This is a genomic window from Mannheimia granulomatis (assembly GCF_011455695.1).
Lineage (GTDB): Bacteria > Pseudomonadota > Gammaproteobacteria > Enterobacterales > Pasteurellaceae > Mannheimia > Mannheimia granulomatis_A.
In genome coordinates, this window is the sequence record NZ_CP015030.1 from 1,557,129 (window position 1) to 1,613,464 (window position 56,336).

Consider the following 56,336-nt stretch of genomic DNA (forward strand, 5'->3'; position numbering starts at 1 on the left):
CACCTCAAAAATGTGAGTTTTTGCAATAGTTGCAATGTTTAAAATTTTAGGAAGTTGCTTGGTCATGTTATCTCACCTTTTTGAGTTATTTTAGTTGAAAAATCAGACTTTATCTCTATTATTCTTACATTGTTTTGATTTTAGGACAGAAAATGAAAAATAAAAGTGAAAAACACGACAGCGAAGTCCGTTTAGATAAGTGGCTCTGGGCGGCTCGTTTCTACAAAACCCGCTCTATTGCAAAAGCAATGATTGAAGGCGGAAAAGTGCATTACAACGGGCAGCGTGCGAAAGTCAGCAAAGCTGTCGAAATCGGGGCAATTATCAAGCTTCGCCAAGGCAATGAAGAAAAAGAGGTAGAAGTGCTTGCCTTAAGCGACCAACGCCGTGGCGCACCCGAGGCACAATTGCTCTACCAAGAAACGGAAAAAAGTATTAAACACCGTGAGGCAATGGCATTTGCCCGCAAAGCCAATGCACTTTCAATGCCTCACCCGGACCGCCGACCAAACAAAAAAGAGCGGCGAGATTTAATTAAATTCAAAGAACAAGAATTTAGCTAAACCGTTAAAATTAACCCTTGTAATTACGAAAATTATCCTTATATTGTGAGGCAGCGAAGCACGGTGGGCAATTTGCTCACCTTTTTAATTTTTACAAGCGGTGATTTTTTACTCGCTACGCTCGCACTTCGTGCCGTCGGCAGAGCCGACGTTCAAACGTAAGCGTTTGTGCAAAATTTTACCAAAAACCGACCGCTTGCAAACTAGGAAACACAATGAACTATACCAAAGACAACGACAAACTTTACCGCTACTTATTCAAAGAACGAGCAGTGCGTGGCGAATGGGTGCGTTTAAACAACACCTTTACCGAAACCTTGAACACCCACCACTACCCAAAAGCAGTGCAAAATTTATTGGGCGAAATGCTAGTTGCCACCAGCCTTTTAACCGCCACAATGAAATTTAACGGTACAATCACCGTGCAAATTCAGGGCGATGGTCCGTTAAAATTAGCGGTAGTAAACGGAAACGATCAGCAACAACTACGAGCCTTAGCTCGAGTTCAGGCAGAGGTTGCCGATAATGCCACGCTTTCAGAAATGATTGGCAACGGCGTGCTGGTAATTTCGATTATCCCAACCGATGGCGAACGCTACCAAGGCGTGATTGCCCTCGACAAACCGACTATTCGTGAATGTTTGGAAGATTATTTTGAACGCTCGGAACAGCTTAAAACGCATCTGATTATCCGCAACGGCGAATATGAAGGCAAAGTGGTGGCAGGCGGAATGCTACTGCAAATTATGCCGGACGGCACAGGCTCTCGTGATGATTTCGAGCATTTAGCCACGCTGACTGAAACGGTAAAAGACGAAGAATTATTCGGCTTAGAAGCCGAAGAGCTACTCTACCGCCTCTACCACGAAGAACAAGTGGAGGTCTATCCGCCACAAGAAACCGAATTCAAATGCGGCTGCTCAAGAGAACGCTCCAGCTCGGCATTGTTACTTGTGCCGGCAGAGGAAATTGATGAAATGTTAGCCGAAAAACAGGGCGTGATTGATATGCAATGCGAATGTTGCGGTACCCAATATTTCTTCGACAAAGCAGCCATTGAGAGCTTTAGAGAAGAGGCGGAAAAATTAAGCTCATTAGGCTTAAATTAAGCCATCTAGCTAAACAAGCGGTCAAAATTCGATAATTTTTTGCAATTTGCAAAATCTTTCAAAAATTTGACCGCTTGCATTTTATTTATTTGAACCTTCAGGGTGTAAACCAATACCTTTATGCCGTTCCTTTAATTTCGCATTCACATCCGCCCAAGAAAGCTCAGCATTGTGTAGCAACACCGTTAAATGGTAAGCCAAATCCGCCACTTCTGACACCAACTCTTCCCGATCATTTTTCATTGCTGCAATCACGCTTTCCACCGCTTCTTCCCCCACTTTTTGGGCGATTTTGTGCGTGCCTTTGGTGTAAAGTTTTGCTGTGTAAGAACTTTCCGGATCGGCATTTTTACGCTCAGCGATCATTCGCTCTAATTTAGAAAAGAAGATCCAATCTGGCTGTTCTTGCTCAAATTGATGAAAACAGCTCTCCGCCCCTGTGTGGCAGGTTTCACCGATGGGGTTGGCGAGGATTAACAACGTATCGTTGTCACAATCCAAGCTCATATCCACCACGTTTAAGAAATTGCCCGAGGTTTCGCCTTTTGTCCATAAACGTTGTTTTGTGCGAGAGTAGAAAGTCACTCGTTTTTCGTTAAGCGTTTTGGCTAGAGCTTCTTCATTCATATAGCCAAGCATTAACACTTCGCAGGTTTGAGCGTTTTGGACGATAACGGGGAGCAAACCATCAACTTTATTCCAATCTATTTTATTTCGCATTTTTTCTTCCTTTTTTGACCGCTTGCAAAATGTGCGTAGGGGCGGGTTTTAACCCGCCCGTAGATTTCTGGGTTATCGGGAGGGTTAAAACCCTCCCCTACGATTATTTACGGATTTCTACCCCTTCCTTCGCCAAATACGCCTTCAACTCGCCAATATTGATAATCTGCTTATGAAACACGCTGGCTGCCAACGCTCCATCAACTTGAGCATCAATAAAGGCATCACGGAAATGCACCATTTCACCCGCTCCGCCTGAGGCAATCAGTGGCACTTGGCAGACTTCACGCACTTGTTTGAGTTGCACCAAATCGTAGCCGTTACGCACGCCGTCTTGGTTCATCATATTGAGTACGATTTCGCCTGCGCCACGTTTTTGCACCTCTGCCACCCAATCAAGCAGTTGCCAGTTGGTTTGACGAGTGCGTTTTTCATCGCCGGTGTATTGATTAACCCAATATTTGCCTGTCTCGGCTTCAAACCAGCTATCAATGCCGACCACAATTGCCTGCACGCCAAAACGATCCGCAAGGCGGGAAATCAAATCAGGCTCGGCAAGGGCGGGCGAGTTGATCGAGATTTTGTCCGCCCCGAACGCGAAAATCTGTTCCGCATCGGCAATGGTTTTGATACCACCCGCCACGCAGAACGGAATATCAATCACCTGTGCCACACGCTCAACCCAGCTTTTATCCACCGTGCGACCGTCCGATGAGGCGGTGATGTCGTAAAACACCAACTCATCCGCCCCTTCTTCGGCGTAACGCTGGGCAAGCGGCACGATGTCGCCGATGATTTCGTGATTGCGGAACTGTACGCCTTTGACGACCTGGCCGTCACGCACGTCCAAACAAGGAATTATCCGTTTTGCCAACATTCGATTGCCTCCGCCACATTAAATTTACCTTCCAACAACGCACGCCCCACGATCACACCCGCCACGCCAGTGCCTTTGAGTGCTGCAATATCCGCCAAATTGCCGATACCGCCTGAGGATTGGAATTCGATTTCAGGGTATTTGGAACAGATTTCACGGTACAGCTCCACATTTGAGCCAGCCAGTGTGCCGTCTCGGGAGATATCGGTGCATAAAACGTGTTTTAAGCCAACGGTTTGAAAGTCTTCAATCAGCTCTTCAAGCGACACGCCGCTCGCCTCTTGCCAACCGCTAATGGCGATGATTTTGTTGCCGTTTTGGTCGATATTCACATCCAACGCCAACACAAATTTCTCAGCACCGTACTTTTCAAACCAGCTTTTGACGGTTTCTCGTTCTTTGACGGCTGTAGAGCCAATCACCACACGGCTTGCCCCCACCGCCAATAAATCCGCCACATCTTGCTCAGTGCGGATACCGCCGCCGACTTGGATCGGGCAGTTCGTGGCGGCGATGATTTTGCCGATAAGTGCGGTCTGTCTTTCGGCAGGATTTTTCGCCCCCGTTAAATCCACCAAGTGCAACTGCTTCGCCCCTTGTGCCACATAATCAGCAAACTGGGCGATGGGGTCATCGGTGTAGGTGGTCTGTTTGGCATAATCGCCTTGGTGCAACCGCACCACTTGCCCGTTGATGAGATCAAGGGCGGGGATGATTTGAGAGTGTTTCATAGTGTTTTCCTGTGTACCCCATACGAGCCGTATGGGGCTATATAATCCAAGCCGCTCTGCGGCTTTCTAGTTAGAAGCCCCAAAGGGGCTTGGTTTATTCAGCCTAGCACGGCTCGTGCTAGGTATAACAAGCGGTCAAATTCTGCCAAAAATTTGCAAAATTAGATATTCTCCACAAAATTCCTTAACAGCTTCGCCCCGGCTTCGCCCGAGCGTTCAGGGTGGAACTGCACGCCGTAGAAATTTTTATTGGCAATCGCCGCCGAGAACGGGACGCCGTAGTCGCAAGTAGCGATGGTGTGAGCATTCGGACTGACGGCATAGCTATGCACAAAATAGAAATGGTTGCCTTGCTCAATACAGTGGAATAACGGGTGGTCGGCTTGATACTGCACCTTATTCCAGCCCATATGTGGCAACGGCAAGCCGGTGTTTGGCAACAGCTCGGTTTTTCCGCTCATTAGGCTCAGGGTTTCTACATCGCCCTCGTGGGAAAATTCGGTCATTAGCTGCATACCCAAACAGATACCGAGCATTGGCTGAGTAGCATTTTGGATCGTTTCAATCAGCTGACGATCCTGCAGATTTTTCATCGCTGCAATTGCCGTTCCCACACCAGGGAGCAGTAGCTTATCGGCGGATTGTATTTTGCCGAGATCACGAGAGATCTCAGCCTGAATGCCAAGGCGGTCAAAAGCAAATTTGACCGAAGACAGGTTGGCACAGCCTGTGTCGATGATGGTGAGTTGCATGTTTACTCTCTATTAAGAAATTAGATTTTACCATTCAAAATCCCTAGGATATTCATCTATAGAAAAATCTAATTTAGGATTTTTATAGTAAGGAAGAAAACTCTTTAACACAGGAAGTAAAAACTTCTCTTTTTCCTGTACTGTTTTTAATGTCAAGAAAAAATAATTTCTACTCGGTAATTTTTCAAATAAAATATCTTGATTTAGAGATGCTATTACAGGTAATAATTCTATTATTTCATCACAATCTCTAGGAAAGTATTTTTTCAGCTCTTTCTCAAGTTGAAATTCTAATGCATACATTATTGATAATTCATATTTATCATTATTATTAAATGACATAGAACTTCTCATCATAGATACTAAAACTATAAATAGTATCAATATGCATTCTGAGCCATATAAACAATATTCATTGTCTTGAAAATCCAAGTGTTTTTCTATATGTCTATGGCCTTCATAAGACTTCCTTATTTCATAAGGAATACTGTAAAGTTCATCAATCAATCTTTGATGTTTAAAAAAGCTACCTTCTTCTAATAGCTTTCCCATCAGTTCTCTTAAAGACATTAAATCATTTGTAGTTCCCCAAATAGAAAATCCCGATAAATTTTTCGTAATCTGTAAATATATCATTAAAGCTACCCCATAAATACAAGCGGTTAAAATCCCCAAAAACTTTGCAAATTCAAACCGCACTTTCGGGCGGGTTAAAACCCGCCCCTACGTTGATTATAAAACACCTTTGCTGCTCGGCAACTCATTCCCTTCAATACGAATGCACTGTCTGAGCGTTCTGCCGAAGACTTTGAACAGGCTTTCGATTTTGTGGTGATCGTTGTCGCCTTTTGCTTTGATGTGCAAGGTGGCGAGCAGAGTGAAGGCGATGGATTGGAAGAAGTGTTCGGTCAGTTCGGTGCTGAAATCGCCCACTTTGTCGCGTTTGAAATCGGCTTTGAACTTGATGAACGGGCGACCCGATAAATCCATTGTGCATTCGGCTTTGCATTCGTCCATCGGCAGCACGAAGCCGAAACGGGCTATGCCACGTTTGTCGCCAATCGCTTGTTTAAGGGCAGTGCCGAGGGCAAGGGCAGTGTCTTCAACGGTGTGGTGTTCGTCAATCCATAAGTCGCCTTTGGTGGTGATGTTCATTCGGAAACCGCCGTGGGTGGCGATTTGGTCGAGCATATGGTCGAAAAAGCCCACGCCTGTGCTGATTTCGTTCGCGCCTGTTTCGTCCAGCCACACTTGTACTTTGATGTCGGTTTCTTTGGTTTTACGCTCAACGATGGCATAACGCGGCGTGCGGTCGCCGATGTTGGTGACGGGCTCATTCAACAATTTTTCAGTGATTAAATCCCAGTTCAGCTTTTCAGGGTGATATTGAAGCGCTTTGATGCCAAGGTTTTCCGCCAGTTGCACATCGGTGGCACGGTCGCCAATTACAAAGCTGTTGGCAGGGTCAAACAGTTGGCGGTCGATGTACTTTTGCAGCAGTTTAGTATGCGGTTTGCGGCAGTCGCAGCCGTCTTCAGGCTTGTGCGGACAAATCAAGACCTCATCAAATTCAATGCCTTGCGAATTGAACAACGCCATCATCGCATTGTGTGGCTTGTCAAAATCTTCCTGCGGGAACGAACTCGTGCCTAAGCCGTCTTGGTTTGAGACCATTACAAAACGGTATTTTCTTTTGAGTTTGAGCAGTGATGGAATCACGTTCGGCTCGAATTTCAGCTTTTCGAGGCTGTCAATTTGGAAATCGGTTTTTGGTTCGTCAATTAACGTGCCGTCACGGTCGATGAAAAGGGTTGGTTGCATTGGGTTTCTCCTATCTGTGCCTAGCACGAGCCGTGCTAGGCTGAATAATCCGAGCTACTCCGTAGCTCTAATCTATCAGTCGCGGAGCGACTGGGTTTATCTAGCCTAGGACGGCTCGTCCTAGGATTACAAATCTCGTTCTAAATATTCATCAAAATCCACAATCAAGGCTTTCATTTCATCAATAAAACCAATATGTTTATGATGTGCCTTCTGATTTTTGATGTAATTCATAATTTTTACTTTTTCGTGTTCGCTATAAGTCAAAGCACAATAGCCCTTCGACCACGCATAGAAATCAGGAAAAAGATCGCTGTGCTGCTCGAGCCATTTATGGCTGGCATTTTTGAGCTGTTTTACAAAATCTGATACTGCAAAACTTGGGTGAATTTCCACCAGCAAATGCAGATGATCGGGCATTCCATTAATACGATGCAACGTACAACGCTGTTGCTGACAAAACGCCCAAATGTATTGATACAACTCTTTTTCGTTTTCCTCTTTAATAGCAGGAACGCTTTGTAAAGTACGAAAAACGATGTGGTAGAACAGTTTTGTATAGCTCATAGAACCTAATCATTCATACCCCATACGAGCCGTACGGGGCTATTTAATCCGAGCCACTTTGTGGCTCTATATATTTGTATCATCAGCCACAAAGCGGCTGGGTTTATCTAACCTAGGACGGCTCGTCCTAGGTAATCCACCACTCTCTGATTTTCCTCCGCCGTCCCCACCGTAATCCTTATACAATCCTTCAACCCTAGCGCCTTGTGCTGATCCCTTAAAATAATCCCCTGTTCCCAAAACGCTTTGGTCTTTGAGGCTCACGAACACATAAGCGCCGTCGTTTAAAACGGGGTCATTGTAGCGAGTAATTGATTTAAATCGCTGATTAGTGTCATTATTACCCTCTTTATTTCGTTGTTGCGCACAAATAAATATAAAACACAAGTCTACCCAATTTATTATGATTCGATAAAATAAGCGTCCCCTTTAATATTATTTCAGGAGTTTATTTTATGAATAATGCTTGGCTTTTATTGGCGGTTTCGATTATTGCCGAAGTGTGCGGCACCACCAGTTTAAAATACAGTGAAGGCTTTTCAAAACCTTTGCCGACCCTTGCGGCTTTGTGTGCGTTTGGTATTGCATTTTATTGTATCTCCATTGTTTTCAAAACCTTGCCAATGGGCTTGGTGTATGCCATTTGGTCAGGGCTGGGCATTGTGTTAACCGCCGCAATTGCCTTTTTCCTATTCGGGCAGAAACCCGATTTATGGGGATTTGTCGGAATGGCGATGATTATTGGCGGCGTGCTGGTGATTAATTTACTTTCTTCCAGCTCGGCACATTAAAAGTAATAAAAACAAGCGGTCGGTTTTGATAAAAAATTAGCAAAACCGACGGCGGTTTCTTTATTTCTCCAACTTTTTCAACCGCACTTCCACCGCCAACTTATGCACTGCAAGCTGCTCCGCTTCTGCCATCGCCATCACGGTCGGGGCAAGCGCTTTGAAGCTTTGGGGAGTGAGTTCTTGTACGGTCATTCGTTTGCTGAAATAGGCTAAACCCAGGCTGAAATGGGTGCGGGTGTAGCCGTAGGTCAGCAGGACGTAGTTGGTGCCACCCGCGTAGTCGCCCATACTTTCGGGGCTGTATGCGCCGAGGAAAATCAAGCCTGCGTTGTCGAGCCAGCCGAGGTAAATGGTCTCCACGCAGCATAAGTTGGCGGTGTAGAGAATTTCATCGGCAATCAGTGACAGGGTGCAAAGCACGACCTTTCAGCCTGCGATTTTGGCCGGCACAGCGAGCATCAACACGGTAGAAAACAGCGGTGCCGAGCCACCTGGAATGTACAAACCAACCGTTTCAATTGCGCGGGTCAGTACTTGGCAACGCACGCCCGTTTGGGTTTCGATATCGACCGTTTGTGGTTTTTGTGCCTCGTGAAAGGCGGTGATGTTGGCTTTGGCGTTTTGAATAGCGGCTTTGAGCTCAGGCGAAACCCGTTCGACCGCCGCCGCGATTTGTTCGGCAGAAACAGCGAGGCTTGCCAGCTCGGTTTTGTCGAATTTGGCGGTGAGCTCGAAAAGTGCTTTATCGCCATCGGTTTTCACTAAATCTAAGATATTTTCCACCGCACTTTTGATTTCGTCAGATGAGGAAATCGGCGGACGTGCCAAAGCGCTTTGTTGTTCAGCTGGGGTGAGGGTGTTCCAAATGAGGGTTTGCATCTTGTTCTCCTACCCCACACGCGCCGTGTGAGGCTACATCATCTACGCTACTCCGTAGCTCTATCTAATCAGTCGCGGAGCGACTGGGTTTATCTAGCCTAGGACGGCTCGTCCTAGGTAATCCACAACGCGCTGATTTTCTTCCGCCATCCCTACCGTAATCCTTATACAATCCGCCAGCCCAAGCGCTTTGTGCTGATCCCGCAAAATAATTCCCTGCTCCCAAAGCGCTTTAAACACTTTCTGCCCGTCTTGGCATTTAAACAGCAGATAATTCGCTTCACTCTCAAATACTTTTTCCACAAGCGGTAAGTTTTCGAGATTTTTTTGCAATTCGGCACGCAGGGCGATCACGTCCGCCACTCGCTCACGCATTTGTGCAATGCCTTGAGGGGAAAGGGCTTGGGCGGCGATATCGGACACCGGCACAGGCAGCGGATACGGGGCAATCACTTTTTGCAGCACACCAATCAGCTCGGCATTTGCCAAGGTAAAGCCACAACGCAAACCTGCCAAGGCGAAGGCTTTGGAGAGCGTGCGGATAATCGCCAAATGGGGGAAATTTTTCAGCTCGCTTACGAGGCTCGCCTCAGGACAGAATTCAATGTACGCCTCATCGACCACACAAAGCGCTTTGCCCTCCGTCATTTGCAAAAGTTCGAGCAAATCCGACCGCTTGATCAGGTTACCTGTCGGGTTGTTTGGGCTGCACACGAACACCACTTTCACCCCGTCTAAATTGGCTTGGATTTGCGGTAAATCAAGCTGGAAATCAGCCGTCAGTGGCACGGTTTTGGTGGCAATGCCGCAAGTGTCGGCACTCACGGCGTACATTCCATACGTCGGCGGACAGTAAAGAATGCTATCGTTCGGCTCGCAAAACGCCCGAATAATCAGCTCAATACTCTCATCGCCGCCACGGGAAACCAGCACATTTTCAGGCTGAACGCCTGCGTAACGGGCGTAGCCCTCAATCACTGCCTGCGGCTGTGGCTCGGGGTAACGGTTAAAAGTGCGGTCGGTTAAATCAAAGTTTGGTGAAACGGCATATTCATTCGCATTCAACCACACATCTCCACTGCCGCCCAATCGACGGGCGGATTGGTAAGGGGTCAGGGCTTGAATGTTTTTTCGGGAAAGTTGTGAGATTGTCATATTGTGTTCCTGTTATTAATCTAAATTCTAGCTATAAAAAAATCTCTCGAAAGTTGCCTTCCGAGAGATTATTTATTGACTGCTACACTTGCTCGGAAGATTTATCTTCCGCACACACCAAATGCCCGAAAGATATCAGGTTAAATGGTGGTGATGATGTGAAGTGCAGTTAAAATTCATTGTGTTTCTCCAAAACAGTTGAAATGAATTTACGCTAAGACATTCTAAATAGCAAGTGTTTTTTATACGAATTTTGCATTTTTTCTGGTCGTCAGATTTGTTATGCCCTTGCCGAATACACCTTAAATTTGGTGGATTTTGCCAGCACTTCGTGTTTGCCGAAGGCTTTATCGAGCAAATCCGGGTAAGGTAAAAAGGCATTGGCGACAATGCGTAATTCACCGCCCTTGGTGAGATGGTTTTTCGCTTGAAAAATTAACTCTTCTACAGCTCGATAAGCAGTATCTACGCCATCGTGGAATGGCGGGTTCGACACAATTAAATCAAAGCGTTCTGAAATGTGAGAGAACACATCGCTTGCCAACACTTCCCCTTCTAGTTGATTCTCTACCAAAGTACGGCGACTAGATTCTAATGCCATTGCGTGAATATCGCTCATTGTCAGTTTGATTTTCGGGAATTGCTGTTTCAGCGTTGCCCCAATCACCCCTGCACCACAACCTAAATCAAGCAATTTACCTTTTAATCGGTCTTCTTTGCTAAAGGTGGAAAGCAGTAATTTTGTACCGTTATCAAGTTCAGCCGAGCTAAACACTGCCGGCAGAGCGAAGATATCTAACGCTTGCAAGCGGTAAGATTTCCAGAATTTTTTGCAATCGAAAGTCGGCACGCTTTGTAGCTCAAAATGATAAAGGCCACAACGACGGGCGGAGTCAATTTTGGCGATATTACCGAATGGTTCAAGCAGTTTTTCCACAGAACGAATACCCGCTCGGTTTTCGCCGATAATCAACATTTCCTGCCCCACTTGGCACTGTGAGAGCCATTGAATCAATTGAAATTGACACTCTTGTTTGTTCTTAGTCCAGTAAAATACCGCCAATTCTGCCGATAAATGACATTCTAAGCCAAATTGCACATTTGTATTATGACGAGCATAATCAAAATAGCTACTAAATACCGCCACATTTTTGGCAGCTTTTAGCTGTTGAGCAAAGTCATCTCGTACATCACCAAACAATAATACCGATTTATTTTCAAATAACGCCAAATGGCGTTCAAGCACTTCGCTTTCTAATGAGAGCATTTTTTCTCACCTTTCTTAAAAAATTTAGCTTTGAATATACCGAATTTAAGCAGAGAAATCTTGCAAAACCTGCTGAATTTTGCAAAAAATTTCCTGATTTGCTGGAGTTTTGATACTATGCTGTAAAATTTATGAGGTTTAAGATGAATAGGCGTGATTTGCTGTTAAATGAAATGGGTATTTCGCAATGGGTTTTAACCAAACCGCAAGTGCTAAAAGGCGATGCCCAAATTCGTTTAAATGAAAATGTGAGATTGATTGTGGTGTGTGAAGAGGATCACCAAACCAGCCGCCTGTTTTCAGATATTTTGCTGGCATTAGGGTTGCAAAAATCGGAATATCAATGGCTGAATGCTGAGCAATCTCAGCGGTTAGTCTTCCAACATTCGCCAATAATATGGCTGATTCAAGCGGAGGAACAAGCGGTTAAAATTGCAAAAAATTTTGCAAATTCGACCGCTTGGCAAAATACTTGTTGGCAAGATTTAACCTATTCTGCTCACAAACGCCAACTTTGGCAGCAAATGGAAGCCTATTCCAATCATTTGGAGAAAAATAGTGATTCAAGAAATCCGACAGGCTGATTTTGAACGTTTGTTTGAGATTGAGCAAAAAGCCCATTTGGTGCCGTGGTCGAAAGGCACATTGCTCAATAATCAAGGCGAAAAATATCTAAATTTGAAATCGGTGGAACAGGGCAAAATTGTCGCTTTTGCTATCAGCCAAATAGTACTAGATGAAGCCACACTGTTTAATATTGCAGTTGATCCTGATTTTCGGCACCAAGGCTTTGGCAAGCGGTTACTTTCTGAATTAATTTTGCAACTACAAAAACGTGGTATAGCAACCCTTTGGCTAGAAGTTCGAGAATCCAACATTGCGGCACAAAAACTCTATGATTCTCTAGGGTTTAATGAAGTGACTATTCGGAAAAATTACTACCCCACCCCCGAAGGTGGCAAAGAAAACGCCGTGATTATGGCGTTGTATTTGTAACCTAAATTCAAAAGTAAAAAGAGCGACCTAAGTCGCTCTTTTTTATCAATTAACGTGTGCTAGTGCTTGTCGTTGTACGGCTTGCACGTTTACGGTCGTTTTCCGTTAATAAACGTTTACGGATACGGATTGATTGTGGGGTTACTTCCACTAATTCATCGTCATCAATAAACTCTAATGCTTGTTCTAGTGAGAAACGAACTGGTGTGGTTAAGACAATCGCATCATCTTTACCAGAAGCACGCATATTGGTTAATTTCTTACCTTGTAAGCAGTTTACGGTTAAGTCGTTTGAACGGCTGTGGATACCGATAATTTGACCTTCATACACATCAACACCGTGGTCGATCATTAATTTACCACGCTCTTGTAAACCGAATAACGCATAAGCTAATGCTTTACCCGTTGCGTTTGAAATTAACACACCGTTTTTACGCTGACCGATTTCACCTGGTTTCACATCATCGTAATGGCTGAATGTTGAGTAAAGTAAACCTGTACCTGAGGTCATTGTCATAAACTCGTTACGGAAGCCAATTAAACCACGGCTTGGGATCACATACTCTAAACGAGTACGGCCTTTACCGTCTGGGATCATATCTTTCACTTCACCCTTACGGATACCTAAGGCTTCCATCACTGAACCTTGGTGCTGTTCTTCAATATCAATTGTCACTTGCTCAAACGGCTCTTGTTGTTTGCCATTTTCTTCTTTGTAGATTACTTTCGGGCGAGATACCGCTAATTCGTAACCTTCACGACGCATATTTTCGATTAATACCGATAAGTGTAATTCACCACGTCCTGATACACGGAACTCGTCCGGGTTAGGGGTTTCTTCCACACGTAATGCTACGTTATGTACTAACTCTTTGTTTAAACGCTCAAGAATTTGACGAGACGTTACAAATTTACCTTCTTGACCACAGAATGGCGAGGTGTTTACGCAGAAGAACATGGTTACTGTTGGTTCATCAACGGTTAATGCCGGCAAAGCTTCAACTGCATTAATATCACAGATGGTATCTGAAATATTTAATTCGCCTAAACCGGTAATCGCAATAATATCTCCAGCGAAAGCTTCTGTTGCCTCAAAGCGTTGTAAACCTAAGTGACCTAACACCTGACCAATACGACCTTGGCGTGTTTTACCTTCACTATCAACAATGGTTACAGCTTGGTTAGGTTTTACCGAACCACGCTTAATACGACCAATACCGATAACGCCTACATAGTTGTTGTAGTCTAACTGTGAAATCTGCATTTGGAGCGGTGCGTCTAATTCCACTTGTGGCGGTTGAACGTGTTTTACAATCGCTTCGTAAAGCGGCGTCATATCAGAGCTCAACTCTTCGTGTTCTAAGCCTGCCACACCGTTTAATGCTGAAGCGTAGATAATTGGGAAATCTAACTGCTCATCGGTTGCACCTAAGTTGACGAATAGATCAAATACTTGATCTACAACCCAATCAGGACGAGCCCCCGGGCGGTCAACTTTGTTGATGACCACAATCGGTTTTAAACCGTGAGCGAATGCTTTTTGGGTTACGAAACGGGTTTGTGGCATTGGGCCGTCAAAGGCATCCACCACCAATAACACAGAATCAACCATTGAAAGTACACGCTCTACTTCACCACCGAAGTCTGCGTGCCCCGGAGTATCCACGATATTGATGTGATAACCGTTCCAGTTAATTGCCGTGTTTTTCGCAAGAATGGTAATTCCACGCTCTTTTTCAAGATCGTTTGAGTCCATAACACGCTCATCTACATCACCACGAGTTGATTCAAAGGTACCTGATTGTTGTAAAAGTTTATCAACCAACGTTGTTTTACCGTGGTCAACGTGAGCAATAATTGCGATGTTACGCAATTTATTAATATCTACATTTTGCATTGGAATATCTTTTTGAGTGAATGAAAATAAAAACTCTCGCCCTTCAAAACTGGCGAGAGTCAGAAAATCAAGAGGTGCGATTATACAGACTTTTTCGTTTTTTGGCTACAAAACAAGCGGTGGAATTTGTAAAAGATTTTGCAAATATCTCCCAACCTTACTCAACTACCGATAATCTCTCGCCCCAAAAATCGCGGTGCCAATTCGCACCATTGTCGAACCACATTCAATTGCCGATTGCATATCGTCTGACATTCCCATTGAAAGCGTATCAATGCCGTCAAATTCCGTTTGCAAGCGGTCAAAAAGCTGTTGCATTTTGCGAAGAGCAACTTTTTGTTGTGTCGGTTCGGTTTCAGGTTTTGGAATGGCCATCAAACCTCGCAATTTCAGGTTTGGGAGTTGGGAAATCGCTTGGGCAAGTGGCAACATTTCCTCAGGCTGAATACCCGATTTAGAATTTTCATCACTGATATTAATTTGAATCAGTACATTGAGTGGAGCTTTATGTTGCGGGCGTTGTTCGTTTAAACGCTCGGCAATTTTGAGCCTATCTACCGTTTGAATCCAATCGAAATGAGCCGCAACTAACTTGGTTTTATTTGATTGTAACGGCCCGATGAAATGCCATTCTAGGTCTGTTCGATTTGTAAAAAATTCGATTTTTTCAACCGCTTCCTGCACATAATTTTCACCAAAAGCAAGCTGGCCTGCCTCAATTGCCTCTTGAATAGCTGCCACTGGTTTGGTTTTAGAGACCGCCAACAAACGGACATTTTCTCGCTGATAATCACTTGAAAATTGCTGAATTTTTTGATGAATTTGCGCTAAATTCTCTGAAATCGACATTTCTGTTCCTTTGTAAACTAAAAGCAAAACGCTATAATGGCAAAATCATACCATATTTGAGGCAAAAAAATGTTAGACCTAACCAAGATTAAATTAGTCATTACTGATGTTGACGGTGTTTTAACCGACGGTGGAATGTATTACACCGACCAAGGCGAGGTAATGAAACGTTTCCACGTTCACGATGGCTTAGGGGTAAAAATGCTGCAAAACTGCGGTATTAAAGTGGCGGTACTTTCAGGTGGCGATACTGCCCTACTCCGCAAACGCCTGGAGGTGTTGAAAATTGACTTAGCCCTACTTGGCAAAATGGAAAAACGTTCTGCCTGTTTTGAATTAATGGAAAAAGCCGGCGTAACGCCCGAGCAAACCGCCTATATCGGTGACGATACCTTAGACTTACCTGCCTTTGAGGTGTGTGGTGTGGCAATTGCCACCCGTAATGCTCACGATTACATCAAAGCCAAAGCCGATTGGGTGCTTGAAAAAGCCGGTGGCGAAGGGGCTTTCCGTGAAGTTTCCGATAAAATTCTAGAAGCCCAAGGCTTTGGCGAGATTTTTAAAACTGCTGATGGTTTTTTAACGATTGCGGAAAAAATGGCACAGTAATGCTTCTCTCAAAGGCGGATTAATCCGCCTGTTTCCCTTCAATATAACACTCGAAATTATTGATATATTCATCTAAATTGGCGGTAAGCATTTCTTTGTACTGTTCGATAAAATAGTTAATCACCTCTTCTCGCGAATCAACTAATTGTTGCTTATACTCTGCTTTGCTGGCAGCGACATAGGCGTTAAATCTGGCACAAGCAAAAAGCATTGCATTGCTGACTTGGTTTGGTGCGATATTTTGCAAATGTGCGTTGGCAATATTAATAAAACCATCCGCACGCTGGTAAAAGGTTGGGTCAATTTGTTTATCGGTAATATTAATCATAAGACTCTCGTATCTACTTCTTAAAATAAAGACAAGCAGTTACAAAAAGTATTGCTTTTTGAACGTTGGCTTTGCCAATGGCAGCAAAGCTGTAAATAATTTTTACCTGATTTTTTGCAAAAATACATTGCAATTTTTAAGTAAAATTTAACCGCTTGTTTTATCATTTATTAATCTTCTAAGGTAATCGCCTCTTTGATTTTCTTCAAGGCTGCGTTTTCAAGCTGGCGAACACGTTCTGCTGAAATACTGTATTTATCGGCGAGATCTTGTAAGGTCGCCTTATTATCATCTAACCAACGGGTTTTAATAATATCTTGGCTGCGTTCATCAAGCGTTGCTAAAGCATAAGCAAGCTGTGCGGTTGCTTGTCCGTTATGCTGCTCATCTTCCAGATCATCGGCAAAATTAGAGCTGCTGTCTTCAATATACATAGAGGGAGCGTAAGTATCTTCGTCATCTTCACCGGCAGGTAAATCAAAGCCGAGGTCTTGCCCGGTCATACGCGATTCCATTTCACGCACTTCCTCCACCGTCACGCCTAAATCATCGGCAACTTTTTTGATCTCTTCTTCATTAAACCACGCCAAACGATTTTTATTTTTCCGCAGATTAAAGAATAACTTACGTTGGGCTTTAGTGGTTGCTACTTTCACAATTCGCCAATTTTTCAGTACATATTCGTGAATTTCCGCCTTCACCCAATGCACCGCAAATGAAACCAAACGCACTCCCACATTCGGGTCAAAGCGTTTTACCGCCTTCATCAAGCCGATATTGCCCTCTTGGATTAAATCCGCCAGCGGCAATCCGTATCCCATATAGCCACGGGCGATGTGGATCACAAAACGCATATGCGAAAGAATAAGCTGTTTTGCTGCCTCAACATCTTCATCATAATAATAACGTTCGGCAAGCTCCTTTTCTTGCTCAGCGGAAAGAATCGGATATTGATTCGCCATTCGGATATAGCTATCCAAATTGCCTTGCGGTACCGGCATGGATGCAGAAACTAACGCAGGGTGCATTGCTTCCACATTTGGAGAATCTTCAACTATCTCGCCCGGCTCAACAAGCTCAGCCTCAATAATTTCGGCATCTTCAATTTCATTTTCGTCAAATTTTTTCATTCTCTATCTCTTAAAACTATCCGCAACTGACATATTATAACAATGTTAAACTATATCTTAGTAATATTGTAAATCTTTTCTTAGAACGTAATAAAAAAGTTGAGTTCCGATTGAAACTCAACTTTTAACACTTAAGAATAATAGATAAAATTAGGCTTTTACCGTTTTTTCCTCATGTTTAGCTAAAATTAAATAGCCAACAGCTGAAAAGGCAGAAAGAGCGGCAATAATGGCATAAGACCAGAACCAACCAAAACTATCGGCAATAATAGGCATAATCCAGTTCGCCCCCATATTACCGATTAAATAAGCGGTCACGCCGACAAAACCAATTGCAGTACCTGCCACATTAAGTGGCACGAAGTTAATGGTTAAGATATTTACAATTAACTGTGGCCCATAAATTAATGCCCCTAAAATACCACAAATCACTAATAGCAATGCGTAATTTGGCGAACCACTTGCTGTCACCAGCTCATAAGCAAATACCACGCCAACCATAATAAATAAACCTATTGCGCCCATTTTTGCCATTTTATTTGGATATTTTACCGCTAACCACGCAAAAACAAGCGAACCGGGAATAGCGACCCATTCTAAAACGGAAATGGCTACATGGGATTCTGCATCGCCCATTTTGGCAACTTCGTGCAAATAAATCGGCATCCAGTCTTCAATACCAAAACGTACAAAATAGAGTGCTACGTTTACTGCGGCAACTAACAACAACGCCGGATTAAGAAAAACATATTTCCAAATTAACTGCCAATAACCAAGATTATGTTTTTCTTCCTCTGAAGCCACGTTAGACTCACCGGCATCACCATACATTGTACGTAAGGAATCTAATCCTTCGGCTTCAGGATTATCACCTCCGTATTTCCAACAGAAAATCGCAAATAAAAGAACCAACACTGCCGGCACCAAGAAAGCAAGCAATACATTACCTGTAGAAGGCACAATGAACCCCATTGTCGTCATCATCGCAATCATCATTGGTAATAATGCTGAGCCCATATTTTGCGAAATATTCCAACCGGCAATAGCAGCCCCTCGGGTTTTATTCGGGTAATAATTGGCAATCATATTTTGTGATGCGGGGGCCAATGCCCCTTGCACCACACCGCATAAAATTAATAGAACAGCTAAGACTATAATTGAAGTATGATAAAACCCGATAATCAAGCAAATAGCCGCACTTGCCGCCAAACAAATCGAGAACAATTTACGCAAATCAACCTTATCACCCAATGCCCCCATATAAAACTTCGCCAGTCCATAGGAAATAGTTAAGCAAGATAGCAACATTGCAATATCTGCTTTATCCCAACCGTTAGTGACCATAATTGATTTCGACATGAGTTTAAAGTTATTACGTACCAAATAAGCACAGACATAACCTAAAAACGCTACAATAAAAATCATTTTTTGCCGTTTCAAAAATGTTGCAAATTTTTCAGGCTCTCTTTGAGCATAAGCCAAAGTCATGGAGAACTCCTTAAGTTAAAATAACTGTGATGAAGTGAAGATTTGGAAAATCTAGACACATACTATTCCCAATATTCGAAAAAACAAGAGATCTAGATCTCATTTTGAACAAAAAACATATTTGCAAAATTTTTTGCAAATCTGACCGCTTTCCGCTAGAATTACCAGACTTTTGGGGCTGATTTTGGATTCGACGGGATTGGCGAAGCCCAAGGTGCATGTCGAGGTGCGGTAGGCCTCGTAAACAAACCGCAAAAAAATAGTCGCAAACGACGAACAATACGCTTTAGCAGCTTAATAACCTGCTTTAAAGCCTTATCTCCTCAGCTTCCGCTCGTAAGACGAGGGTAAAGATAAGTCACCCAAAACGAGATCGTGTTGAAGCCGCAGCTATAGGATCGAAGCACTAAATTGAACATAGCTAGTTTATTCATTGCGTGTCTGTCCGCTGTGGATAAGCGAAATTAAAGACTAGACTAAACATGTAGTACTGAAGGTAGAGAAGTTTCGGACGGGGGTTCAAATCCCCCCAGCTCCACCACCAATAAATGTCACCCAGTGTCACAGAAGGTCAAAATCGTTGGTAAATCAAGGTTTTGACCTTTTTTATTGTGTCAAAAAGTGTCATCTAGTATCATATCAGCTCAAATATTTTGTAGGGGCTTATGTAGGTGTGGCTTATCATCTACAAAAATGCACCTACATTAACCGAGAGAATACTAGACGGAACACGCTATACAAATGTTATTCTAAAACACAGTATTACAAACTGGACTTAATCCAGCCGCCAAGCCCTTAATGATAAATTAAGGGCTTTTTTATCACTTTCTATCACTTTATTCTTCACACAAAACATAAAATGTTTAGGTAATTATTTTTCATAATATAATTGCCTCAATATTGTGACCAGAGAAACGGGTGACTTTTGATTTTAGGAGTACATTTAGGAGTACAAGAGAAATTTGAATTGAGACAAATCCTTATTTATCAATACCTGAACAACGTCAATTCAGATGACCCCAGCTCATTTCTATTAATTTCGCAAATACGAAATTCTAAGTAGAGAGAATTCTACTATTGAAAAATAGTGTGACCTATCTCACAAAACGATCATAGTAATCTTGACAGCCATATTCATTTAAACAAAAATCCAATTCTCATTTTTCAATACATTATACTAAGGTTTAGTTATGTTTTGGTCTTTCTTTTCAGCCTTGCTAATCGGTGGATTACTTGGTTTTGTCTTTCAACGCTCCCGCTTCTGCCTGACAGGTGGGTTTCGCGATATGTATCTTCTCAAAAACAACCGAATGTTCTATGCATTGCTCATCGCTATTTCTGTACAAAGTATCGGTGTGGTTTCGCTGATTGAGTTGGGTTTTATCGCCTCTCCTTATAAAGATTTTTCACTTCCTGCAACAATTATCGGCTCACTCATTTTCGGGATGAGCATTATCTTAGCCAGCGGTTGTGCCACTGGAACTTGGTATCATGCCGGTGAAGGCTTGATCAGTGCTTGGATTGCTTTGGTAATGTATATGCTCAGTGCTGCGGCAATGCGTTTCGGTGTATTAAGTGAGTTCACCAAGTCAATGATGCAATACGGCAAAATGGAAGAAAATTTAGCTGCTATCTTTGGTGTGCCGATTTGGTTATTAGTCGGTATCTTAGTTATTGCTACTGCTATCCTTGTTTATCGCACTTTATCCAGACCTGCCTTAAAAGTGGCTGCATTACCGCGCAAATGGACAGGGCTTCGTCACTATCTATTTGAAAAACGCTATCACCCATTCTTTGCCGCCGTGCTGATTGGTTTATTAGCCTTTTCTGCTTGGGGAGTAAATGCGAGCAACGGTAAATCGGGTGGCCTAAGCATTACTGGCCCGTCTGCCAACATTGTACGCTATATAGTCACAGGCGATGCAAAATTGATTAACTGGGGAGTATTTCTTGTTATTGGTATTATGCTTGGCTCTTATATTGCAGCCAAAGGCAGCAAAGAATTTAAATGGCGTATGCCTGATTTAGCCACTTGCCGTAATAGCGTGATTGGCGGATTGCTAATGGGCGTTGGTGCTTCACTGGCTGGCGGGTGTACGATCGGAAACGGCTTAACCGCTACTGCAGTAATGAGTGCCAAAGGCTGGATTTCCCTCTTTTTCATTATGATAGGCGTATGGATTATGACCCATTTCGTCTATGTTCGACCAACTAGGCAGTCTAAATAAGGAGAATAACGATGCGTTATGAACTTGATACAAAAGGGCATTTATGCCCCTATCCTCTTATGGAAGCAAAAAAGAAAATCGTTGATCTTAACATTGGTGACGAATTAGCTATCCAATTTACCTGTGCCGAAGCTACAGAAAACCTTCCACGTTGGGCGGCAGAAAACAATTATCCCGTCACTCATTTTGCACAAATAGGCGATGCAGCTTGGGAAATTGTAATTCAAAAATCCTAAGTAGAACAAAAAGATCAAAAGGGGCAAAGCCCCTTTTCATTTGCAAAATTTTGCTAAAAATCGACCGCTTGCCGATTAAATACCATCACCAAACAAGCCTTGTTCATCTTCAAAATATTGGTTCATATCAAATGCCGGTTTTTGTTCTGATGATTTGCCGATAATGCGTGCCGGTACCCCTGCAGCAGTTGCGTGGTCTGGAATTGGCTGTAATACCACAGAATTTGCACCAATTTTGGAATAGCGTCCGATTTCAATATTCCCTAAAATCTTCGCTCCTGCCCCAATCATCACACCCTCACGAATTTTTGGGTGTCGGTCTCCATGTTCTTTGCCTGTTCCCCCTAGCGTTACGCCTTGTAGGATCGATACATCATTTTCAATTACCGAGGTTTCGCCCACTACAATACCTGTTGCGTGGTCAAACATAATGCCGCAGCCTACTTTGGCAGCAGGATGAATATCCACATCAAAGGCAACTGAAATTTCATTTTGTAAATAAACGGCGAGAGCTTTTCTACCTTGATTCCAAAGATAATGGGTGACACGATAACTTTGTAAAGCGTGAAATCCTTTTAAATAAAGTAAGGTCGTTGTCCATTTATCAACTGCTGGGTCTCGGGTGCGAACAGCATTAATATCGCAGGCTGCACTATGGATAATTCGAGGATCTGCACGATAGGCTTCTTCAATAATCTCTTTTAGAGCAATCGCCGGCATAATGGAATTAGCAAGTTTATTGGCCAAAATATAGCTAAGAGAGCTTCCTAAATGTGAGTGCTTTAAAATAGTAGAATGGAAAAAGCTTGCAAGCATTGGCTCACACTCAACTAACTGCTGAGCTTCCGCCCGGATTTCCTGCCAGATTTTATCAACTTCTAATTTATCCATAGTATCCTCTTTATTCACCTTTACGTTCACGACCTAATAGAGTGGTTACCACATCTTTTGCATTTTTTTGGCAAAACAGCATTTGGTAGATTTGCTCTACAATTGGCATCTCTACGCCTTGTTTTTGCGCTAGCAGATAAGTCTCTTTGGTATTATAAAAACCTTCCACTACTTGTCCGATTTCGGCAATTGCCGATTCTGCCGATTTTCCCTGCCCTAATGCTAAACCAAAACGGCGGTTACGGGATTGGTTATCGGTACAAGTCAGCACCAGATCACCTAAGCCGGCCATGCCGGTAAAGGTTTTTGGATCAGCTCCGAGCGATACGCCTAAGCGACTGATTTCTGCTAATCCTCGGGTAATTAATGCCGTTCTAGCATTAGCACCAAAGCCCATGCCATCTGAAATACCGGCACCAATTGCAATCACATTTTTAATTGCCCCGCCAAGCTGTACGCCTACCATATCATTATTTAAGTAAACACGGAATGCCTTTGAGCAATGAATTCGCTGCTGCATTTCATCGGCAAAAACAGGATCAGTTGAAGCAAGCGAAATAGCAGTCGGCAAACCAGCTGCAAGTTCTTTAGCAAAAGTTGGGCCGGAAAGTACCGCTAGCGGATAAGATTTCCCGAGAATCTCTTCTGCCACCGTTTGTAATAACCGCCCGGTATCGCGTTCAAGCCCTTTGGTCGCCCACATGATGCGGTGCTGTTTGGATAAAAACGGCTTAATTTGTGCCAACACATCAGAAAAAACGTGGCTAGGAACAACAATCAGCAGATCTTTTGCTTTTTGTAATGCAATCGCTAAATCTGCCAACACGTCCAATGCTTCAGGGAAAACAATATCCGGTAAAAACTCTTGGTTCATTCGTTGCTCGGCAAGCTGTGCCATTTTTTGCGGATTATGTCCCCATAAATAGGTTTTGTGCCCATTACGAGCAAGAGCAATAGCTAACGCAGTCCCATAAGAGCCTGCCCCTAAAACAGTAATAGGTTCAGAATAGATTTCACTCATATTTACTCCGCAAAATACTCAAAAATTGCAAAAAATTAAAGAAATATAACCGCTTATAAAAAAATAGGTATGCAATGCATACCTATTTTGATTGAAAATGCTTAGTTCGCTAAAACAGGCTCATTCTCACTTTCTTGTTCTTGACGTTGGAGATAATCCATAAATAACGCATCAAAATTCACAGGAGAAAGATTTAATGCTGGGAATGTGCCGCGATTTACTAAGCTAGAAATTAATTCACGAGCATAAGGGTAAAGCACATTTGGGCATTGCGATGCTAAGCAATGTGCAAGTTGAATGCCTTCGATACCTTTAATCGTGAACACACCCGCTTGTTTCACTTCACAGATAAATGCTACATCACCACTATCTTCTAGTGTAGTTTGAACTGTAATGTGAAGCGTAACTTCGTATAAATCTTCACCAATTTCTTTAGTTTCCGTATCAAGCTCAAAACCTAGTTGTGGTTTCCATTCTTGTTGGAAAATATTCGGTAAATTTGGTGCTTCAAAAGAAACATCTTTTACATAAATACGTTGAATTTGAAGCTCAAAAGGGGCTTGAGTAGCTTCTTCTGCTGAAGCAACTTGATTTTCTTCTGACATAAAATTTCCTTATAAATAAATTATTTATGCTTTTTTACCGTCGGTAAACTACCCGCACGCCAGCCTGCCATACCTTCTTTTAACACATATACCTTGTTAAAACCTTGTTTCGAGATAGCATTTGCCAAGCCTGCAGAACTTAATCCGTTGGTATCAACAAAAATAACAGGACGATCTTTATATTTTTCGATCTGATGGATCTTATTAGACTTCAGATCTGAAGGTAAGACGTGAATGCTATCAATGATATGCCCCATACGGAATTCTTCATCCGAACGGACATCAATCACAACACCATCTTCTTTATTAATTAATTGCGTTGCCTGTGCATTATCCACAATTTTGTATTTGCTGGTAGCAGATTTATAAAAGCTGAAAATTACCGCTCCGAATAAAGCTACCCATGCAACAACCATAATCGTATGGTTGGCTACAAATAACTGAAACTGCTCTGCAAAAGTAAGTTGTTCCATAGCTGAATTTCCTCAAAATTAACATAAATAAGCGGTCGTTTTTCATTAAAATTTTGCAAATACCGATTATGTAAGAAGAGACTTAATCGGTAAATTTTTACTAAAAAGTAACCGCTTGTAAGTAATAAAAGGTGAGCTTTTGCCCACCTTAAACAAGGAAATTATTGTGCCTGTTGTGTCATTACATCATCGAATGACATTGTTTTTTCAGTTACTTTCGCTTTTGCTAATACAGCATCAACCGCTTGTTCTTCTAATACCACGTTACGGATATTTTCTGTTAGTTGACGGTTTTTCGCATAATGTGCTACCACTTCTGCCGGCTGCTCATAAGCTGATGCAATATCTGCGATCATATCTTCAACGCGTTTTTCATCTACTTTTAATTCGTTAGATGCAATAACTGAAGAAAGTAATAAACCTACTTGCACACGGCGTTTCGCTTCTGCTTCAAATAACTCAGCCGGTAATTGTGCTGCCATTTCAGGCTTACCACCAAAGCGTTGAACAGCTTGCTGACGTAACACATTTACTTCTTCTTCCACTGCTGCTGCAGGCACTTCAACATCATTTTGTGCAATTAAGCCGTTGATCACTTGAGATTTAACACGAGAAGTTACTGCGTTTCTTAATTCACGTTGCATATTTTTCTTGATTTCTGCACGTAATTCTTCAACAGATTTTGCATTACCGAATTTTTTCACAAACTCTTCTGTTAATTCAGGTAATACCATATCTTCTACTTTTTTCAAGGTGATAGCAAATTTAGCCGCTTTACCTTTTAAGTTTTCAGCGTGATACTCTTCCGGGAAAGTCACATCAATATCAAATTGTTCACCTGCTTTACGGCCTACAATACCATCTTCAAAACCCGGAATCATACGACCTTGTCCCATAAATAATACGAAATCAGACGCTTTACCGCCTTCAAACTCTTCGCCATCTACAGAACCAACGAAATCAATTGTTACACGTGCATCTGCTTTTGCTGCATCTGCAGTTTCTGCCCAAGTAGCTTGTTGCTTACGTAACACATCAACCATTTTATCTAAATCAGCATCTGTGATTTCAACAACCGGCTTTTCAACTTCGATATTCTCTAAACCTTTTAATTCCACTTCCGGGAACACTTCAAAGGTTGCAGTGAAACTGAAATCTTGACCCGGTTGATAGTTGTTCGGGGTGAATGTTGGACGACCCGCAAGATTGATTTTTTCCGCAATCACTGCTTCAAAGAATGCACGTTGCATTTCTTCAGATAATACATCCTGACGAGCTGCGATACCGAAACGCTGTTCAATAATTGAGTGGGGCACTTTACCTTTACGGAAACCATCTACACGAGCATTTTTCGCATAGCCTTTTAATTGTTCTTTGTATGCTGCTTCGATTTTGTCAGCTGGTACGTTAATTGTTACGCGGCGTTGTAAGCCTTCTAATGTTTCAATTGAAAATGACATTCTTAAACCTCGGTTTAGGGATATAAAAAAGATACATAAATAGACAGCTATTGTAGCGTTCTATCGATAAACTGTCGAGCAGAAACTCATTGCTAGAGAGGCTAAATCACAGAAAACCTCTCCGTTTTGCAAAACATACCTAAAATCTGACCGCTTGCATACGCCTACCTCGTTGCAAGCGGTCTTTTTTATTCACTATTTTGCAAATTGAGACTTTGTTCTAGCAATTTCAAGCAATAAAAAAGAGGCATACCTTTCGATACACCTCTCTTTCGCTTGTTCGCTTATCTCAAATATAAACTTTCGCTTAATTATTTGATGATTTTCGCAACAACACCAGCACCTACTGTACGGCCACCTTCACGAATCGCGAAACGTAAACCTTCGTCCATCGCGATTGGGTGAATTAAGCTTACTGTCATCTTGATGTTATCGCCAGGCATAACCATTTCTACGCCTTCTGGTAATTCGATAGTACCAGTTACGTCAGTTGTACGGAAGTAGAACTGTGGACGGTAGCCTTTGAAGAATGGAGTGTGACGACCACCTTCTTCTTTTGATAATACGTAAACTTCTGATTCAAAGTCTGTGTGTGGAGTGATTGAACCTGGTTTCGCTAATACTTGACCACGTTCGATTTCTTCACGTTTAGTACCACGTAATAATGCACCTACGTTCTCACCCGCACGACCTTCGTCTAATAATTTACGGAACATCTCAACACCAGTTACCGTTGTTTTCGTTGTATCTTTGATACCTACGATTTCAACTTCATCACCAGTACGGATGATACCACGCTCAACACGACCTGTTACTACTGTACCACGACCTGAAATTGAGAATACGTCTTCGATTGGTAATAAGAATGGTTTATCAATCGCACGCTCAGGCTCTGGAATGTATGTGTCTAAGTGGTTTGCTAATTCTAAAATTTTCTCTTCCCACTCTGCAACGCCGTTTAATGCTTGTAATGCAGAACCACGTACGATTGGAGTATCGTCACCTGGGAAATCGTATTGTGAAAGAAGTTCACGAACTTCCATCTCAACTAATTCTAATAACTCTTCATCATCTACCATGTCGCATTTGTTTAAGAATACGATGATGTATGGAACACCTACTTGGCGACCTAATAAGATGTGCTCACGAGTTTGTGGCATTGGACCGTCTGTTGCCGCTACTACTAAGATAGCACCGTCCATTTGCGCCGCACCGGTAATCATGTTTTTAACATAGTCCGCGTGTCCCGGGCAGTCAACGTGTGCGTAGTGACGTGTCGCTGTATCGTACTCAACGTGTGAAGTGTTGATGGTGATACCACGTGCTTTCTCTTCCGGCGCGTTATCGATTTGGTCGAATGCACGCGCTGCACCACCAAAGTGTTTCGCTAATACCGTTGTGATTGCAGCTGTTAAAGTTGTTTTACCATGGTCAACGTGGCCGATTGTACCCACATTAACGTGCGGTTTTGTACGTTCAAATTTTTCTTTAGACACTTTAATATCTTCCTAAAAAATGAGCCACAGCCCTATTGCTATGGCTCAGGTTAAACATATTATTTTCTACGAGCTTCAATAATAGCATCAGCAACGTTTTTCGGTGCTTCAGCATATTTTAAAGGTTCCATCGAGTATGATGCACGACCTTGAGTTTGTGAACGTAAGTCTGTTGCATAACCAAACATCTCTGAAAGTGGAACTTCAGCATTGATCTTAACAACGAACTCGTTCGCTTCTTGACCGTTAACCATTGCACGACGACGGCTTAAGTCACCGATTACATCACCAACATAATCCGGTGGAGTTTCAACTTCTACTTTCATAATTGGCTCAAGTAATACTGGGCTTGCTTTCGCGAATGCTGCTTTAAATGCTAATGATGCAGCAAGTTTAAACGCAAGTTCAGATGAGTCAACATCGTGGTATGAACCGAAGTGTAAACGTACACCTAAATCAACTACCGGGTAACCCGCTAATGGACCAGATTTAAGTTGTTCTTGGATACCTTTATCAACTGCAGGGATGTATTCACCAGGAATTACACCACCTTTGATTTCGTTTACGAACTCATAGCCAGGACCTTCTGGATCTAATGGATACAAGTCGATAACAACGTGACCGTACTGACCACGACCACCAGATTGTTTTGCGTGTTTACCTTCAACATCGTTCACACGAGTGCGGATAGTTTCACGGTAAGATACTTGTGGTTTACCGATGTTTGCTTCCACTTTGAATTCACGTTTCATACGGTCAACGATGATGTCTAAGTGTAACTCACCCATACCAGAGATAATGGTTTCACCTGACTCTTCATCTGTGTGAACACGGAATGATGGGTCTTCTTGTGCTAAACGACCTAACGCTAAGCCCATTTTCTCTTGGTCAGCTTTAGTTTTTGGTTCAACTGCAACAGAGATTACCGGCTCAGGGAATTCCATACGCTCAAGGATGATTGGTGCATCGATTGCACATAATGTGTCACCTGTACCAACATCTTTTAAGCCGATTGCAGCAGCGATATCACCCGCACGAACTTCTTTGATCTCTTCACGTTTATTCGCGTGCATCTGTACGATACGACCAAAGCGCTCACGTTTTTGTTTTACTGAGTTGTAAACAGTATCACCTGAATTAATTACACCTGAGTACACACGGAAGAAGGTTAAGTTACCTACGAATGGGTCAGTTGCAATTTTGAATGCTAATGAAGCAAATGGTTCATCATCACTTGCATGACGCTCACCTTCGGTTTCATCTTCATTGATACCTTTAATTGCAGGGATATCTGTTGGTGCCGGTAAGTAATCAATTACCGCATCAAGCATTGCTTGAACACCTTTGTTTTTGAATGCAGAACCACAGCATACAGGAATTACTTCACCTGCTAATACACGTTGACGTAACGCAGCTTTGATTTCATCTTCTGTTAATTCTTCACCAGAGAAGAATTTTTCCATTAATTCTTCTGATGCTTCAGCTGCTGCTTCAACTAACATTGCACGGTGTTCTTCACATGCTTCTAACATATCCGCAGGAACGTCTTCATAAGTGAAAGTCATACCTTGGTCAGCTTCGTTCCAGTTGATTGCTTTCATTTTAATTAAGTCAACAACACCTTTGAAGCTATCTTCTGCACCGATTGGAAGTTGTAATGCAACCGAATTACCACCTAAACGCGTTTTGATTTGTTCAACAACACGTAGGAAGTTAGCACCAGTACGGTCCATTTTATTTACGAACGCAATACGTGGTACTTTATATTTGTTAGCTTGACGCCATACAGTTTCAGATTGTGGTTGAACGCCACCTACTGCACAGTAAACCATTACCGCACCGTCAAGAACACGCATTGAACGCTCTACTTCGATAGTAAAGTCAACGTGTCCCGGAGTATCGATAACGTTAATACGGTGTTGTGGGTATTGTTGAGACATACCAGACCAGAACGCAGTTGTTGCAGCAGAAGTAATTGTGATACCACGCTCTTGCTCTTGTTCCATCCAGTCCATTGTTGCAGCACCATCATGAACTTCACCGATCTTATGGCTTACACCTGTATAGAAAAGGATACGTTCAGAGGTCGTTGTTTTACCCGCGTCGATATGCGCACTAATACCGATATTACGGTATCTTTCAATAGGGGTTTGACGAGCCATTTAATTCTTACCTTTTGGTTTTAAATTGAAATTCTTAATAAGGGTAAGGCTTCACCGCAAACTGAGATGAAGCCTTGAATAAGCTTACTTAAACGATTACCAACGGAAGTGAGCAAACGCTTTGTTAGCTTCAGCCATACGGTGAACGTCTTCACGTTTTTTCACTGCTGAACCTTTGTTGTCTGCTGCGTCTGATAATTCGTTAGCTAAACGTAATGCCATTGATTTGTCACCACGTTTACGAGCTGCTTCTACAATCCAACGCATTGCTAATGCATTACGACGAGTTGGGCGAACTTCTACTGGTACTTGATAAGTAGAACCACCAACACGGCGAGATTTAACCTCAACTGTTGGACGTACGTTTTCTAATGCTGTTTCAAATGCTTCTAACGCTTCTTTACCAGAACGTTGTGCTAAAGCTTCTAATGCACCGTAAACGATTTTTTCTGCAGTAGATTTTTTACCATCTACCATTAAAACGTTAATAAATTTTGCAAGTAATTCTGAACCGAACTTCGGATCTGGAAGAATTTTGCGTGGTTCAATACTACGACGACGTGGCATTGGAAATTTCTCCGTATATTAAATCTTCAGGATATCCAAAACTCATCTAATCTGCCTTAAGGCATATTGACTGGAGTTTATGGTTTAAATATTAAAATTTAGACGTTTGGCCTTACTCAACGGAGAACCATTAAGCTTTAGGACGTTTAACGCCGTATTTAGAACGACCTTGTTTACGATCTTTCACGCCAGCACAGTCTAATGCACCGCGTACAGTGTGGTAACGCACACCCGGTAAGTCTTTAACACGACCGCCACGGATTAATACAACGCTGTGCTCTTGAAGGTTATGACCTTCACCACCGATGTATGAAGTTACTTCAAAGCCATTTGTTAAACGAATACGACATACTTTACGTAATGCTGAGTTCGGTTTTTTAGGTGTAGTAGTGTATACACGAGTACACACGCCACGTTTCTGCGGGCAAGCCTCTAATGCAGGAACGTTGCTTTTTACAACCTTTTTCACACGCGGTTTGCGTACTAATTGGTTGATAGTTGCCATTAAAAAAGCTCCAGTTAAAATTATTAAAAATAAAATTAAAAATATCCTTTCATAGGAAAGGACAAGAAATTCTAAATGAATCACGTATAGAAGTCAAGCTTCGGCAGATACCGAAGTGATTATTTTCCAATCACTGTTTTTAGTTTTTCCAGCACCTGAGTCGGCAAAATATTATCCATTTTATCAGAAGTCAAATAGTGCTGATTTTTACCATAAGCCCCGATTAGCTTAGGGTCAGTTGCGCCATATAAAATCACATTTGGTTTATCTAATGCTGCTGTTAAATGGCTCAACCCTGTATCAACTGAAATTACCGCTTGAGCACCTTCAATTTGCATAGCCAATTCGGTTAAAGTCATTCTCGGTAACACAATTACATTCTCTGCCACCGCGGCTAAACGCTCAGCTCGCTCTTTTTCTATTTGATTTCCCCATGGCAATCGCACTTCTAGCCCTTGCTCTGCCAGGGACTTTATTACTTCAGCCCAATAAGATTCTTTCCAATGCTTATCTGCTCGGGTTGTAGCATGAATCAGCATAATGTAAGCGGTTATTTTTGTTTGATTTTTTGCAAAATGCTGAGAAATAGCATACTCACCCTGATTCTGCGGTAGAGGATAAGCTAGGGATTTAGCACAGAGTTTACGGATTCGCTCTACCGCGTGTTGCTGGTAAGGAATATCAAAGGTTGCATCATAGAACAGACTACTTAATCCCTCACGGGCAGACTGTTTATCATAGCCAAATTTTTTACCTTGAGCTTGTCGGGTAACCAATACCGCACTCTTAATTAAGCCTTGAGCATCAATGACCGCATCATACTGTTCACTTTTCAACTCTTTGATAAAACGCTGCCATTCAAGCCATGTTGAACGCTTGCATAAATTTTTCCGCCAACGACGAATCGCAACGGGAATTACCTTTCTCACCGCAGAATGCCAAATAGGAATTTCAGCAAAATTTTCTTCAACGACCCAATCCACCTGCAAGTTAGGAATCGCTTTTCGCATATCGGTTAGGGCAGGCAGAGTGTGTAGAATATCACCCATTGAGGAGGTTTTTACGATTAGAACTTTCATTTTTTTAAATAACAAGCAGCTTAATTTTCGTTGCAAAGTACAGACAAAAAACGACCGCTTGTTGTAAGATTTATAATAATGCTCTGAGCTTTTCCGTCACCATTTCAGGGCTAATATCAATTAAACTTTGATGATAACCTTCAGCCCCTTGACCTTTGCGGACTTTAATTAATCCACCTTCAATTAAGCGGATAATTACTGCGTTTGGGGCAAGTGGAGGCGTATATTGAGGACTAGTCGGGCCGTATAGTGCCACTAGCGGTTTATTCAAGGCTGCGGCGATGTGCATTAGCCCTGAGTCATTACTCACAACCGCTTGGCAGTCGGCGATTAAATCAACCGCTTGGTTGAGATCTGTTTGACCGGCAAGATTGATACAATAACGCTGTAAGTGTTCAGGTAGGGCTAAACGAATCTGCTCACCTACCTCTTCATCTTTTTTCGAGCCAAATAAACGCACAGAATAGCCTTGTTCAATCAATACTCTGGCAAGTTCAGCATAATGATAATGTGGCCAACGCTTCGCCGGCCCGAACTCTGCTCCAGGGCAGAAACCAATAGCGGGACGCTCTTGTGCATAAGCAAACTGCTTTTCAAATTTCGCTTTGGTTTGAGCAATTTCCTGCAAATCTGTTTTAAGGTAAGGGTAAGCAATCGGCAACTGATCTGCATTCGGAATACTACCTTGTTCAAAAGCAAGTGCTACATAACGTTGCACCATCATAGGATAATCATTTTTATTGCTACGTAGATCATTTAGCAAAAAATAGCGACTTTCCCCTTTCCAGCCACGACGTTTAGCAATTTTGGCAAATAACGGAATAAAAGCTGACTTTAATGAATTAGGCAATATAATTGCCATATCATATTGATTTCTAAACTTTTTTCCAAGCTGATAACGTTCACATAAACGAAAAGCTCCATGCCCAATTGGCATAGAAATAGCTTTACGAACTTCCGGCATACGGCTTAATAGCGGACGGCACCAATCCGGTGCCATAACATCTATCTGACAATCCGGATATTGTACTTTCAACTGTTGATATAATGAATGGGACATCATCATATCCCCAACCCAAGAAGGCCCTATCACTAAAATATTCATTTGCAAAATTCTCTGAAGATCTTACCGCTTGCTACTGTTTAACACAATTTGCTGCTAATGTTTTTTTGGTATTATTATACAAAAAAGCTTTGCCATCACGTGTTTCATGCCATGTCCAGCGGATATTGGTATATTTTTTTCCGTTTTTTGTGACTACTGCAGAAAGTTGGTGTGATATACCTTGAAAACTGATCGTTACCATTTCTTTTTTAGTGAAATTGCTCGTGTTATTCTGGCGTTCAACTTCTACTTTTTTATCATTTTTACAACGATAGATAACAACTTCAGAAGCCTGCCCAATCTGAGTAGTCACTGTTTGCGTCAGTTCTTTGCCTCTCTGAACCTGATGAATCTGCTCCACAGGTGTTACCGCAGGAGTACAAGCACCAGCTAATATTGTCACTGCAATTAACCCAATAAGTTTATGTTGTTTTCGAAATAAGTTCATCTGTACTCCTTTTTCAAAAAAAGAGCAACGTTTGTAGCGTTGCTCTTGATTTGTTTTATTTAAAAGTATAGCTACCATTTGATTGACGTGTAAATTTACCGCCAGAGCCGATGCTCATTTCAACTACACGGTTATTTTTGTCTAAGCGCACAGTTACACGTTCACCTACTTTTAAATTACTTACGACATTGTTCACTTTACTCATAGCATTAACGTCTGAGATATTTAAATTATTATCACGGAACACCTGCATTAATGATACCCCTTTTGGCACAGTCATCGTTTTAGTTGCCATAGATGAAATTGTAGCTTTCTCAACTTCTGCTTTTAATGGCGCTTTTTCAGTTGTAGGCTTAGAAGCTACTTTAGCAACATCTTTCTGTGGTTGAGTCGTTACACGTTCAGCTTTAGGCTGAGTTTTAGGCTGTGATTTTGTTTCAGGCTGATAAACTACACTCCCCTGCGTTTGAGGTTTAACAACAGGCTGAGTTACAACAGGTTTATTTTCAACTGGTTTTGCCGCAACAGGTGGCTCAGTAACAGATGGAGTCTGAGTATTAACTGTTTGCTCGCTTTGTGCTGGAGTTGAAGATTGAGGCTCATTTACACTTTGCTGGGTTTGTAGCGCAGCTTGTTCTTGTTCCTGCAACTGTTTCGCCGCTGCCTCTTGTTCAGCTCGAGCCTGTTCTTCTGCACGTTTTGCTTCTGCTTCATCCACAGGACGGAACTCAATCGGTAAACTACTACCTTGCTGAGATTGCAGTTCTTCTACTGTTTCAGGTGTACTTGGTTTTAATAAAAAGAAAAGTACCAATAATGCCAATGCTAATAATGCTACCAATAATAAACGGCGTGTTTTTGCAGGCATTTTCGCTTTAAGCATACTGTCTGTTTTCACCGTTGCAGCCGCTGCCGCAACTGATGCACCTGCTGCTGTCGCTGTAACATTTGGAATAACACGTTCAGTAGTAAAGCCCTCGTTAATAGGTTTCACCACAATTTCTTCCTCTACTTTTTCATTTAATTCAATACGAGCTTCACTTGATGTTAAGACGGTTTCTTCTACTTCTGAAGTTACTTGCTCAACTTCCTCTGAAGTTGGCGTAAATTGAAACTCTTTTGCAGGTTTTGCCATTTGTTCAGCTTGTGGTTTTTCAATCGGCTCCGGACGTTTCATAATCGGCGTGAAGGTATGACCCGGTGATTGAGTTGAATGTAAAGAAACATAAGGTTTGTTATGTTCAGTTGTTTGATTAGATTCTGCTACTGTATTCTCTTCAGTAAGCGTTAAAGGTTCACCGAAAACAGGCTCTTTACGAAAGTTATTTTGTGTCATGTTAATTCCAAATAGAGTTAATTAATTCAAGCTAAATAAAAATGTTGCTATTTTAAAACATTTAAAACAATTCATCACTTTATTTAAAATAAATTTACGTAAATAGCGGTCATTTTTTCTTAATTTTTTGCAAATTCTCTCAATCTCACCTTATTTCAGACCAAATTCAAGAGGATAAGTTTATGCTTTTTCTATTTTTTCGATCCACATCGAAAAATTTATTTTCTCACGTTGCAGTAAATCTTATTCACTTTTAATCTCTTACTTGAAATTCACTCAACAACAAGGACATAACTATGAAAAAAATAAAAGCATTTACCTTAAGCTTATTAATCGGTTTATCCAGCCATACTTTCGCCCAAACCCAACCTATAACAAATACGGAACAAACATCGCCTACTCAAGCTGTGGAACAAGTTACAAACCAAAGTAAAATCACCCCCAATGCGGTTAACATTAACCTAGCGAGTGCAGCCGAACTACAAGATAAATTAGTTGGTATAGGTGAGAAAAAAGCACAAGCGATTGTAGATTACCGCACTAAAAACGGTAATTTTAAAAGCATAGAACAACTTACTGAAGTCTCAGGAATTGGACAAGCAACCTTAGACAAAAATCGCGCTAATATTGTTTTAGAATAAGAGAAAATATGTTGAAGTGGGTGATCTACAAAGCCCTCTCTCTGTTTTTTTCTTTGTAGCTACTTCAACATTTCTAATTTTTTTATGTATTTTGTATTGTATTTGTTATACTTCGCCCTCATTTAAAAACACAATCAGGTTTTTAATTAAGAGAGGATAATCGCAATGCAATTAAAATCATACCCGACTCCAACTTATTTACAAAGAGTAAAAATCGCTCTGCACTATTTACTACCGCAACTTGTTATTACCCGTGCAGCAGGTTGGTTAGCTGAACAAAAATGGGGATCTGTCACCCACTTTATCATTAAATTATTTGCAAAACAGTATAACGTAAATTTATCTGAAGCAGCAAAAACTGAAGCTTCTGATTATTCCACTTTCAATGAATTTTTTATCCGTGAGCTAAAAGAAAATGCTCGCCCAATTAATGCAGACACTAATACGCTTTGCTTACCGGCAGACGGTAAAGTCAGTGAATCAGGTGATATTTCTAATAATCGCTTATTACAGGCTAAAGGGCATTTCTTTACCTTAGAAACGTTATTAGCTAATGATCTAGAAATGGCAGGAAAATTCCAAGACGGTACATTTATTACCACTTATTTATCACCAAGCGATTACCACCGTGTACATATGCCGTGTGATGCAACATTACGTAAAATGATTTATGTACCAGGTGAATTATTTTCGGTAAATCCGTTTTTAGCCGAACATGTGCCAAATCTGTTTGCCCGTAATGAGCGAGTTATCTGTGAATTCGATACAGCATTCGGACCAATGGTACAAATTTTGGTAGGTGCAACAGTAACGGCAAGTATGAGCACCACTTGGGCAGGCGTAATTAATCCACCTCGCACAAATGAAGTGATCGTTTGGAACTACGAAAACGAAGGTGAGAAAGCAATCCATCTGAAAAAAGGTGATGAAATGGGCGCTTTCCGCTTAGGCTCAACTGTTATTAACCTATTCCCGAAAAGAAAAGTGGCCTTAAAACCTGAATTAACAGCAGGTGCGAAAACCCGAATGGGTGAGACTTTAGGACAACTGATCTAATTAACTCACAAAAATAAAACTCAAATCTGCACCTAGATTTAGGTGCAGATTTTTTATAACAAAATCATCTACCTCATTCCAACAAACTAAAACCCACTATTTCACTAAGTCTTTTATTTATGTTATCGTGCTAAGGTATTCATTCCATTTTTTAAAAGGATAGATGATGAAATTACAACAAATTATCCGGGAAAATCATTTAGCACTACTGTTTCAACAGGGTTGTTTTGGTTTGGAAAAAGAGAGCCAACGTATTGATATTAAAGGCAATATCGTCACTACCCCACATCCAGCTATTTTTGGTAATCGCTCATATCATCCTTATATCCAAACTGATTTTGCTGAAAGTCAATTAGAGTTAATCACACCACCCAATGCGAAATTGGAAGATACTTTTCGCTGGCTTTCTGCCATTCACGAAGTGGTTTTACGATCTTTGCCTGAAGATGAATACATCTTCCCATTGAGCATGCCTGCCGGCTTACCACCGGAAGATCTGATTCAAGAAGCACAGCTCGATAATCCAGCGGATGTTAAATATCGAGAGCATCTATCTGCCAATTACGGTAAGTATAAACAAATGGTCAGCGGCATACATTATAATTTCCAACTTTCTGTTGAATTTGTAGAAAAAGCCTTTGCTTTGCAAACCGAATATCAAGATTTAAAAACCTTCCAAAACGCACTTTATATGAAGCTTACTAATAACTTCTTGCGTTATCAGTGGATCTTGCTTTACTTACTTTCTGCTACACCGACAGTGGAATCGCAATATTTTTACGGAAAATCACCGCTTGCGGAGGGGCAATTAGTTCGTAGTTTGCGTTCTAGCCCTTATGGTTATGTCAATTCGCCAGATGTAGTAGTCAATCACGATAGCTTGGAAAGCTACGTTGAAAGCCTTGAAGCTCAAGTTGAAAAAGGTTTATTAATTGCAGAGAAAGAATTCTATTCAAACGTGCGTTTACGTGGTGGCAAAAAAGCACGTGATTTACTAGAAAATGGTGTGAAATACGCTGAATTCCGTTTATTTGACTTAAACCCATTTTCACCTTACGGCATAACACTAGAGGATGCAAAATTTATCCACTATTTCTTACTTGGAATGCTTTGGCTGGACGAAACAAGCGGTCAAAAAGAGGTAGAAATCGGCAAACAGAAACTTTACCAAGTCGCATTGGAAGATCCTCGTACGGAAACTGCTTTCCGAGCTGAAGGAGAAACGATCTTAACGCAAATCTTAGTAATGCTGAACGAATTAAATACCAAAGAGGAACTGAAGGATCTCGTGCGTGAAAAATTATCCCAATTTGCCGATCCTCGCAAAACACTTAATGGACGTTTAATTACGGCTATTGAGCAATTTGGCAGCTATAAAGCTTTAGGTGCAAAATTAGCCCAAGATTATAAAGCACAAGCCTTTGAGCGTTTTTATGCTTTATCTGCATTTGACAATATGGAACTTTCCACCCAAGCGCTATTTTTTGATTTAATTCAACAAGGTATTAATGTCGAATTATTAGACGAAAACGACCAATTCCTTGCCCTTCAATTTGGCAATCATTTGGAATATGTGAAAAACGGCAATATGACCAGTCACGATCAATATATTTCGCCGTTGATTATGGAAAACAAAGTCGTCACTAAAAAAGTATTGGCAAAAGCCGGATTTAATGTGCCGAAAAGTGTGGAATTTACCACAATTGAACAAGCTATTGCTCACTATCCGCTTTTTGAAGGCAAAGCAGTGGTAATTAAGCCAAAATCCACTAACTATGGTTTGGGCATCACTATTTTCCAACAAGCGGTTAAAAATCGAGAAGATTTTGCAAAAGCTATTGAAATTGCCTTCCGTGAAGATAAAGAAGTGATGGTAGAAGATTATTTAATCGGTACCGAGTATCGCTTTTTTGTCTTAGGTGATGAAACCTTAGCAGTCCTGCTACGAGTGCCTGCAAACGTCATTGGTGACGGTATTCACAGCGTGAAGGAATTAGTAGAAATGAAAAATACTGATCCTCTACGCGGCGATGGTTCTCGCACCCCGCTTAAGAAAATTGCCTTAGGTGAAATTGAGCAACTACAGCTCAAAGAACAAGGCTTAACCATCGATTCTATACCGGCAAAAGATCAGGTAGTACAGCTAAGGGCTAACTCAAATATCAGTACCGGTGGAGATTCTATTGACATGACTGACCAAATGCACGAGAGCTATAAACAACTTGCTGTCGGCATTGCTCATGCAATGGGAGCTAAAGTGTGTGGAGTGGATTTAATCATTCAAGATCTCACCCAGCCTGCACAGCCTAACCTTGACTCTTGGGGTGTGATCGAAGCAAACTTCAATCCAATGATGATGATGCATATTTTCCCCTATCAAGGAAAATCTCGCCGCTTAACTAAAGCAATTATTAATATGCTGTTTCCGGAAATTAGATCTTAGTTTTACTCTCATTTCAAATTAGGGGTAATTGCTATGCAATTACCCCTAATCTTACCTAAGCACAGCAGGACTCCAAATAGAGATTCCGCCCCCTCAAATACCCCTATATAAAATAGTTGTTTGTTATAAATATGTTATAAACAAAATACATTTTGACCATTTTACAGGCAAAATATTTTAACATCTGTGATATAGATCACACTTTCATAATTAATTTATTGTTTAAAATAATTATCATATTAAAATCACGCCCGTTAAATAAACTTAAATCCCTCTAAAGGAGTAATACATGAGCATTGCTATTATTGTAGCGACCCATGGTGTTGCTGCAGAACAACTTCTCAAAACCACTGAGATGTTAATCGGGGAACAAGAAAATGTAGCCTACATTGATTTTGTTCCCGGCGAAAATGCAGAAACTATAATGGGTAAATATCAAGCCCTTATTGAAGGTCCATTATCAAACTGCGATCAAGTACTGTTTTTAGTGGATATGTGGGGCGGTAGTCCATTTAATGCCGCAAACCGTTTCCAAGACGGAAAAACTGGTATGGATGTTGTTGCAGGTGTTAACATTCCAATGTTAGTCAACACTTGTATGGCCCGCGATGATGTTGAATCTCTAGAAGAATTAGTTGAGGTAGCATTAGAAGCCGGCTCAACAGGCATCCGCTCTCTTAATCACCAACCTGAAGTAGCCACTCCTCCTGAGCCTACACCTGCCCAAGAAACAGTAGCACCACAACCTGAAATTATTGATGATGGCCGCCGTATGACGATTGCTCTTGCTCGAATTGATGATCGCCTTATCCATGGACAAGTTGCGACAGTTTGGACGAAAGAAAGCAAAGTTAGCCGTATTATTGTCGTCAATGATGGGGTAGCAAAAGATAGTGTCCGTACTACCATGCTAAAAAGCGTTGCACCACTTGGTGTTACTGCCCACGTAGTGGATGTAGCTAAAATGATTCGAGTGTACAACAACCCTGAGTATGCTAACGACCGTGTAATGCTTTTATTTACCAATCCAACTGATGCATTAGCTCTCATAGAGGGTGGAATTCCACTTAGTAGTATTAATGTTGGCGGTATCTCCCATAAAGAAGGGAAAAAAATGGTCAGCCACGCTGTCGCAGTAGATCAACAAGATATTAGTGCATTTAAAGCAATTGATGCTAAAGGTGTTGAATTAGAGGTACGTAAAGTATCAAGCGATAGCCGTCAATATATGATGGATTTATTGAAAAAACATAACTTAATTTAAAGGAAATCACTATGGAACTCTCAGCATTACAAATTGTGCTTTTATTCCTCGTTGCCTGTATCTCCGGTATGGGTTCAATTCTTGATGAGTGGCAAACTCACCGCCCACTTATTGCTTGTACAATGATTGGGTTGGTATTAGGTGATGTAACAACCGGTGTTATTGTCGGTGGCTCATTAGAACTATTGGCACTAGGCTGGATGAATATCGGGGCTGCTGTTGCACCAGACGCCGCATTAGCTTCAATTGTATCGACTATTTTAGTGATTGTTGGCCGCCAAGATATCTCAACCGGTATTGCGATTGCTATTCCCCTTGCCGCGGCAGGTCAAGTATTAACCTATGTAGTACGTGCAATTACCGTTGGTTTCCAACACGCCGCCGATAAATCTATCGAAGACGGTAACTTAAGCCGACTAGACTGGTTACATCGTGGAGCATTATTACTACAAGCAATGCGTATCGCAATCCCGGCTTTAATCGTAGCATTAACGGCAGGTACTGATGCAGTACAAACGATGTTAAATGCAATTCCGGAAGTCGTAACAACCGGTCTTAAAATTGCAGGTGGATTTATTGCAGTAGTAGGTTATGCAATGGTTATTAATATGATGCGTGCAGGCCACTTAATGCCATTCTTCTTTGCAGGTTTTGTGATTGCAGGTTTTACCGATTTCAACCTTGTTGCTCTTGGTGTGCTAGGTACAGTAACAGCGATGATTTACATCCACATGCATCCAAAATACAACAAAAGTCAACAAGTTGTGGTAGCCGCGACCCAGAAAAATGATTTAGACAACCGCTTAGACTAAGAGGGCATTCAATATGACAACTGAAATCAAAAAAGTAACAAAAAGCGATTTGAATGCTGTTGTACGTCGTTCAAATTTATTCCAAGGTTCATGGAACTTCGAACGTATGCAGGCGTTAGGCTTTGCTTACGCTATGGTACCTGTAATCAAACGCTTATACCCTGATCCGAACGACCCAGGTCGTAAAGCTGCTATTAAACGTCATTCTGAATTTTTCAATACCCAGCCATTTGTAGGGGCGCCGATTTTAGGTGTAACCATTGCAATGGAAGAAGAACGTGCCAATGGTAAAGAAATTGATGATGCTGCTATCAATGGTATTAAAGTAGGTTTAATGGGACCGCTTGCAGGGGTAGGTGATCCAATTTTCTGGGGAACAGTTCGCCCGGTATTTGCAGCCTTAGGTGCAGGTCTCGCATTAAATGGTAATATTTTAGGACCGATTCTCTTCTTCGTATTATTCAATCTTGTTCGCTTGGCGAGCCGTTACTATGGTGTTGTTTACGGCTATAAAAAAGGCTTAGATGTCGTTCAAGATATGAGTGGCGGACTTCTGCAGAAATTAACCGAAGGAGCATCGATCTTAGGTCTGTTTATTATGGGGGCTTTAGTACAAAAATGGACAAGCATTAACGTGCCACTCGTACTTTCTACCATTCAGAAACAAGACGGCACAACGGAAATTACAACTGTACAGAGCATCTTAGATAGCTTAATGCCGGGCTTGTTACCATTACTATTAACATTTGCGTGTATGTGGTTATTACGTAATCGTGTCAATGCAATTTGGATTATCTTAGGATTCTTTGTAATTGGAATTTTAGGTGCAGCAACAGGCGCACTCTCTTAATCGCAAATGAACGCTATGAAAAACGCTTGGGAAACCAAGCGTTTTTTTACATACATAAAAAATAACAAGCGGTTATTTTTCTTAAGCAATTTGCAAAAACTCGAAGAAAAATGACCGCTTGTAACAGAATGATTAGTGAAAATTACGCCTTAGCTTGAGCTGCCGCTTTCACAATCACAGCAAATGCAGGCGCTTTTAACGAAGCACCGCCTACTAATGCACCGTCAATATCCGGTTGGGTAAATAACTCTGCAGCATTTGCATCATTTACCGAACCACCGTATTGAATAATCACTTGATCCGCCACCGCTTGAGATTTCTCAGCAATATGACCACGAATAAATGCGTGAACTGCTTGCGCCTGCGCCGGAGTCGCTGATTTTCCGGTACCGATTGCCCAGATTGGCTCATACGCAATCACCGCACCGTTAAATGCTTCGACACCTAACGCATCGATTACTGCATCAATTTGGCGAGCGCACACTTCTTCTGTTTTGCCAGCTTCATTTTCTGCTTCAGATTCACCGATACATAACACCGGCACTAAACCCGCATCTTTTAATACTTTGAATTTTTGTGCAATAAACTCATCGCTTTCTTTGTGGTAAGTACGGCGCTCTGAGTGACCGATAATGATATATTTCGCCCCAAACTCTTTTAACATTTCCGGTGAAATATCACCGGTGAATGCGCCTTTTACATTCACATCAACGTTTTGTGAGCCTAAAGCGATCAAGCCTTTATCATTACAACCACAGCCACAACCTGCAAGTGCAGCCTCTGCATGAGCTAAATACATCACCGGTGGTGCAATTGCGACATCACAGCCCTCAACGCCATGTAATTCTGCTTTTAAATCTGCAATTAACGTTTTAGTGAATGCTTTATCACCATTTAATTTCCAGTTACCCATTACAAGTGGACGACGTGCCATTTTGTTTCTCCTATTAAGTTTAATTTAAAGATTAAAACCGCTACAAACTATACCAAATTTTAAATATATTTTGTTGTTTTTTATTTTGCTTTTTCTGATCTAGATCGAAGCTTTAACGTATAATGTTCTATTATCTTTTGATTATGAGAAACTAAGGCTATGCAACTGAATTATTTATACTCTGCCCCGCAGGTACGAGGGCGTTTAAAAACAGAATTCACAGATTTTATCGTACGTGAAGAATTAGGCTATGATTTAGCCGGTGAGGGTGAATTTGTTATAGTGAAAATCCGTAAAACCAATGCCAATACTCTTTTCGTAGGTGAAAAATTAGCAAAGTTCGTCGGAATTTCAGAAAGAGAGATGAGCTACGCCGGCCTTAAAGACCGCCATGCAGTAACAGAACAATGGTTCTGCTTACATTTAGCTGGCAAAGAAACGCCGGATTTTTCTACTTTTGAATGCGAAGGCGTGGAAATTTTAGAAATCACCCGCCATAACCGAAAAATTCGTGTTGGCTCACTTGCCGGCAACCATTTTGAGTTACTTCTACGCGATGTAAAAGAAAATGAAGATTTAACCTCACGTTTACACCAATTACAAGCGGTCGGATTTCCTAATTATTTTACCGAACAACGTTTCGGGCGAGACGGGCATAATTTAACTCAAGCTTTACGCTGGGCAAAGGGTGAAATTACAGTAAAAGATCGTAAAAAACGCAGTTTTTATCTCTCTGCAGCCCGTAGCGAGGTCTTTAATTTAGTGGTCTCACAACGTATTGCCGATGGTTTAATGAATAAAGTGTTGGAAAATGACTATGTGCAGTTAGCCGGTTCAAACAGCTTTTTCTGCGTTCAAAAGGAAGAGGTTGAAGAAACCCAGTTGCGTTTAACTCAAAATGATGTGCTACTAAGCGCGCCACTGATTGGAGAAAAATCTCTGGAGGCGGTAGCAAATCCGACAGAAAAACAGATTATCGAACAACATGCTACTCTCGTGGAATTGATGAAAAAAGAGCGAATGAATACTGCTCGCCGCGCAATGTTATGCAAACCGAAAAATTTAACATGGCAATTTAAACAAGAAGGCTTACGCCTAACATTCTTTTTAGAATCAGGCAGCTATGCCACAGGGCTGGTAAGAGAGTTAATTCAATTAGCCGAAGAAAACGATCAATAGGCATAATTTGCAAAACTTTAACAAAATCTTACCGCTTTTTGCACTTTTAGACTAAAAAAATTGTCGAAAAATTGTTAGAATCACGATCTTTGTATTTAGAATCTATGAAGATGTAAGATCTAAAGGGAAATATGCGAATTTTAATTAGTAATGATGACGGCTTTCACGCGGTCGGCATCCAAACCTTAGCCAAAACATTACGTGAAGCCGGGCATATAGTGACCATCATTGCTCCGGATCGCAACCGTAGTGCAGCCTCAAGCTGTTTAACCTTGGTTGATCCTTTACGTGTGCACCGTTTTGATGAATATAACTATGCGGTTATCGCCGGCACTCCGGCAGACTGTGTCCATTTAGCCCTAAATGGATTATTTAAGGGTAAAGAAAAATTTGATTTAGTGGTTTCAGGTATTAATCATGGTGCAAATTTAGGCGATGATGTTGTCTATTCCGGCACAGTCGCAGCTGCATTAGAAGGTCGAAACTTGCCACTTCCAAGCATTGCTGTATCTCTCGTTGGTCGCCAACACTCTTCATTTTTAGATGGAGAAAATCATTTTGAGACAGCAGCTTTGGTTGTATTAGATTTATTGGAAAAAATGAAAACGCAAGTTTTCCCATCTAACCATGTGCTAAACGTAAACGTTCCGAATTTGCCTTATTCAGAATTAAAAGGCACTATGATTACCCGCTTAGGTGAGCGTTCACCAGCAGCAGAAATTGTGAAGCAAAAAGATCCCCGCAATGCTGATGTTTACTGGATTGGTGTAACAGGTGCGCCTTTAGATGAGAGCTACGGCACTGATTTTTATGCATTAAATCGCGATTGTGTGTCTATTACTCCAATCCAAGTAGATATGACAGCCCATAAAACGATTGCAACTTTAAAAGGCATTTTTAATGAAACTGTTTGAGAAAATTTATGACAAAACAATGGAATGGTCAAAACACCGTCTAGCGGCATTTTGGCTGAGTTTTGTCAGTTTTATTGAGGCAATTTTCTTCCCGATTCCGCCAGATGTGATGCTTATTCCCATGTCAATGGCGAAACCGCAAAATGCCTTTAAATATGCCGTTTATACAACGCTAGCCTCTGTACTTGGCGGTATTATCGGATATTTTATCGGCTTATATGCTTTTAATTGGGTAGAAGGGTTAATCGCAAGCTGGGGGATGCAAGCTAACTTTGATAAAGCGAAATCTTGGTTTGAAACCTGGGGAGTTGCTGTAGTATTTTTAGCCGGCTTCTCACCGATTCCCTATAAAGTCTTTACTGTGTGTGCAGGTGTGATGCAAATGGCATTTTTCCCGTTTGTGATTACCTCTGCAATTTCTCGTTTTGCAAGATTTATGTTAGTCGCCAAGCTTTCTGCTTGGGGCGGCAAAAAATATGAGGTGAGAATTCGCCGTTCAATTGAATTAATTGGCTGGGGCACAATCGCATTAGCCGTTGTTGCCTATATAATCTATACATTAACGAAATAAATTTTAAGGATAAAAAATGAAAAAATCACTTTTTGTTTTATCACTTGTTTCATTTGCATTAGTTGGTTGTTCAAATAATTCAGGTGAATCAACTACCTCAAGCGTAGAAACAACAGATGCAAATGCAACTTGGCAATCGGCTGACTCCATTCAAACTGCACCGATGCCGGCATCAATGAACCAACCTGTTGTGACTCAACCAAGCTATTCACAACCGACCTACCAAGCTCCGCAGCCAATCTCTGCTGTGCCTGCTCCGGCGCCTATGCCTGCAGCAGACAATAGTTACGGCGGTTCACAGGTGGAAACTGTCGGCAATTGCCAAGTCGTAAGAGATGGCAACAATGCACCAATCTATTCGCAAATTACTAAAGGCTGCTATACCGATAACTCTTATACTGTAGGGAAAAGTGACACACTTTATTTAATCGGCTATCTCACCGGGACTAACGCAAGCCATATCGCTAATTTAAACGGACTAAATGCCGGTTCCAGTTTAAAAGTTGGTCAAGTATTACGTGTACGTTAATCAAAAACAAGGATATTTAATGAAAGCATCTTTGATTGCAGTTGCAATTTCTTGCGCGTTTTTAACCGCTTGCACAACCGCACCTAAACCTAAAACATTACCACATAATCCGAATGAATTACCGTCAGGTACGATGGAGCCTGTTGCCGGTTCAGGAGCAAGTACAGGCAGTTATAGCTGGCCAACTGATATTCAATCAACCCCTATGCCGGCAACAATGAAATAATTTTAGGATAACTATTTAATGAAAAAGCAATTTATTCTTTTACCTCTGGTTTCTACTATCTTAGCCGCTTGCTCTTCGAATAATCCGGCACCGGTAGTCAACGCGTCAGGTAATACAGAACTTAGCCCGGGTGTTATGCAGCCTGTTGATACAACCACGTCAATTAACTCAACAGGTGGCTGGCAGTCTGATATTCAAAGTACACCAATGCCTAGCTCAATGAATACGACACCGGTACAGCCTATTTCTCAGCCTGTTTCTGCTCCACAACCGGTAGCAATCAACCCTGTGATTGCAGAGCAACCTACACAGCCTACTACCACAACCAAGATTGTGAAAAAAACTAAAAAAGTAGAAAAAAAAGTAGACCAGAACTTTGAGATCCCACGCGATGCCAACAATGCACCAATGTATAACCAAATTCAAAAAGGGTTCTACGATGGCTCAACCTATACCGTTCGCAAAGGTGATACCATGTTCCTAATCGCTTATATCGTGGGTAAAGATGTAAAAGAAATCGCTGCCCTAAACAATATGAGCGAGCCGTATCAATTAACTGTCGGACAAAAAATCAAAACCGGCAAATCAGCCACTGAAACTATTACAGTAGAAGAAAAGGTCACCGTTCCTGTTGAACCTCAAATTACTTATCAACAAGGTGCAAACGGCACAACTTACGCTTCTGACGGTAATATTACCGGACCTGTAAAAGCAAGCATGGGAAATGCTGATGTCGCGGTACAGAATAATGGTATTAAAGCAACTACAGAGACAGTAACACCAGCAGTAACTGCAAGTGTCGGTACAATTGACCAAGCTGAATCCAGACCTGCTTCAACAATCCGAGCAACAGCAGGAGACAGTAACTTACAAAATACAAATACAACTGCTGCGCCAGCTTCCTCAATTAAATGGCAATGGCCGACAAGTGGACGAGTTATCTCTGGTTTCTCATCTGCAGAAGGTGGCAATAAAGGCCTAGATATTGCAGGTACAAAAGGACAAGATGTCCGTGCCGCCGCTGCAGGTAAAGTGGTATATGCAGGTAATGCTTTACAAGGCTATGGTAACTTAATCATTATTAAGCATAACGATGACTTCTTAAGTGCTTATGCTCATAACAATACCATTGAAGTTGATGAGCAAGACACGATTAAAGCCGGTCAAAAAATTGCAACCTTAGGTAGCACTGGTACCAATACCAACAAGCTTCACTTTGAAATTCGTTACAAAGGTAAGTCTGTAGATCCTGCTCGCTATTTACCAAGAAAATAATAGTAAAATTTTAGCCTAATCTGACCGCTTGTATCCACTCAACAGATTCAAGCGGTCGATTTTTATGAGAATCTTGCAAATGAAAAAACCACTCTTAGCAATGATGCTTACAAATGTACTAACCGCTTGCTTAGATAATGTGGAAATAGCCGCAATCGGTGGGCAAAAAGATGCACACGGCTGTTTAACAGCATCAGGGCAACGTTACTCTTTCTTAAAACAGGCCTGCATTCAGCCCTTTGATGTCGCAGATATCAAATTAGCCGATCCTCAAAACAAGTCTTTGGCAATTTATGTGATCTTATCTGAAGACAGGTCACAAGCAGAAATTTTGGCTTCTGAATTACCCGAAAATACTATTTTAGATGTGGTAAAAGGAGGCTATATTTCTAAAGATAATAAAATTCGTCTGCTTAAAACAGCAGGCCATTGGAAACTTCAAAAATATGACTAAAGATAACTTTATCCGCTGTCATTGGTGTGGTGAAAGCGATATTTATATAAACTATCACGACCAAGAGTGGGGAAAACCACAATTCGATAGCCAAAAATTATTTGAACAAATCTGTTTGGAAGGACAACAAGCCGGACTTTCTTGGATTACTGTTCTAAAAAAACGAGAAGCCTACCGCCAAGCATTTTATCAATTTTCCCCCACCCAAATTGCCCAAATGACTGAACAAGATATTGATTTGCTCATGGAAGATGCAGGGCTAATCCGCCACAGAGCCAAGCTCGAAGCGATTGTGAAAAATGCTAAGGCTTATCTTTTAATGCAGGAGAAAGGTGAGGATTTTAGCGATTTTATTTGGGCTTTCGTAAATCACCAACCACAAATTAATGATGTGCCAACAATTGATGATATTGCAGCTAAAACCGAGACATCTACCAAAATGTCGAAAGCATTAAAAAAACGGGGGTTCGTGTTTGTAGGCGAAACAACTTGTTATGCCTTTATGCAATCAATGGGGCTGATAGATGACCATCTTAATGAGTGCTTTTGTAAAAATAGATAAAAAATTAGGCGACCAATTGGTCGCCTAACATCTATTCAGATTATTGATTGTTTTGAACGTAATCAATTGCTGATTGAACAGTTGTAATTTTTTCAGCTTCTTCATCTGGAATTTCGATATCGAATTCTTCTTCTAAAGCCATTACTAATTCAACTGTATCTAAAGAGTCAGCACCTAAATCTTCAATGAATGAAGCTTCAGGTTTCACGTCTTCTGCTTTCGCGCCAAGTTGATCAACAATGATTTTTTTTACGCGTTCTTCAATGCTCATTTTGTTTTTCCTATAGTGAATATCGCATAAGTGCGAGAGTTAAATAGTGTAATCTAAATAATCTCAAATACAACCTTTTATAAAAAGGTCAAACCAGACTATTTAAATACACAAGAATAGAACTGTTATCTAGTTTGCCATTCTATCATTATGTTTTAGTTTAATCCATAGAGATAGAGCAAATTTCATTATTCCTTAACCAACTTTAGCCAGCTCAGAACGCATTTGCTGGATAACCTCTTGATAGTTTGGTTGGTCAAAAATTGCTGAACCGGCAACAAACATATCCGCACCGGCTGCTGCAATTTCTGCAATATTATTAATCTTCACCCCACCATCAACTTCTAAGCGAATATTATAGCCACTTTCATTAATACGACGGCGGGCTTCTCTTAATTTCTCTAATGTCGCAGGAATAAAAGATTGACCACCAAAACCTGGGTTTACTGACATAAGTAGAATGACATCCACCTTGTCCATAACATAATCTAAATAATTCAGTGACGTTGCCGGATTAAATACCAATCCCGACTTACACCCCAAATCGCGAATAAGCTGCAATGTTCTATCAATATGCTCTGTTGCTTCAGGATGGAAAGTAATGTAATCAGCACCCGCTTTTGCAAAATCAGGAATCAAACGCTCAACCGGTTTTGCCATCAAATGTACGTCAATCGGGCATTTGACACCATAATCACGCAAGGCTTTACAAATTGCCGGACCAAATGTGAGATTAGGAACATAATGATTATCCATCACATCAAAATGGATTAAATCTGCCCCGGCATTTAAGACTTCTGCCACATCATCCCCCAATCTTGCCAAGTCTGCTGACAATATTGAAGGTGCAATTAAATAAGGATTTTTGCTCATTATCTGCCTCCATTATATTTTTACGGTTAGATTACCATACTTTTAAAATTGAACAGAGTATCTATCCTTTAAAATCTCACTTTATTTTCAAACGCCATAAAAAAATTATGGATTAAATAAAAAATTTCGTATATGATATTTACCATAATTTAATTATGGTTATAAAATTTCTTGGAGAAAATATGAAAAAAGGGATTCATCCTGAAAATTATCGTGAAGTATTGTTTTATGATGGCTCAGTGCAACAAGGCTGGATTATTCGTTCTTGTGCTGCAACAACTAAAACAATGGTATGGGAAGACGGCAAAGAATATCCGCTTTATACGCTAGATACCTCATCAGCATCTCACCCTGTATATACAGGTAAACGCCGTGAAGCAAATACTGAAGGTCGTGCAAGTCAATTTAAAGATAGATTTAAAGGTTTTGCATCGACACTAGCCAATAAAAAATAAAAGGGAACAAAATGAAGATCTTAAATTCACTCAAATCAGCAAAATCACGCCATCCTGATTGTCAAATTGTAAGACGTAAAGGTAAGCTGTATGTGATTTGTAAAACTAACCCAAGATTTAAAGCACGCCAACGTTAATAAAAAATCCGCAAGTATCTCAATGAAACTTGCGGATTTTTACTTTTATCACTTTTCTTACTTAAGCTGCTGCCCATAAAGCGCCGAAAATTTTAAAAAATACGCTGTTTAACATTAACAAAGCAAACCCAAGCACCATTACCGAAAAATCCAGCATTCCCGTTTTTGGCAGTAATCTACGAATAAAGCCTAAAACCGGCTCAGTAATTTGTGCAACCGTATAATCTAAAGGATGATTACCTTGAGTTACCCAACTCATTAAAGCACGAATTAAGGTGGTAAAAAACAGAATCTGTCCGAAAGTTTTCACAACACTTAACAAGCCAATTAATACAGCTCTTGGTAAATCAATACCAAACAAGATAAATTGCAAGGTGACCAATCCCGCAGCAATTAATAATGCAGGAAAACAGATATTTTTGATAGTTGGAATCAGCTTGCCTACAGGATAAACCAGAGGCTCTGTGATTTTGAGTAATGTTTGGGAAATCGGCAAACGCGGATCAACTCGGCAAAATTGTAGCCACGCTCTGAGTACCAAAACAAAACTTAGAAAGCCAACAATTAATGAAATAACAGGGGCTAAAAATTCCATCTATTTCTCTCTTTTTACGCTTTAAAATAAAAAAAGCGGTCGCTTTTTTAAAAAATTTTGCAAATTTTCAGAAAAATATGACCGCTTGTTTATCCAAATAATTAAGCTTGAACAGGATAATCCCACCAAATATCAAATAATTCACTTACTTGAACATTTTGTAAACCATTGTTTTCTAACCAATTTTTTACTAATTGACGATGAGATTCATCACATTTGCCTAATTTTTCTAAACAAACTAAACCTTCCCAATTTAAGTAACCGTTCGCTTCTAGTGCTAAGCCGTTTACTTTAATCACTTCATCAATAAAACGATCTACTACTAAATCAATTTGATCGATACCCGTACCTTCAGCAAAGCTGAATTTCACTAAAAAACCTAACTCTTGGAATTCCGCTAAGTGCATTTTTTTACGCTGACGTGCGTTACGTTGGATAGCCATTGCTATTCTCCTCTTTATGAATGAATAAACTATAAATTATTTTTTGATAAAATATAAATCCCAAACACCATGTCCTAAACGATGTCCACGCTCTTCAAATTTGGTCAAAGGGCGGAAATCCGGACGTGGAATAAAATCATTGCTTGCCGATGTATTCTCTAGCTCTGCCTCAAATTGACGAAGCACTTCAAGCATATGCTCGGCATAATTTTCCCAATCGGTCGCAAAATGAATAAAGCCATTTGGGCTTAATTTAGCCAGTACACGTGTAATAAACTCAGGCTGCACAATACGACGTTTATGGTGTTTTGCTTTTTGCCAAGGATCTGGAAAATATAACTGCAAGCCGCCAAGAGTGCCTTCTGCAATACTATCTCGTAGAATTTCAGTCGCATCGTGGCAAATAACCCGTAGGTTTTTTACTCCTTTCTCTAACGCATAAGCAATACAAGCCCCCACACCCGGGGTGTGAACTTCAATACCGATGTAGTTACGATTCGGGTTTTGTTCCGCCATTTCCACCAGCGATCTTCCCATACCGAAACCGATTTCCAAGACAACTGGATTGTTATTACCAAAAATCTGTGCAAAATCAAAGGGGGTTGATTGATAATCTAAGCCTAAATTTGCCCAGTTATTATTCATCATATCACGCTGATAATCGCTTAAACGACCGGTACGTAACACAAAGCTACGCACTTTTCGTAAATAGCGACCATCTTCGGTGAATTCAGCTTGCTCTACGGTTTTACGTTTTTTGTCTGCAAAAGTCTGTTTTTCTGACATCATCTCGCCTTAAAATTTCACCAACGCAGAACCCCAAGTCCAGCCACCACCGAATGCCTCAAGGAGTAATAACTGACCACGTTTAACCCGTCCGTCACGTACAGCTTCATCTAAAGCAACAGGTACCGTCGCAGCACTGGTGTTAGCATACTTATCTAGTGTGACTACCACTTGCTCCATTTCCATATCTAACTTTTTAGCTGTTGCAGAAATAATACGCAAATTTGCCTGATGAGGAATCAACCAATCCAAATCTGATTTTTCTAAATTATTTGCTTCAAGCGTTTCTTCCACTACGCTTGAAAGCTGATTAACCGCTATCTTGAAAGTAGAATTTCCCTGCATTTCAATAAAGCCTGAACGATCTTCACCCCGTTTTTGGCTTTTTAAAGTGAGATTATTCTCTAAATCCGCTGAGGCATGTAAGTGGGTTGAAAGAATCCCTGGCTCATTACTTGCTTCTAAAATAACAGCCCCCGCACCATCACCAAATAGCACAACGGTACTACGGTCGGTTTCATCCAACATTCTGGAATTAATATCTGAGCCGATAACCAAGGCTTTTTTCACTTTGCCGTTACGCACAAATTGATCGGCCACGCTTAAAGCATACACAAAGCCCGTGCAAGCTGCAGCCACATCAAAAGCAATCGCATCTTCAATACCCAGCAAACCTTGAATTTGGCAAGCGGCACTAGGGTAAGCATGTGAATTGGTTGTAGTACCAACAATGATTAAATCAATTTCATTGGCATCAATTTGTGCCATTTCTAAAGCTTTCTGAGCGGCTGCAAAGCCCATTGTTGCAACGGTTTCATCTGCTGCTGCGATACGACGTTCGCGGATACCTGAACGGGTAACAATCCATTCATCAGAGGTATCTACCATTTTCTCCAACTCTGCATTAGTGCGCACATAAACCGGCAAATAGCTCCCCGTTGCTAAAATTTTGCTATTCATATATTTTTATTATTCTCAATCGATTAAATGATAATCCGTTATTATAGCTTGAAAATGCGGAAATATACAGACTTTGCAAGCGGTCGGTTTTGGTAAATTTTTTGCAAAAAATGACCGCTTGCCATCATCTCAATATTTATCTTACTGAAATTCTCACCCCCATTGTGCCATTTTGCTCCAGCAATCGGCTTAAACGGGCAGTCTCTACACATACCATATTGTGATAAGCGTGTTCACTCATACCGTTGGTTTGCTTATGCCAAGGGTTCCATAATACCGTTTCTGTGGCATTGATATGCTCAACAACAATAGTACGATTATGCCCTATATCTTCAATTCTATTTATCTGTTCTGCCTCATAAATACAATCTACATTTTCACGGATAATGCGTGGCGAAGGTACACTTACCTCCTGATTGGTTAATTTATCAAAACAACGCGTTGGTAATCCGTTTACCTCTAATTGCTCAATATCCGCGATATTAAAATAGGTGTGTAATGCAGCTTGTGCAGGCTCTTTACCTAAATGAGTAAAATTCAGCTCGCAGATTTCACCTAAAATCATCTCAATTTTTGCCTCACCAGCCAAAGTAAAGACTAAACGAACATTGTCTGATGCAACCGAATATTCCGTTAAACACCACTCTTGAATGCGTGATGTACCATGAGCCGGTACTTTCACTGTACCAAACCATGGATGGCAAATCGGCACACCACCACGAATGGCTGTTCCTATTTGAAAAGGCGCGATTTCACTCAACCATAACACATCTTTAGCAGTATGCTGTGGTTGCCAACTTAACAATTGTGCCCCTTGCAGAGCAATTTTCGCTTTCACTTTTGGATGCTCAACGACCAATACAGCAAGCTCGTTATACTGCAATAAATTAAGCTCAGCACAAAAACTTTTGATTAAAGAGTGGCTCATATTTCATTCCTTATATAGTTAAAATGACTTAAATAGCACAAAAATGTGAATCTCATCACAAAAAATAACACTCATCACATACCTCTTCCAAGGTAAACGTTATAATGCATAAATTCTAACATACACGAGGAGAAAAACATGAAAACGCTCGGCGAATTTATTATTGAAAAACAAGCCGAATACCCTGGCGCAAAAGGCGAATTAAGCGGAATTTTATCTTCTATTCGTTTAGCTGCGAAAATTATTCACCGTGAAATTAACCGTGCAGGCTTAAGCCAAGATATTCTAGGTACTGCCGGCTCTGAAAATGTACAAGGTGAAGCTCAAATGAAGTTAGATGTTTTTGCTAACGAAACCATGAAAAAAGCCTTGCTGGCTCGTGAAGATGTGGCAGGCTTTGCCTCCGAAGAAGATGACGATTTTGTTGCATTTGATACTGAACGGGGGCGTAACGCCAAATATATTTTAATGACCGACCCGCTAGACGGTTCATCTAATATTGAAGTGAATGTGTCGGTTGGAACAATTTTCTCTATCTACCGTCGTGTTTCGCCAATTGGCACACCTGTTACGCAAGAAGATTTTCTACAAGAAGGCCGCAAACAAGTCGCTGCTGGTTATGTGACTTACGGCTCATCAACAATGCTGGTTTACACAACGGGTAACGGCGTAAACGGTTTTACTTACGATCCATCATTGGGGCTGTTTATTCTCTCCCACCCTGATTTAAAAACACCAACAGAAGGAAAATATTACTCTATCAACGAAGGACAATATGTCACCTTTCCACAAGGGGTAAAACGTTTTATTAAATATTGCCAAGAAACCGATGAGGCCAGCAAACGCCCTTATTCATCACGTTATATCGGTTCACTGGTGTCTGATTTCCACCGTAATTTACTCAAAGGCGGAATTTATATCTATCCAACCTCCACCGTTTACCCCAAAGGGAAATTACGCTTACTCTATGAATGCAACCCGATTGCCTTCCTAGCAGAACAAGCAGGCGGTATGGCAACCGATGGAATCAACCCGATTTTAGACATTAAGCCCACCGAGCTACACCAACGTGTTCCATTCTTCGTCGGCTCAAGCTCAATGGTTGAACAAGCGGGCAAATTTATGCGGGAATTTGCAGAATAAAAAATCAAGGCGAACATCATGTTCGCCTACTTTTTACTTTATTGTTTGCAGCCATGCGTTGATAAACTCAGCAATTTGCTCCACGTTATTAATATCCAATACATTTTCCCGATCTAGCGGGTAATCGGTCGCGGTGGCAATTGTCCAACCATCCAGTTCTGGTAGTATTTTGTCAATCTCTTTTCGGTGGAGCTGAATTTTCGGCATTTGTTCGTGTTTGAACCCTTCCACCAATACTAAATCAACCGCAAGCGGGTCAAATTTTGCAATTAATTGGGAAAATTCGACCGCTTGTCTGGTTTCAGTCATCAATGCCCAGCGTTCATCGCAAACAATCATTGTCGGGTTTGCTCCTGCTTCGCGTAAGCGGTAGCTGTCTTTACCTTTTTTATCAATCTCCACATTGTGATGCGAATGTTTTATCAGCCCAACCCGAATGTCACAAGCGGTCAATTTTGGGATTAATTTTTCCAATAATGTCGTTTTGCCGGTGCCGCTGTAGCCTGTAATGGCAAGGGTTTTAATCGGGAAGGGAGAAGAAACTTGCGCCAATTCATCCAATGTATTGAAATTGCTAAAGGCAGTCTTTTGGTCAGAAAAATCTACCGCCACACTTTTTTGCGATTGGAAAAACCAAAGCAAACGACGTTCACCGGAAACTAAATATTGCTTTAATACCTCTTTAAGAGAACGATGTACTAAAGCAAAGGTTGGGTGCGCTCGTTCACCATCGTGGGCATAGGCAATGTTAGCATCATTAATACGCAATGCCGTGTATAATTTTTGCAGCAAATTAGCCGGCAGAAACGGGCTGTCGCACGGCACAAAGAGCAGATAATCGCTATCAATTTGTTCTAAACCGGATAACATTCCGCTTAACGGACCCTGGAAATCAGGCAAGCTGTCCCGATAATGAGGCAAGTCTGGATAAAACTGCTGATATTGTTTGAACTCTCGGTTGATATTAAGCCAAATATCATCCACTTGTGGGGAAAGTTTCGCTAAAATATGGGAAATGAGTAGCTTTTCATTTAAAAGTTGTAACCCTTTTTCAACTCCCTTCATTCTACGTGCCAATCCACCAGCTAAAATAACCGCACTTATTTCTTCTGCCATCTTCTCCACCCTTAATTTTTTGCAAAAATAGGGCTAAAAGTATATTATTCCGCATAATTTTCAACAAGATCTTTAAGGGGCAAAAAGATGAAGTGTAAACGTTTAGAAGAGTTGCTTGAATTACTTAGCGAGCATTGGCGTAAAAACCCAGATTTACATTTAATCGACATACTACAACAACTTTCGGTAGAAGTTGGTGAACCGAATAATTATGCAGCCTTGCGTGATGAAGTATTGATTTACCAATTAAAAATGCGAAATGCGGATAAACATGAGCCGATTCCGGGCATTAAAAAAGATTATGAAGAGGATTTTAAAACTGCTTTATTGCGTGCGCGTGGAATTTTAAACGATTAAGTTTGTCTGAGTTCACATCTATTATTTATCTATTTCTCAACATTTTGAAGGAATCATTTATGAAAAAATTTGCATTAAAAACTGCTTTTATTGCACTTTCTGCACTTTGTGCTTTTAATACCACAGCATTCGCAGCGGATCCCACTGCCGGCAAAGAATATATTGAAGTACGCAAAGCGCCTTCAGCCCAAAAAGAAGTGGTGGAATTTTTCTCTTTCTACTGCCCACACTGCTATGATTTTGAGCTAAGTTACAAAATCCCATCTCAAATTAAAGCTAAATTACCGGCAGACACTAAATTAGTACAATATCATGTAAATTTTTTGGGTGGTCAATCTGAAAATCTCACTCGTGCTTGGGCATTAGCAATGGCGTTAGGAGCAGAAGATAAAGTCAAAACAGCTCTATTTGAAGCTGCCCG

The 56,336-nt window shown here is 41.2% G+C and carries 63 protein-coding genes, 1 other RNA gene, 3 pseudogenes and 1 other annotated feature (2 of these 68 cut by a window edge); of the genes and pseudogenes, 28 read left to right on the plus strand and 39 right to left on the minus strand.

Annotated features, from left to right (window positions below):
* Positions 1–66, minus strand: the beginning of a protein-coding gene (nudE, locus tag A4G16_RS07450) for an ADP compounds hydrolase NudE (protein ID WP_165889352.1). It extends 474 nt beyond the left edge of the window; only the first 66 of its 540 coding nucleotides appear in the window; its start codon is at positions 64–66; the stop codon falls past the left edge of the window.
* 86 nt (positions 67–152) lie between these two features.
* Here nudE and hslR point away from each other — a divergent pair, with 86 nt between their 5' ends.
* Both hslR and hslO read left to right on the plus strand, forming a co-directional pair.
* Complete coding sequence (gene hslR / locus A4G16_RS07455; protein ID WP_165889353.1) at positions 153–563, plus strand: ribosome-associated heat shock protein Hsp15; 411 nt, start codon at positions 153–155, stop codon at positions 561–563.
* 215 nt (positions 564–778) lie between these two features.
* Entirely contained in the window at positions 779–1,672 is an 894-nt protein-coding gene (gene hslO / locus A4G16_RS07460; RefSeq protein WP_165889354.1) for an Hsp33 family molecular chaperone HslO, read from the plus strand.
* Between the two features lie 81 nt (positions 1,673–1,753).
* On the opposite strand, the pseudogene hisIE reads toward hslO, so the two are convergent.
* The 8 genes and pseudogenes from hisIE to A4G16_RS10980 all read right to left on the minus strand — a co-directional run.
* Positions 1,754–2,401 (minus strand): annotated as a pseudogene (gene hisIE, locus A4G16_RS07465) (bifunctional phosphoribosyl-AMP cyclohydrolase/phosphoribosyl-ATP diphosphatase HisIE); the annotation flags it as partial.
* Between the two features lie 94 nt (positions 2,402–2,495).
* Complete coding sequence (gene hisF / locus A4G16_RS07470) at positions 2,496–3,269, minus strand: imidazole glycerol phosphate synthase subunit HisF (protein ID WP_165889356.1); 774 nt, start codon at positions 3,267–3,269, stop codon at positions 2,496–2,498.
* Complete coding sequence (gene hisA, locus A4G16_RS07475) at positions 3,251–4,000, minus strand: 1-(5-phosphoribosyl)-5-[(5-phosphoribosylamino)methylideneamino]imidazole-4-carboxamide isomerase (protein ID WP_165889357.1); 750 nt, start codon at positions 3,998–4,000, stop codon at positions 3,251–3,253. The genes hisF and hisA overlap by 19 nt, the downstream gene beginning before the upstream one ends.
* Positions 4,001–4,161: 161 nt before the next feature.
* Positions 4,162–4,752, minus strand: coding sequence for an imidazole glycerol phosphate synthase subunit HisH (hisH, locus tag A4G16_RS07480; RefSeq protein WP_165889358.1), 591 nt, complete (start codon positions 4,750–4,752; stop codon positions 4,162–4,164).
* Between the two features lie 27 nt (positions 4,753–4,779).
* A complete protein-coding gene (locus A4G16_RS07485) occupies positions 4,780–5,427 on the minus strand; it encodes a DUF6904 family protein (protein WP_165889359.1) in 648 nt (215 codons plus the stop codon).
* Positions 5,428–5,484: 57 nt separating this feature from the next.
* On the minus strand, positions 5,485–6,573 hold the full coding sequence (hisB, locus tag A4G16_RS07490) for a bifunctional histidinol-phosphatase/imidazoleglycerol-phosphate dehydratase HisB (protein WP_165889360.1): 1,089 nt from the start codon (positions 6,571–6,573) through the stop codon (positions 5,485–5,487).
* Positions 6,574–6,699: 126 nt separating this feature from the next.
* Positions 6,700–7,140: an IS200/IS605 family transposase gene (gene tnpA, locus A4G16_RS07495; protein ID WP_165889361.1), complete on the minus strand. Its 441-nt coding sequence runs from the start codon at positions 7,138–7,140 to the stop codon at positions 6,700–6,702.
* A 107-nt stretch (positions 7,141–7,247) separates the two neighbouring features.
* A pseudogene (locus A4G16_RS10980) lies at positions 7,248–7,388 on the minus strand (histidinol-phosphate transaminase); the annotation flags it as partial.
* A 207-nt stretch (positions 7,389–7,595) separates the two neighbouring features.
* Here A4G16_RS10980 and A4G16_RS07505 point away from each other — a divergent pair.
* Complete coding sequence (locus tag A4G16_RS07505) at positions 7,596–7,931, plus strand: DMT family transporter (RefSeq protein ID WP_165889362.1); 336 nt, start codon at positions 7,596–7,598, stop codon at positions 7,929–7,931.
* Positions 7,932–7,991: 60 nt separating this feature from the next.
* Here the strand turns inward: A4G16_RS07505 and A4G16_RS07510 are convergent.
* The 3 genes and pseudogenes from A4G16_RS07510 to rsmC form a co-directional block, all read right to left on the minus strand.
* Positions 7,992–8,810, minus strand: a pseudogene (locus A4G16_RS07510) (histidinol dehydrogenase).
* A 93-nt stretch (positions 8,811–8,903) separates the two neighbouring features.
* On the minus strand, positions 8,904–9,965 hold the full coding sequence (gene hisC, locus A4G16_RS07515) for a histidinol-phosphate transaminase (RefSeq protein WP_165889363.1): 1,062 nt from the start codon (positions 9,963–9,965) through the stop codon (positions 8,904–8,906).
* A 34-nt stretch (positions 9,966–9,999) separates the two neighbouring features.
* Positions 10,000–10,122 (minus strand) — a sequence feature (His leader region).
* A gap of 123 nt (positions 10,123–10,245) precedes the next feature.
* Positions 10,246–11,232 (minus strand): 16S rRNA (guanine(1207)-N(2))-methyltransferase RsmC, encoded by a 987-nt coding sequence (gene rsmC, locus A4G16_RS07520; protein ID WP_165889364.1) that lies wholly within the window; start codon positions 11,230–11,232, stop codon positions 10,246–10,248.
* Between the two features lie 143 nt (positions 11,233–11,375).
* Between rsmC and A4G16_RS07525 the strand changes: the two genes are divergently transcribed.
* Both A4G16_RS07525 and rimI read left to right on the plus strand, forming a co-directional pair.
* The gene (locus tag A4G16_RS07525) at positions 11,376–11,816 is read left to right on the plus strand and encodes a DNA polymerase III subunit psi (protein WP_165889365.1); all 441 of its coding nucleotides are present in this window, start codon (positions 11,376–11,378) and stop codon (positions 11,814–11,816) included.
* Positions 11,791–12,228, plus strand: coding sequence for a ribosomal protein S18-alanine N-acetyltransferase (gene rimI / locus A4G16_RS07530; protein WP_165889366.1), 438 nt, complete (start codon positions 11,791–11,793; stop codon positions 12,226–12,228). The genes A4G16_RS07525 and rimI overlap by 26 nt, the downstream gene beginning before the upstream one ends.
* Before the next feature lie 49 nt (positions 12,229–12,277).
* Here the strand turns inward: rimI and typA are convergent, their stop codons facing one another.
* The gene (typA, locus tag A4G16_RS07535; RefSeq protein WP_165889367.1) at positions 12,278–14,125 is read right to left on the minus strand and encodes a translational GTPase TypA; all 1,848 of its coding nucleotides are present in this window, start codon (positions 14,123–14,125) and stop codon (positions 12,278–12,280) included.
* A 165-nt stretch (positions 14,126–14,290) separates the two neighbouring features.
* Complete coding sequence (locus tag A4G16_RS07540) at positions 14,291–14,974, minus strand: YggS family pyridoxal phosphate-dependent enzyme (RefSeq protein WP_165889368.1); 684 nt, start codon at positions 14,972–14,974, stop codon at positions 14,291–14,293.
* Between the two features lie 69 nt (positions 14,975–15,043).
* On the opposite strand from A4G16_RS07540, the gene A4G16_RS07545 reads away from it, so the two are divergent.
* Positions 15,044–15,583, plus strand: a complete 540-nt coding sequence (locus A4G16_RS07545; protein WP_165889369.1) for a KdsC family phosphatase — start codon at positions 15,044–15,046, stop codon at positions 15,581–15,583.
* Between the two features lie 19 nt (positions 15,584–15,602).
* Here the strand turns inward: A4G16_RS07545 and A4G16_RS07550 are convergent, their stop codons facing one another.
* The 3 genes from A4G16_RS07550 to A4G16_RS07560 form a co-directional block, all read right to left on the minus strand.
* Positions 15,603–15,911 (minus strand): DUF3144 domain-containing protein, encoded by a 309-nt coding sequence (locus A4G16_RS07550; protein WP_165889370.1) that lies wholly within the window; start codon positions 15,909–15,911, stop codon positions 15,603–15,605.
* Positions 15,912–16,081: 170 nt separating this feature from the next.
* Positions 16,082–17,041 (minus strand): RNA polymerase sigma factor RpoH, encoded by a 960-nt coding sequence (rpoH, locus tag A4G16_RS07555; protein WP_165889371.1) that lies wholly within the window; start codon positions 17,039–17,041, stop codon positions 16,082–16,084.
* Between the two features lie 150 nt (positions 17,042–17,191).
* The gene (locus A4G16_RS07560; RefSeq protein ID WP_165889372.1) at positions 17,192–18,529 is read right to left on the minus strand and encodes an MFS transporter; all 1,338 of its coding nucleotides are present in this window, start codon (positions 18,527–18,529) and stop codon (positions 17,192–17,194) included.
* 174 nt (positions 18,530–18,703) lie between these two features.
* On the opposite strand from A4G16_RS07560, the gene ssrA reads away from it, so the two are divergent.
* The 3 genes from ssrA to A4G16_RS07575 all read left to right on the plus strand — a co-directional run bounded on the left by ssrA (position 18,704) and on the right by A4G16_RS07575 (position 20,993).
* Positions 18,704–19,070: a transfer-messenger RNA gene (gene ssrA, locus A4G16_RS07565) on the plus strand.
* Between the two features lie 649 nt (positions 19,071–19,719).
* A complete protein-coding gene (locus tag A4G16_RS07570; RefSeq protein ID WP_165889373.1) occupies positions 19,720–20,757 on the plus strand; it encodes a YeeE/YedE family protein in 1,038 nt (345 codons plus the stop codon).
* 11 nt (positions 20,758–20,768) lie between these two features.
* A complete protein-coding gene (locus tag A4G16_RS07575; RefSeq protein ID WP_165889374.1) occupies positions 20,769–20,993 on the plus strand; it encodes a sulfurtransferase TusA family protein in 225 nt (74 codons plus the stop codon).
* A 75-nt stretch (positions 20,994–21,068) separates the two neighbouring features.
* On the opposite strand, the gene cysE is transcribed toward A4G16_RS07575, so the two are convergent.
* The 13 genes from cysE to A4G16_RS07640 all read right to left on the minus strand — a co-directional run bounded on the left by cysE (position 21,069) and on the right by A4G16_RS07640 (position 34,141).
* Positions 21,069–21,884 carry a serine O-acetyltransferase gene (gene cysE, locus A4G16_RS07580; protein ID WP_165889375.1) on the minus strand — a complete coding sequence of 272 codons (816 nt, stop codon included), beginning with the start codon at positions 21,882–21,884 and terminating at the stop codon, positions 21,069–21,071.
* Positions 21,885–21,894: 10 nt separating this feature from the next.
* Positions 21,895–22,905, minus strand: a complete 1,011-nt coding sequence (gene gpsA / locus A4G16_RS07585) for an NAD(P)H-dependent glycerol-3-phosphate dehydrogenase (protein WP_165889376.1) — start codon at positions 22,903–22,905, stop codon at positions 21,895–21,897.
* 101 nt (positions 22,906–23,006) lie between these two features.
* Positions 23,007–23,510 (minus strand): protein-export chaperone SecB, encoded by a 504-nt coding sequence (gene secB, locus A4G16_RS07590; protein WP_165889377.1) that lies wholly within the window; start codon positions 23,508–23,510, stop codon positions 23,007–23,009.
* A gap of 20 nt (positions 23,511–23,530) precedes the next feature.
* Positions 23,531–23,983 (minus strand): rhodanese-like domain-containing protein, encoded by a 453-nt coding sequence (locus A4G16_RS07595; protein WP_165889378.1) that lies wholly within the window; start codon positions 23,981–23,983, stop codon positions 23,531–23,533.
* 161 nt (positions 23,984–24,144) lie between these two features.
* Positions 24,145–25,443: a trigger factor gene (tig, locus tag A4G16_RS07600; RefSeq protein ID WP_165889379.1), complete on the minus strand. Its 1,299-nt coding sequence runs from the start codon at positions 25,441–25,443 to the stop codon at positions 24,145–24,147.
* 311 nt (positions 25,444–25,754) lie between these two features.
* Positions 25,755–26,939, minus strand: coding sequence for an elongation factor Tu (gene tuf / locus A4G16_RS07605; RefSeq protein WP_027073920.1), 1,185 nt, complete (start codon positions 26,937–26,939; stop codon positions 25,755–25,757).
* Positions 26,940–26,998: 59 nt separating this feature from the next.
* A complete protein-coding gene (gene fusA, locus A4G16_RS07610; RefSeq protein WP_165889380.1) occupies positions 26,999–29,101 on the minus strand; it encodes an elongation factor G in 2,103 nt (700 codons plus the stop codon).
* A gap of 96 nt (positions 29,102–29,197) precedes the next feature.
* Positions 29,198–29,668 (minus strand): 30S ribosomal protein S7, encoded by a 471-nt coding sequence (gene rpsG / locus A4G16_RS07615; protein ID WP_027073770.1) that lies wholly within the window; start codon positions 29,666–29,668, stop codon positions 29,198–29,200.
* Positions 29,669–29,798: 130 nt separating this feature from the next.
* Positions 29,799–30,173 carry a 30S ribosomal protein S12 gene (gene rpsL / locus A4G16_RS07620; protein ID WP_005543325.1) on the minus strand — a complete coding sequence of 125 codons (375 nt, stop codon included), beginning with the start codon at positions 30,171–30,173 and terminating at the stop codon, positions 29,799–29,801.
* A 119-nt stretch (positions 30,174–30,292) separates the two neighbouring features.
* Positions 30,293–31,252 carry a lipopolysaccharide heptosyltransferase RfaC gene (gene rfaC, locus A4G16_RS07625; RefSeq protein ID WP_165889381.1) on the minus strand — a complete coding sequence of 320 codons (960 nt, stop codon included), beginning with the start codon at positions 31,250–31,252 and terminating at the stop codon, positions 30,293–30,295.
* Between the two features lie 70 nt (positions 31,253–31,322).
* Entirely contained in the window at positions 31,323–32,357 is a 1,035-nt protein-coding gene (waaF, locus tag A4G16_RS07630) for a lipopolysaccharide heptosyltransferase II (RefSeq protein WP_165889382.1), read from the minus strand.
* Positions 32,358–32,388: 31 nt separating this feature from the next.
* Positions 32,389–32,805: an MliC family protein gene (locus A4G16_RS07635; RefSeq protein ID WP_165889383.1), complete on the minus strand. Its 417-nt coding sequence runs from the start codon at positions 32,803–32,805 to the stop codon at positions 32,389–32,391.
* A 55-nt stretch (positions 32,806–32,860) separates the two neighbouring features.
* Positions 32,861–34,141 (minus strand): LysM-like peptidoglycan-binding domain-containing protein, encoded by a 1,281-nt coding sequence (locus tag A4G16_RS07640; RefSeq protein ID WP_165889384.1) that lies wholly within the window; start codon positions 34,139–34,141, stop codon positions 32,861–32,863.
* Between the two features lie 296 nt (positions 34,142–34,437).
* Here A4G16_RS07640 and A4G16_RS07645 point away from each other — a divergent pair, with 296 nt between their 5' ends.
* From A4G16_RS07645 to A4G16_RS07670, 6 genes are all read left to right on the plus strand, one after another.
* Positions 34,438–34,782, plus strand: coding sequence for a ComEA family DNA-binding protein (locus tag A4G16_RS07645; protein WP_165889385.1), 345 nt, complete (start codon positions 34,438–34,440; stop codon positions 34,780–34,782).
* Positions 34,783–34,947: 165 nt separating this feature from the next.
* Positions 34,948–35,838 carry an archaetidylserine decarboxylase gene (asd, locus tag A4G16_RS07650; protein WP_165889386.1) on the plus strand — a complete coding sequence of 297 codons (891 nt, stop codon included), beginning with the start codon at positions 34,948–34,950 and terminating at the stop codon, positions 35,836–35,838.
* Positions 35,839–36,004: 166 nt separating this feature from the next.
* Positions 36,005–38,281 (plus strand): bifunctional glutamate--cysteine ligase GshA/glutathione synthetase GshB, encoded by a 2,277-nt coding sequence (gene gshAB, locus A4G16_RS07655; protein WP_165889921.1) that lies wholly within the window; start codon positions 36,005–36,007, stop codon positions 38,279–38,281.
* A gap of 289 nt (positions 38,282–38,570) precedes the next feature.
* Complete coding sequence (manX, locus tag A4G16_RS07660) at positions 38,571–39,545, plus strand: PTS mannose transporter subunit IIAB (protein WP_165889387.1); 975 nt, start codon at positions 38,571–38,573, stop codon at positions 39,543–39,545.
* A gap of 11 nt (positions 39,546–39,556) precedes the next feature.
* On the plus strand, positions 39,557–40,357 hold the full coding sequence (locus A4G16_RS07665) for a PTS mannose/fructose/sorbose transporter subunit IIC (RefSeq protein WP_027073761.1): 801 nt from the start codon (positions 39,557–39,559) through the stop codon (positions 40,355–40,357).
* A 13-nt stretch (positions 40,358–40,370) separates the two neighbouring features.
* Positions 40,371–41,207, plus strand: coding sequence for a PTS mannose transporter subunit IID (locus A4G16_RS07670; RefSeq protein WP_042804199.1), 837 nt, complete (start codon positions 40,371–40,373; stop codon positions 41,205–41,207).
* A 142-nt stretch (positions 41,208–41,349) separates the two neighbouring features.
* Here the strand turns inward: A4G16_RS07670 and tpiA are convergent, their stop codons facing one another.
* Positions 41,350–42,141 (minus strand): triose-phosphate isomerase, encoded by a 792-nt coding sequence (gene tpiA / locus A4G16_RS07675; protein WP_165889388.1) that lies wholly within the window; start codon positions 42,139–42,141, stop codon positions 41,350–41,352.
* Between the two features lie 159 nt (positions 42,142–42,300).
* Between tpiA and truD the strand changes: the two genes are divergently transcribed.
* The 8 genes from truD (at position 42,301) to A4G16_RS07715 (ending at position 47,851) form a co-directional block, all read left to right on the plus strand.
* Positions 42,301–43,320 carry a tRNA pseudouridine(13) synthase TruD gene (gene truD / locus A4G16_RS07680; RefSeq protein ID WP_165889389.1) on the plus strand — a complete coding sequence of 340 codons (1,020 nt, stop codon included), beginning with the start codon at positions 42,301–42,303 and terminating at the stop codon, positions 43,318–43,320.
* 131 nt (positions 43,321–43,451) lie between these two features.
* Positions 43,452–44,234 carry a 5'/3'-nucleotidase SurE gene (surE, locus tag A4G16_RS07685; RefSeq protein ID WP_165889390.1) on the plus strand — a complete coding sequence of 261 codons (783 nt, stop codon included), beginning with the start codon at positions 43,452–43,454 and terminating at the stop codon, positions 44,232–44,234.
* On the plus strand, positions 44,221–44,805 hold the full coding sequence (locus A4G16_RS07690; RefSeq protein ID WP_165889391.1) for a YqaA family protein: 585 nt from the start codon (positions 44,221–44,223) through the stop codon (positions 44,803–44,805). The genes surE and A4G16_RS07690 overlap by 14 nt, the downstream gene beginning before the upstream one ends.
* Positions 44,806–44,821: 16 nt before the next feature.
* Complete coding sequence (locus A4G16_RS07695) at positions 44,822–45,334, plus strand: LysM peptidoglycan-binding domain-containing protein (RefSeq protein WP_165889392.1); 513 nt, start codon at positions 44,822–44,824, stop codon at positions 45,332–45,334.
* 19 nt (positions 45,335–45,353) lie between these two features.
* Positions 45,354–45,560, plus strand: coding sequence for a hypothetical protein (locus A4G16_RS07700; protein WP_165889393.1), 207 nt, complete (start codon positions 45,354–45,356; stop codon positions 45,558–45,560).
* Positions 45,561–45,578: 18 nt separating this feature from the next.
* Positions 45,579–46,835, plus strand: coding sequence for a peptidoglycan DD-metalloendopeptidase family protein (locus A4G16_RS07705; protein ID WP_165889394.1), 1,257 nt, complete (start codon positions 45,579–45,581; stop codon positions 46,833–46,835).
* A 79-nt stretch (positions 46,836–46,914) separates the two neighbouring features.
* Positions 46,915–47,289 carry a hypothetical protein gene (locus A4G16_RS07710; RefSeq protein ID WP_165889395.1) on the plus strand — a complete coding sequence of 125 codons (375 nt, stop codon included), beginning with the start codon at positions 46,915–46,917 and terminating at the stop codon, positions 47,287–47,289.
* On the plus strand, positions 47,282–47,851 hold the full coding sequence (locus A4G16_RS07715; protein WP_165889396.1) for a DNA-3-methyladenine glycosylase I: 570 nt from the start codon (positions 47,282–47,284) through the stop codon (positions 47,849–47,851). The genes A4G16_RS07710 and A4G16_RS07715 overlap by 8 nt, the downstream gene beginning before the upstream one ends.
* Before the next feature lie 40 nt (positions 47,852–47,891).
* Here A4G16_RS07715 and acpP read toward each other — a convergent pair whose 3' ends face one another.
* Positions 47,892–48,122, minus strand: a complete 231-nt coding sequence (acpP, locus tag A4G16_RS07720; protein WP_006249478.1) for an acyl carrier protein — start codon at positions 48,120–48,122, stop codon at positions 47,892–47,894.
* Between the two features lie 195 nt (positions 48,123–48,317).
* Positions 48,318–48,995, minus strand: a complete 678-nt coding sequence (gene rpe, locus A4G16_RS07725) for a ribulose-phosphate 3-epimerase (protein WP_165889397.1) — start codon at positions 48,993–48,995, stop codon at positions 48,318–48,320.
* 182 nt (positions 48,996–49,177) lie between these two features.
* Between rpe and A4G16_RS07730 the strand changes: the two genes are divergently transcribed.
* Positions 49,178–49,450, plus strand: coding sequence for a type B 50S ribosomal protein L31 (locus A4G16_RS07730; RefSeq protein ID WP_165889398.1), 273 nt, complete (start codon positions 49,178–49,180; stop codon positions 49,448–49,450).
* Between the two features lie 11 nt (positions 49,451–49,461).
* A complete protein-coding gene (gene ykgO, locus A4G16_RS07735) occupies positions 49,462–49,587 on the plus strand; it encodes a type B 50S ribosomal protein L36 (protein WP_027073749.1) in 126 nt (41 codons plus the stop codon).
* 61 nt (positions 49,588–49,648) lie between these two features.
* On the opposite strand, the gene A4G16_RS07740 is transcribed toward ykgO, so the two are convergent.
* From A4G16_RS07740 to A4G16_RS07760, 5 genes are all read right to left on the minus strand, one after another.
* Positions 49,649–50,182 carry a YggT family protein gene (locus tag A4G16_RS07740; RefSeq protein ID WP_165889399.1) on the minus strand — a complete coding sequence of 178 codons (534 nt, stop codon included), beginning with the start codon at positions 50,180–50,182 and terminating at the stop codon, positions 49,649–49,651.
* 101 nt (positions 50,183–50,283) lie between these two features.
* Positions 50,284–50,625: a YggL family protein gene (locus tag A4G16_RS07745; RefSeq protein ID WP_027073747.1), complete on the minus strand. Its 342-nt coding sequence runs from the start codon at positions 50,623–50,625 to the stop codon at positions 50,284–50,286.
* A 36-nt stretch (positions 50,626–50,661) separates the two neighbouring features.
* Positions 50,662–51,411, minus strand: coding sequence for a tRNA (guanosine(46)-N7)-methyltransferase TrmB (trmB, locus tag A4G16_RS07750; RefSeq protein ID WP_165889922.1), 750 nt, complete (start codon positions 51,409–51,411; stop codon positions 50,662–50,664).
* Between the two features lie 9 nt (positions 51,412–51,420).
* On the minus strand, positions 51,421–52,371 hold the full coding sequence (locus A4G16_RS07755; RefSeq protein WP_165889400.1) for a beta-ketoacyl-ACP synthase III: 951 nt from the start codon (positions 52,369–52,371) through the stop codon (positions 51,421–51,423).
* Positions 52,372–52,507: 136 nt separating this feature from the next.
* Positions 52,508–53,299 (minus strand): D-hexose-6-phosphate mutarotase, encoded by a 792-nt coding sequence (locus A4G16_RS07760; protein ID WP_165889401.1) that lies wholly within the window; start codon positions 53,297–53,299, stop codon positions 52,508–52,510.
* A gap of 138 nt (positions 53,300–53,437) precedes the next feature.
* Here A4G16_RS07760 and fbp point away from each other — a divergent pair, with 138 nt between their 5' ends.
* A complete protein-coding gene (gene fbp, locus A4G16_RS07765; RefSeq protein WP_165889402.1) occupies positions 53,438–54,442 on the plus strand; it encodes a class 1 fructose-bisphosphatase in 1,005 nt (334 codons plus the stop codon).
* A gap of 33 nt (positions 54,443–54,475) precedes the next feature.
* On the opposite strand, the gene mobA is transcribed toward fbp, so the two are convergent.
* Positions 54,476–55,558, minus strand: coding sequence for a molybdenum cofactor guanylyltransferase MobA (gene mobA, locus A4G16_RS07770; protein ID WP_165889403.1), 1,083 nt, complete (start codon positions 55,556–55,558; stop codon positions 54,476–54,478).
* Between the two features lie 87 nt (positions 55,559–55,645).
* On the opposite strand from mobA, the gene A4G16_RS07775 reads away from it, so the two are divergent.
* Both A4G16_RS07775 and dsbA read left to right on the plus strand, forming a co-directional pair.
* Positions 55,646–55,915, plus strand: a complete 270-nt coding sequence (locus A4G16_RS07775) for a YihD family protein (RefSeq protein WP_165889404.1) — start codon at positions 55,646–55,648, stop codon at positions 55,913–55,915.
* 59 nt (positions 55,916–55,974) lie between these two features.
* On the plus strand, positions 55,975–56,336 hold the 5' portion of the coding sequence (gene dsbA, locus A4G16_RS07780) for a thiol:disulfide interchange protein DsbA (RefSeq protein WP_165889405.1). 277 nt of this gene lie beyond the right edge of the window; only the first 362 of its 639 coding nucleotides appear in the window; it begins with the start codon at positions 55,975–55,977; its stop codon lies beyond the right edge, outside the window.

Coding starts and splice junctions, on each gene's coding strand:
- hslR (WP_165889353.1), top strand. CDS start 153: ATGAAAAATAAAAGTGAAAAACACGACAGCGAAGTCCGTTTAGATAAG.
- hslO (WP_165889354.1), top strand. CDS start 779: ATGAACTATACCAAAGACAACGACAAACTTTACCGCTACTTATTCAAA.
- hisF (WP_165889356.1), bottom strand. CDS start 3,269: ATGTTGGCAAAACGGATAATTCCTTGTTTGGACGTGCGTGACGGCCAG.
- hisA (WP_165889357.1), bottom strand. CDS start 4,000: ATGAAACACTCTCAAATCATCCCCGCCCTTGATCTCATCAACGGGCAA.
- hisH (WP_165889358.1), bottom strand. CDS start 4,752: ATGCAACTCACCATCATCGACACAGGCTGTGCCAACCTGTCTTCGGTC.
- hisB (WP_165889360.1), bottom strand. CDS start 6,573: ATGCAACCAACCCTTTTCATCGACCGTGACGGCACGTTAATTGACGAA.
- tnpA (WP_165889361.1), bottom strand. CDS start 7,140: ATGAGCTATACAAAACTGTTCTACCACATCGTTTTTCGTACTTTACAA.
- A4G16_RS07505 (WP_165889362.1), top strand. CDS start 7,596: ATGAATAATGCTTGGCTTTTATTGGCGGTTTCGATTATTGCCGAAGTG.
- hisC (WP_165889363.1), bottom strand. CDS start 9,965: ATGACAATCTCACAACTTTCCCGAAAAAACATTCAAGCCCTGACCCCT.
- rsmC (WP_165889364.1), bottom strand. CDS start 11,232: ATGCTCTCATTAGAAAGCGAAGTGCTTGAACGCCATTTGGCGTTATTT.
- A4G16_RS07525 (WP_165889365.1), top strand. CDS start 11,376: ATGAATAGGCGTGATTTGCTGTTAAATGAAATGGGTATTTCGCAATGG.
- typA (WP_165889367.1), bottom strand. CDS start 14,125: ATGCAAAATGTAGATATTAATAAATTGCGTAACATCGCAATTATTGCT.
- A4G16_RS07540 (WP_165889368.1), bottom strand. CDS start 14,974: ATGTCGATTTCAGAGAATTTAGCGCAAATTCATCAAAAAATTCAGCAA.
- A4G16_RS07545 (WP_165889369.1), top strand. CDS start 15,044: ATGTTAGACCTAACCAAGATTAAATTAGTCATTACTGATGTTGACGGT.
- A4G16_RS07550 (WP_165889370.1), bottom strand. CDS start 15,911: ATGATTAATATTACCGATAAACAAATTGACCCAACCTTTTACCAGCGT.
- rpoH (WP_165889371.1), bottom strand. CDS start 17,041: ATGAAAAAATTTGACGAAAATGAAATTGAAGATGCCGAAATTATTGAG.
- A4G16_RS07560 (WP_165889372.1), bottom strand. CDS start 18,529: ATGACTTTGGCTTATGCTCAAAGAGAGCCTGAAAAATTTGCAACATTT.
- A4G16_RS07570 (WP_165889373.1), top strand. CDS start 19,720: ATGTTTTGGTCTTTCTTTTCAGCCTTGCTAATCGGTGGATTACTTGGT.
- A4G16_RS07575 (WP_165889374.1), top strand. CDS start 20,769: ATGCGTTATGAACTTGATACAAAAGGGCATTTATGCCCCTATCCTCTT.
- cysE (WP_165889375.1), bottom strand. CDS start 21,884: ATGGATAAATTAGAAGTTGATAAAATCTGGCAGGAAATCCGGGCGGAA.
- gpsA (WP_165889376.1), bottom strand. CDS start 22,905: ATGAGTGAAATCTATTCTGAACCTATTACTGTTTTAGGGGCAGGCTCT.
- secB (WP_165889377.1), bottom strand. CDS start 23,510: ATGTCAGAAGAAAATCAAGTTGCTTCAGCAGAAGAAGCTACTCAAGCC.
- A4G16_RS07595 (WP_165889378.1), bottom strand. CDS start 23,983: ATGGAACAACTTACTTTTGCAGAGCAGTTTCAGTTATTTGTAGCCAAC.
- tig (WP_165889379.1), bottom strand. CDS start 25,443: ATGTCATTTTCAATTGAAACATTAGAAGGCTTACAACGCCGCGTAACA.
- fusA (WP_165889380.1), bottom strand. CDS start 29,101: ATGGCTCGTCAAACCCCTATTGAAAGATACCGTAATATCGGTATTAGT.
- rpsG (WP_027073770.1), bottom strand. CDS start 29,668: ATGCCACGTCGTCGTAGTATTGAACCACGCAAAATTCTTCCAGATCCG.
- rpsL (WP_005543325.1), bottom strand. CDS start 30,173: ATGGCAACTATCAACCAATTAGTACGCAAACCGCGTGTGAAAAAGGTT.
- rfaC (WP_165889381.1), bottom strand. CDS start 31,252: ATGAAAGTTCTAATCGTAAAAACCTCCTCAATGGGTGATATTCTACAC.
- waaF (WP_165889382.1), bottom strand. CDS start 32,357: ATGAATATTTTAGTGATAGGGCCTTCTTGGGTTGGGGATATGATGATG.
- A4G16_RS07635 (WP_165889383.1), bottom strand. CDS start 32,805: ATGAACTTATTTCGAAAACAACATAAACTTATTGGGTTAATTGCAGTG.
- A4G16_RS07640 (WP_165889384.1), bottom strand. CDS start 34,141: ATGACACAAAATAACTTTCGTAAAGAGCCTGTTTTCGGTGAACCTTTA.
- A4G16_RS07645 (WP_165889385.1), top strand. CDS start 34,438: ATGAAAAAAATAAAAGCATTTACCTTAAGCTTATTAATCGGTTTATCC.
- asd (WP_165889386.1), top strand. CDS start 34,948: ATGCAATTAAAATCATACCCGACTCCAACTTATTTACAAAGAGTAAAA.
- gshAB (WP_165889921.1), top strand. CDS start 36,005: ATGAAATTACAACAAATTATCCGGGAAAATCATTTAGCACTACTGTTT.
- manX (WP_165889387.1), top strand. CDS start 38,571: ATGAGCATTGCTATTATTGTAGCGACCCATGGTGTTGCTGCAGAACAA.
- A4G16_RS07665 (WP_027073761.1), top strand. CDS start 39,557: ATGGAACTCTCAGCATTACAAATTGTGCTTTTATTCCTCGTTGCCTGT.
- A4G16_RS07670 (WP_042804199.1), top strand. CDS start 40,371: ATGACAACTGAAATCAAAAAAGTAACAAAAAGCGATTTGAATGCTGTT.
- tpiA (WP_165889388.1), bottom strand. CDS start 42,141: ATGGCACGTCGTCCACTTGTAATGGGTAACTGGAAATTAAATGGTGAT.
- truD (WP_165889389.1), top strand. CDS start 42,301: ATGCAACTGAATTATTTATACTCTGCCCCGCAGGTACGAGGGCGTTTA.
- surE (WP_165889390.1), top strand. CDS start 43,452: ATGCGAATTTTAATTAGTAATGATGACGGCTTTCACGCGGTCGGCATC.
- A4G16_RS07690 (WP_165889391.1), top strand. CDS start 44,221: ATGAAACTGTTTGAGAAAATTTATGACAAAACAATGGAATGGTCAAAA.
- A4G16_RS07695 (WP_165889392.1), top strand. CDS start 44,822: ATGAAAAAATCACTTTTTGTTTTATCACTTGTTTCATTTGCATTAGTT.
- A4G16_RS07700 (WP_165889393.1), top strand. CDS start 45,354: ATGAAAGCATCTTTGATTGCAGTTGCAATTTCTTGCGCGTTTTTAACC.
- A4G16_RS07705 (WP_165889394.1), top strand. CDS start 45,579: ATGAAAAAGCAATTTATTCTTTTACCTCTGGTTTCTACTATCTTAGCC.
- A4G16_RS07710 (WP_165889395.1), top strand. CDS start 46,915: ATGAAAAAACCACTCTTAGCAATGATGCTTACAAATGTACTAACCGCT.
- A4G16_RS07715 (WP_165889396.1), top strand. CDS start 47,282: ATGACTAAAGATAACTTTATCCGCTGTCATTGGTGTGGTGAAAGCGAT.
- acpP (WP_006249478.1), bottom strand. CDS start 48,122: ATGAGCATTGAAGAACGCGTAAAAAAAATCATTGTTGATCAACTTGGC.
- rpe (WP_165889397.1), bottom strand. CDS start 48,995: ATGAGCAAAAATCCTTATTTAATTGCACCTTCAATATTGTCAGCAGAC.
- A4G16_RS07730 (WP_165889398.1), top strand. CDS start 49,178: ATGAAAAAAGGGATTCATCCTGAAAATTATCGTGAAGTATTGTTTTAT.
- ykgO (WP_027073749.1), top strand. CDS start 49,462: ATGAAGATCTTAAATTCACTCAAATCAGCAAAATCACGCCATCCTGAT.
- A4G16_RS07740 (WP_165889399.1), bottom strand. CDS start 50,182: ATGGAATTTTTAGCCCCTGTTATTTCATTAATTGTTGGCTTTCTAAGT.
- A4G16_RS07745 (WP_027073747.1), bottom strand. CDS start 50,625: ATGGCTATCCAACGTAACGCACGTCAGCGTAAAAAAATGCACTTAGCG.
- trmB (WP_165889922.1), bottom strand. CDS start 51,411: ATGTCAGAAAAACAGACTTTTGCAGACAAAAAACGTAAAACCGTAGAG.
- A4G16_RS07755 (WP_165889400.1), bottom strand. CDS start 52,371: ATGAATAGCAAAATTTTAGCAACGGGGAGCTATTTGCCGGTTTATGTG.
- A4G16_RS07760 (WP_165889401.1), bottom strand. CDS start 53,299: ATGAGCCACTCTTTAATCAAAAGTTTTTGTGCTGAGCTTAATTTATTG.
- fbp (WP_165889402.1), top strand. CDS start 53,438: ATGAAAACGCTCGGCGAATTTATTATTGAAAAACAAGCCGAATACCCT.
- mobA (WP_165889403.1), bottom strand. CDS start 55,558: ATGGCAGAAGAAATAAGTGCGGTTATTTTAGCTGGTGGATTGGCACGT.
- A4G16_RS07775 (WP_165889404.1), top strand. CDS start 55,646: ATGAAGTGTAAACGTTTAGAAGAGTTGCTTGAATTACTTAGCGAGCAT.